Origin of the sequence: Herbaspirillum sp. C9C3 (genome assembly GCF_013359625.1) — a bacterium.
Classification (GTDB): Bacteria; Pseudomonadota; Gammaproteobacteria; order Burkholderiales; family Burkholderiaceae_D; genus Herbaspirillum.
The window spans coordinates 345,486-391,718 of record NZ_JABFMQ010000002.1 but is presented as its reverse complement, the minus strand read 5'-3'; the positions used below and the strand labels follow the sequence as shown (position 1 = coordinate 391,718).

Sequence of the window (46,233 nt, the reverse complement as noted above, 5' to 3'; positions counted from 1 at the left end):
CGCGTTGCACGTCAGGGCTGGTGGCACCACCACCAGCCCTGACGCGCGCCTTGCCACCACGCCTTCTGGGGGCAACGCATCTCACAGATTGAATGTGAACAGGCCCTAATCCTGTCCACCGGCCTGCTCGCGCAACCACTCCAGAAACGCCGCCACCGCCGGCCGCCGCGCATGGTGCGCCGGATAAACCGCAAAGTGCGCCTTGACCTTGATGGCGCGCTCCAGGCCAAAGACCGGTTTGAGTTTCTTTTCCTCGATATGCCGTGCGGCCACGGTCGCACTCTCCAGCGCCACGCCCAGTCCCTGGGTAGCCGCATCCAGTGACATCTGGGCGCGGTCGAAGCGCACCGCGAACTGGTCCGGCGCGCGCACCTGCGCAAACTCCCCGAACCAGTCGGCCCACTGCACCACGCTCACATTGCTGCGAATGAGCTTCACACCCAGCAGATCGGCGGGCTTCCTGAGCTTGTATTCGCGCATGAAGGCCGGGCTGGCCAGGGGCACGATGCGTTCCTCGAACAAGGGCTCCACCACCAGGCCCGGCCAGTTGGGAATGCCGTAGCGGATGTCGATATCCACTTCGCCCAGTTCGAAATTGCTTTGCGAATGCGCCGCTGAAAGATTGAAGGTGATCTCAGGATGATTGCGCGCGAAATCATTGAGCCGCGCCATCAGCCACAGGCTGGCGATGCTGGGCGCGCTGTGGATGTAGAGCGTGTTGTTGACGCCCTGGCGCACATCCACGGAGGCCGCCGTGATGGCCGAGATCGCCCCCTGGATGCGCGCCAGATAGCTTTCCCCCGCCGTGGTGATGCGCACCCCATGCGCACTGCGCTCGAACAGACGTATGCCCAGATAGGATTCCAGACGTGCCACCTGATGGCTCACCGCCGAGGCCGTCAGATGCAGTTCGGCGGCGGCCAGCGCAAAACTCTTGCGCCGGGCCACCGCTTCGAAGGCCTGAAGGTTGGGTAGAGGCGGGAGAACGGCCATGGACGGGCTCTCTGGCTAAGATGAAGATCCGTCACTTTAACATGACGAGACTTCGCTTGTCGTCACGCGAGGAAAGTCCGACCATGCGCATCAGAACAAAAACGGAGACATGGTCCACTGCCCTGCATGCTGCCTCGCATGCTGCGCGGCCGCACGCGCCATCGCGCATCCGCGCTGTCTCCGCTGTTGCTCACCTCAACGCAAACATCTGGAGAACTCGACATGCTGCTCAAGGACAAGGTTGCCGTCATTACCGGCGGTGCAGGCATCAACGGACTGGGCTACGCCACGGCACGCCTGATGGCCGAACAAGGCGCCCGCGTGGTGGTGCTGGATCTGGCGCAGGCCGACCCGGCTGCGGCGGCAGCGCGCATCGGCAGCCAGCACCTGGGTCTGGTGGCCGACGTCACTGACAAGGCTTCCTGCGAGAGCGCCGTCGGCGCCGCCCTCAAGCACTTTGGCCGCATCGACATCCTGGTCAACAATGCCGGCATCACCCAGCCGGTCAAGACGCTGGAGATCACCGGCACCGACTATGACCGCATCCTCGACGTCAGCCTGCGCGGCACGCTTTACATGTCGCAGGCGGTGCTGCCGGCCATGCGCGCGCAACAGAACGGTTCCATCATCTGCATCTCCTCGGTGTCGGCCCAGCGTGGCGGCGGCATCCTGGGTGGTCCGCACTATTCGGCGGCCAAGGCCGGCGTGCTGGGCCTGGCGCGCGCCATGGCGCGCGAGTTCGGTCCGGAAGGCATCCGCGTCAACTGCATCACCCCCGGCCTGATCGGCACCGACATCATCAAGGGCAAGCTCACCGAAGAAAAGAAGGCCGAAATCGCCGAGACCATTCCGCTGGCGCGCCTGGGCCGAGCCGATGACATCGGCGGCGCCTGCGTCTTCCTTGGTAGCGATCTCTCGCAATACTGCACCGGCATCACGCTGGACGTTAATGGTGGAATGCTGATTCATTAAACGCAGCTTAATGCTCGTGCGCCGGCCTGGCCGGCATCCTTTACCACATCAGAACAAACAGGAGACCTGACATGACCCAAGACAACAGCAAATCCGGCAAGACCACCCTGAGCCGCCGCCAACTGCTCAAGGCCGGCGCCGTCGGTGCGGCCCTGCCGCTGTTTTCCATCATGACCCGTCCTGCCCATGCAGCCGAGTTCAACTACAAGTTCGCCACCGGTCAGGACCCGTCGCACCCGGTCAACAAGCGTGCCCAGCAAGCCATCGACCGCATCCGCGAAGCCACCGGGGGTCGTCTGGACATCAAGCTGTTCCCGGCCAACCAGCTGGGCTCGGATACCGACCTGATGTCGCAGATCCGCAATGGCGGCGTGGAATTCTTCAACCAGGCCAGCGTGGTGCTGTCCACCCTGGTGCCGGCGGCCGGCATCGTCAATACCGGTTTTGCCTTCCACGACTACAAGGAAGTCTGGCAAGCCATGGATGGTGCGCTGGGGGCCTATGTGCGCGCGCAGATCGAGAAGGTCGGCCTGCTCACCATGTCCAAGCCCTGGGACAACGGCTTCCGCCAGATCACCACCTCCACCAAGCCGATCAAGACTGCCGCCGACCTGAAGGGACTGAAGCTGCGCGTACCGGCAGCACCGATGCTGACCTCGCTGTTTACCGCCCTGGGCGCCAGCCCCACACCGATCAACTTCAACGAAGTCTATTCCTCGCTGCAGACCAGGCTGGTGGAGGGACAGGAAAACCCGCTGGCCATCATCAGCACCGCGCGGCTCTATGAAGTACAGAAGTACTGCACCATCTCCAACCACGTATGGGATGCCTACTGGATCCTGGGCAACCGCCGCGCCTTCGAGAAGCTGCCCAAGGACATCCAGGAAATCGTGCGCCGCGAGCTGGACAAGGCCGCCACCGATGAACGCGCCGACATCGCCGCACTGGCCGGCTTCGCCCGCAATGAATTGCAGGGCAAGGGCTTGCAGATCATCGAGGCCGACAAGGACTCCTTCAAGCAGGCCCTGGCGCAGGCCAACTTCTACAAGGACATGCGCGCCAAGTTCGGCGAGGATGCCTGGAAGCTGCTGCAGAACGCCGTCGGGAGCCTGGGATGAGCGCCCTCTCGCTGGAGCAGCCGGTCAGCGATGAGCGCTCGCTGTCTGCGCGCCTGGAGCACTGGCTGGGCGTGGCCATCGAGATTCCCGCTGCGGCCCTGGTGGTGGGCGAGGTAGTGGTCTTGCTGGCGGGCGTGATCATGCGCTTCATCTTCAACAACCCGATACCCTGGGCCGATGAGCTGGCCTCCATTCTCTTCCTGTGGCTGGCCAACCTGGGGGCAGCGGTCGCCCTGCGGCGCGGCACCCACATGCGCACCACGGTGCTGGTGGGCTTCTTGAGCGAACGCGGAAAAGCCTGGGCTGAAGCACTGGCCATCATCGCGCCCTGCGTGATGCTGCTCATCCTGATCCATCCGATGTGGGAATACGCCGAAGACGAAATGTTCGTGCAGACCCCGGCGCTGGGCTGGCCCAACACCGTGCGGGCCGCCGCCGTGGGGGTCGGTGCGGCGTTGATGATCGCGCTGTCGCTGCTGCGCATCTCGCGCCAGAAGCTGGTCGACCTGGTGGGCGTGCTGGCCTTGCTGGCGCTGGTGGCCGCTGCCATGTACTTCGGCGCGGACTGGCTGCAGGCCATCGGCAACTGGAACCTGGTGGTGTTCTTCGGCCTGGTACTGGCGGTGTCGGTGCTCATGGGCATTCCCATCGCCTTCTGCTTCGGCCTGGCCACGGTGGCCTTCATGCTGACGGTGACCAGCAGTCCGCTGGCGGTGGTGGCGGGGCGCTTCGATGAAGGCATGTCCTCGCTGATCCTGCTGGCCGTGCCGCTGTTCATCCTGCTGGGACACCTGGTGGAGATGACCGGCATGGCCAAGGCCATGGTGGACTTCCTGGCCTCGCTGCTGGGCCACGTGCGCGGCGGCCTGAACTACGTGCTGCTGGGCGCAATGCTGCTGGTCTCGGGCATCTCCGGCGCCAAGACCGCCGACATGGCGGCGGTGGCCCCGGTGCTGCTGCCGGAGATGAAGCGCCGCGGCAATCACGAGGGCGAACTCATTTCGCTGCTGGCGGCCTCCGGTGCCATGGCCGAGACCATTCCGCCCTCGCTGGTGTTGATCACCATCGGTTCGGTGGCGGGCGTGTCCATTGCGGCGCTGTTTACCGGTGGCATCATGCCGGGCATCGTGCTGGCCGTGCTGCTGGCGATACTGGCGCGCTGGCGCAGTGCCGAGATCATGGAAGGCATCCAGCGCGCCCCGGGCCGCGTGGTGCTGCGTACGCTCATCATCGCCCTTCCCGCACTGCTGCTGCCCATCCTGATCCGTACCGCCGTGGTCGAGGGCGTGGCCACGGCCACCGAGGTCTCCACCATCGGCATCGCCTATTCGGTGGTGGCCGGTCTGGTGGTGTATCGCAAGTTCGACTGGAAGCGGCTCTATCCCATGCTGGTCGACACCGCCGCCTTGTCGGGCGCGATCCTCTTCATCATCGGTACGGCCACCGGCATGTCGTGGGCGCTGACGCAGTCGGGCTTCTCGCATGCACTGGCCGAGGCCATGACCAGCGTACCGGGCGGAAAATACGGTTTCCTGCTGGTGTCGATTGCCGCCTTCGTGGTGCTGGGCAGCGTGCTGGAAGGCATCCCCGCCATGGTGCTGTTCGCACCCCTGCTGTTCCCGGTGGCCAAGGCCATTGGCGTGCATGAGGTGCATTACGCCATGGTCATCATCCTCTCCATGGGCGTAGGCCTGTTCGCGCCGCCCTTCGGTCTGGGCTACTACGCCGCCTGCACCATCGGCCGCGTGCATCCGGACGTGGCGGTCAAGCGCATCTGGCCTTACCTGGGCGCCCTGGTGCTGGGCCTGCTGATCGTGGCCTTCGTGCCTTGGTTCTCGGTGGGTTTCCTGTGATTTTTACGTTTTCATTCATCTAGCAAGGACACGCAATGTCTGACAATTTGGCAAACCTGCGCGCCAGCGCATATCGCATCCGCCGCAATGCCGTGCGCATGGGCGAGGTCCAGGGGCAGGGCTACATCGGCCAGGCACTGGGCTGGGCCGATGTGCTGGCCGTGGCTTACAAACACGCCATGCAGTTGCGTCCGGACGACCCGCAATGGAGCGGCCGCGACCGCTTCCTGCTCTCGCACGGGCACTACGCCATCGCGCTGTATGCGGCCCTGATCGAAGCCGGCATCGTCCCCGACGACGAGCTGGAATCCTACGGCAGCGATGACAGCCGCCTGCCCATGTCGGGCATGGCGACCTATACGCCGGGCATGGAAATCTCCGGCGGCTCGCTGGGCCAGGGCCTGGCCATCGGCGTGGGCATGGCACTGGGCCTGCGCTACAACAACAATTCGGCCTTCGTCTACAACTCCATGTCCGATGGCGAACTGGACGAGGGCTCGACCTGGGAAGCGGCCATGGGTGCGGCGCATCACCAGCTGGGCAATCTCATCTGCCTGGTCGACATCAACAACCAGCAGGCTGATGGTCCTTCCAGCAAGGTGATGGGTTTTGAGCCGCTGGCCGACAAGTGGGCGTCATTCGGTTGGTACGTGCAACGGGTCGATGGCAATGACCTGGCGGCCGTGGTGCAGGCCTTCGACAATGCGCGCAACCTGAAGGACGCCAAGCCGCGCGTGATCCTGTTCGATACCCTGATGGGCAAGGGTGTGCCCTTCCTGGAGCAGCGCGAGAAGAACCACTTCATCCGCGTGGATCCGCCCGAATGGCAGCAGGCGCTGTCCATTCTCGACCAGACTTATCAACAAGGAAGCCAAGCATGAACACTGTCGCAGAGAAGAAACCGCGCCTGACCACGTCGGCCATGATCGCCTCCATCGCCGCCGAGGGGCAGCGCGTGCAGGCGGCGCCGTTCGGCAAGGCCCTGGTCGAGTATGCCGCCGACCGTCCAGAGATCGTCGGTCTCACCGCCGATCTGGCCAAATACACCGACCTGCACCTGTTCCAGAAGGCCTATCCCGAGCGCTTCTTCCAGATGGGCATGGCCGAACAGTTGTTGATGGCCGCGGCCGGCGGCATGGCCAAGGAAGGGCTGGTGCCCTTCGCCACCACCTATGCGGTCTTCGCCACGCGTCGTGCGTATGACTTCATCCACCAGGTAATCGCCGAAGAAAACCTGAACGTGAAGATCTGCTGCGCCCTGCCCGGCCTGACCACCGGTTACGGCCCCAGCCACCAGGCCACCGAAGACCTGGCGATGATGCGCGCCATTCCCGGCCTGACCATCGTCGACCCCTGCGATGCCCTGGACCTGGAACAGGCCGTGCCGCAGATCGCGGCGCACCAGGGGCCGGTCTACATGCGCCTGGCGCGCGGCAACGTACCGCTGGTGCTGGATGAATACGACTACCAGTTCGAGCTGGGCAAAGCCAGGGAAATCCGCGACGGCAACGACGTGCTCATCATCTCCAGCGGCTTCATGACCATGCGCGCGCTGGAAGTGGCCAAGGCGCTGGAGGCCGACAACGTCAGCGTGGGCGTGCTGCACTGCCCGACCATCAAGCCCTTCGACGAAGCCACGGTGGTGGAACAGGTCAGGAAGAAGAACCGCCTGGTGGTGGTGGCCGAGAACCATTCGGTCATCGGCGGCCTGGGCGAGATCGTCGCCACCACGCTGATGCGTCATCGCGTGCAGCCCGCAGGTTTCCAGATGGCGGGCTTGCCGGATGCCTTCCTCGATGCGGGGGCGCTGCCGACCTTGCATGACCGGTATGGGATCAGTTGCGAGGTGTTGAGCCGGCGGATCAGGGAGTGGTTGAAGTAAGCAGATGCTCGAGGTAGTGATGAATCAGTTCGGTCAGTCCAACGGGCGAGCGGACTGGTTCATCAGGCGCGCACGTTCGACATCTTCGCTTGCGCTAGCCAGTAAATCAGGATCGTTGCTGGCACGTATCTCGCGCAGATACACGTCAATGCTGTCTTCATCAACAAGGAACAAGGCTGCATCAAAAGGCGGTAGCGTTGAGAGTGAAATACGCTTGCTCATGCTGGTCCTTCCAGGCTGACAGTGATCGGAAAGCGACGATGATTGCATGAAAAAAGGAGACCTCGGTCTCCTTTTTTCATGGCGTATTGCTGAGGCTTACTTCAGGCTCAACACCCACTTCACCAGCTCCTTCGCCTCGGCCTCGGTCACCTGGCCCTTGTTGGCCGGCATCGCGACCGCGCCCCAGACACCGCTACCGCCGTTGAGGACCTTCTGGGTCAGCTTGGCTTCGGCATCCTTCTGGCCGTTGTATTTCTTGGCCACTTCCTTGAAGGCGGGGCCGACGATCTTGGCATCCACCGAATGGCAGGCCATGCAGTTCTTGGACTTGGCCAGTTGCGCATTGGCCAGGGCTTCGGCGGAAATGGCCGAACCGGCCACCAGGGTGGCGATCAACAACAGGTATTTCATGGGGGCTCCTCAGCAAGCAGTGGACGACGGTCACGCCTGCAGCGGCATTCTCCAGGCGCTTCGCAGGCGGGGCTATTCTACCCGGCTTCGCAGCCGCCCCTCTATCTGCTCCGGCGTATATCTGTCATAGATCAAATTCCATGACGGAAAGATCGCCCCGGCCACGGCTTGTCGCCATGATGGGCCGGGGATATCATGGGCGCCCGACTCATTCGGATCTCATATCAGTCCATGTCCGACCATCCTCGCCTGGAATTGCGCCAGCTGCGCTACTTTGCTGCCGTCGCCGAAGAAAAGCACTTCGGTCGCGCCGCAGCCCGGCTGCACATGACCCAGCCACCGCTGTCGCAGACCATCGCCGCGCTGGAAGAACAACTGGGCACGCCCCTGTTCCAGCGCACCAAGCGCAGCGTGGCCCTCACGCCCGCCGGGGAAGCTCTGCTGCCGGAAGTACAGCGCATCCTGCAACAGGCCGCCGCCCTGCCCGACCTGGCCCGGCGCGCGGCCAGCGGCGCTTCCGGACTTTTATCCCTTTCCTTCATATCGAGCGCGGACTACAGCATCCTGCCCCCGCTCCTGCAGCGCTTTCGCGCCCGCTACCCGCAAGTCCAGATCGAATTGCGCGAAGCCACCACCGATATCCAGCTGGACGACCTGATGCAGGGCAAGATCGACGCCGGCCTGCTGCTGCCGCCGTTGCCGGAGAAAGCCGCGGCCGTGCTGGATGTGCGCCCGGTGCTCTCGGAGCCGCTGATTGCGGCGTTGCCTGAAGGCGCCATCGGCAAACGCGGCCCGGTGTCGCTCAACAGCCTGCGCGAGTTGCCGCTGATCATCTTCCCGCGGCGCATTGCGCCGGCCTTCCATGACACCATCCTGTCGTGCTTTCGCGATGCGGGTGTGACACCCCATATCGGCCAGGAGGCGATCCAGATGCAGACCATCGTCGGCCTGGTCTCGGCTGGCATGGGAATGGCGCTTGTGCCACAATCCGTGTCGAATCTGAAACGCCCTGGCGTGGACTACCGTCGGCTTTCGGATGCGGCACCGGAGATCCAGACCGGCCTGGCCTGGCGCCGTGACAACCCTTCCGGCGTGCTGCGCGCGCTGCTGGATCTGCTGGAGATGCCCACCTGATCCCGACGCACGGGAATCCGCCCGGCGAACTTGCGCCGCTTGGCGCGTTCCAACCGCCGTTCCGCCCAACAACAGAAAGATCAAACTCATGCTCGTCCACCCCATGCCCGACCCGATCGCCATCCACATCGGGCCGCTGGCCGTCCACTGGTACGGCCTCATGTATCTGCTGGCCTTCGCTCAATTCATCGCCGTGGGCCGCCTGCGCATCAAGCAACCGCACATCGCCGCCGTCGGCTGGAAGAAGGAGGACCTGGACGACATGCTCTTCTATGGCGTGCTCGGGGTGGTAGTGGGCGGGCGGCTGGGGGAGATCCTGTTCTACAACCCGGCGTATTACTTTGCCCATCCGGCTGACATGATCGCGGTGTGGAAGGGCGGCATGTCCTTCCACGGCGGCTTCCTCGGGGTGCTGCTGGCGATGTACCTGTGGGGACGCAAGCGCGGGCGCAACCTGATGGACATCATGGACTTCATCGCGCCCCTGGTACCGCTGGGTTATGCAGCGGGCCGCCTGGGCAACTTCATCAATGCCGAACTGCCGGGCCGTCCGGCCGATCCCTCGCTGCCCTGGGCGATGATCTGGCCCAACGTGGACAACATCCCGCGCCATCCTTCGCCGATCTACCAGATGCTGGTCGATGGCATCCTGCTGTTCATCATCCTGTGGATCTTCGCGCGCCATGCCCGTCCACGCATGGCGGTGGCGGCCATGTTCTCGCTGCTGTATGGCTGCGCGCGCTTCTTCACCGAGTATTTCCGGGTGCCGGATTATGAGGTGCATTTCGGTGGCATCACCATCTCGGCGGGGCAGATGCTGTCGGTGCCGATGATCGTGCTGGGGATCATTCTGCTGGTCCTGGCTTACAGGCTCAAGCAGCAAGCGCAGCCGCCTTTGGTGCCGGCAGCGGTCGCCAAGGAATGAAAAGTAAAAGCAGGTAAAGAAAAAGGGCGGGCAGCGAATCAATCGCGCCCGCCCTTTTTCCTGGTTCATCACCATGCAGCCACGATCCTGAACAATCCAATGAGACGACTCATCATCATCACGACAAGCGTGCTCCTGATCGGCCTGAGCACCCTGCTGGGCATCGTACTGACCGGTCTGCTCGATGACATCCAGAAGAGCGACCTCGGCATCGTACTCGGCTCCAAGGTCATGCCGGACGGGACGCCCTCTGACCGACTGCGCGCAAGGCTGGACAAGACCGCCGAACTGTATCGGCAAGGCATATTCCCGCGCATCATTGTCAGCGGAGGCACTGGCAAGGAGGGGTTCAACGAAGCTCAGGTCATGGCAGCCTACCTGAGCGAAAGGCGATCCGTTCCCCGCTCGGCCATCCTTCTGGATGAGCAAGGCAACACCACCAGGGCAACGGCTGTCAATAGTGCAGCCATCATGCAGGCCCATGGTTTCCGAAGCGCCCTGGTCGTCACACAGTTCTTCCACATTCCGCGCAGTCGTTACGCGCTAAACCGTGTCGGCATCGACACCGTTCATTCAGCACATGCCAACTACTTTGAAGCCCGAGATGCCTATTCCCTCGCTCGCGAAATGATCGCACTACCAGCCTACTGGCTGGGCAGCAGGAGATGACCAAAACAAAAAGCCCCGGCTGCAAACCGGGGCTTTTTGATTCGATCAGGCGGCCTGAGAAACCCGCGGCCGCCTTCTCTCAAGGCTGTGGAAAACTCAAGCCTTCTTCAACGCAGCCGCCGCCTTGGCAATCTCGGTGATCTTGTCCCAGTCACCGGCCTCGATGGCCGCCTTCGGGGTCAGCCACGAACCGCCCACGCAGACCACGTTCTTGCAGGCCAGGAACTGCGGTGCGGTCTCTTGCGTGATACCGCCCGTGGGACAGAAAGACACGTCCGACAAGGGACCGGCGATACCGTTGAGCATGCCCACGCCACCGGCCGGCACGGCCGGGAACAACTTCAACTGACGGAAGCCCGCTTCGCGCGCCGCCATCACTTCAGAAGGCGTCATCACGCCCGGCAGCAGCGGCAGGCCGCTGCGCTTGGCCGCTTCGATCAGCGCCGGGGTCAGGCCGGGCGAGACACCAAAGACCGCGCCCGCATCGCGCGAGGCCGTGAACTCTTCGGGCGAAGTCAACGTACCGACACCGACGATGGCGTCCGGCACCGACTCGGCAATGGCGCGAATGGCCGGCAGGCCGTGTTCGGTGCGCAGGGTAATTTCCAGCACGCGGATGCCACCCGCGACCAGGGCGCGCGCCAGCGGCACGGCGTGTTCGAACTTGTCGATGGCGATCACCGGGATGACCGGCGAGGCGCGCATGATTTCCAGTGTGGTCTTCATACCGTGACTTTCTCTTTCTCAAAAATCGGCGGCAGGCCGAAGGTGGCGCCGCCCTCTTCTGCGGTTCCCACCGCGTTGCGGAACAGACTGAACAATTCGCGGCCCATGCCGTGCTGATTTCCCGACAGGTCGCTGCTGTCCTGGCCACGTGCTTCCCACTCGGCCGCATCCACCTTGGCTTGCAGGGTACCCGCATCGGCATCCAGACGGATGAGGTCACCGGTACGCACACGGCCCAGCGGGCCACCGCCCAGCACTTCAGGGGTGACGTGGATCGCCGCCGGTACTTTACCCGATGCGCCCGACATGCGGCCATCAGTGACCAGCGCCACGTGACGCCCCTTGTCCTGCAGGATGCCCAGTGCCGGCGTCAGCGAATGCAACTCGGGCATGCCGTTGGCGCGCGGTCCCTGGAAGGTGATGACGGCCACGAAATCACGGTCCAGCTCGCCCGCCTTGAAGGCGGCCATGAAGGCTTCCTGCGAGTGGAACACCACGGCCGGCGCTTCCACCACACGATGCTCGGGCTTGACTGCCGAAATCTTGATGACCGCACGGCCGAGGTTGCCCTGCAGCAGCTTGAGCCCACCATCCGCAGCAAACGGCTTGGCCACCGTGCCCAGCACGCCTTCGTCGCCACTCTTGGCCGGTGCATCATGCCAGGTGACGATGCCGGGACGGCCATTCTCACCCTCGGCCGCCAGCATCGGTTCCTTGCAATGCTGACGCAGCCCCTGGCCGAGGATGGTGGTGACGTCGTCGTGCATCAGCCCGGCGTCGATCAGTTCACGCAGTACGAAGCCGGTGCCACCGGCCGCATGGAAGTGGTTCACGTCGGCAGTGCCATTGGGATAGATCTTGGTGATCAGCGGCACCACTGCAGAAAGCTTGTCGAAGTCATCCCAGTCGATCACGATGCCGGCCGCCTTGGCGATGGCCACCAGGTGCAGGGTGTGGTTGGTGGAGCCGCCCGTGGCATGCAGCGCGACGATGGCGTTGACGATGGCCTTCTCGTCGATCATGCGGCCCACCGGCGTGTATTGCGAACCAAGATCGGTGATCTTGGCGGCCTGCTTGGCGGCCGCCGCAGTGAGCGCATCGCGCAGTGGCGTATTCGGCGTAATGAAAGCGGCGCCCGGCAGGTGCAGGCCCATGGCCTCCATCAACATCTGGTTGCTGTTGGCGGTGCCGTAGAAGGTGCAGGTACCGGCACCGTGGTAGGACTTGGATTCGGCTTCCAGCAACTCGGCGCGGCCAATCTTGCCGGCCGTGTAGAGCTGGCGGATCTTGACCTTGTCGCTGTTGCTCATGCCGCTGGTCATCGGACCGGCAGGCACGAACACGGCAGGGAGATGGCCGAAGTGCAACGCACCGATCAGCAGGCCCGGCACGATCTTGTCGCACACGCCAAGATACAACGCGGCATCAAACATGTTGTGCGACAGCGCGATGGCAGTGGCCATGGCAATGGCGTCGCGCGAGAACAGCGACAGTTCCATGCCGCTCTGGCCCTGGGTCACACCATCGCACATGGCCGGAGTGCCGCCGGCGAACTGCGCCACGGCACCGGCTTCACGGGCGGCATCTTTCAGAATCTGGGGGAAACGCTCGAAGGGCTGGTGCGCCGACAGCATGTCGTTGTAGGCCGAAACGATGGCCAGCGACGGTGCCTTGTCTTCCTTGAGCTTGAGCTTGTCATTGGCAGGGAAGGCGGCGAAGCCGTGCGCCAGGTTGGTACAGGCCAGCGCGCCGCGCTGTGCGCCCTTGCGGCGAGCCGCTTCCAGGCGTTCGAGATAAGCGGTCCGGTAAGGACGGCTACGTTCGGCGATGCGTTGGGTGACGCTGGCTAAGGTAGCGTGGAGAGGCATTGTCGGTTTCCTGTTAGCGTTAACACTGTAATTTTACTACACAATTTTGGCCGAATGAAATCATACACTTAGAGCACCGCGACAGGCCAGTGCTGCCCGTCTTTTCATTGGTCACCATCATTGCGCTTCAAAACCCGTATCACTTCGGACTTTGACGTTCATCCCGCCGATGCCGTGCAGCAACGTAACGGGGCGGTCATAAACTGTAGTGAAACTACCACTTTGACGACATTTGATGTATAGTCGTCTGCGTTGTCCCGAGAACATGACCGGCACGGCCTCGCTGCTACCCGATCACGACCGCCAACCGACCTCCAACTCATGCACACCACCGCCCTGACCGACACGGCCGCCTTCAAGGCATTGCAAGCACATCACGCCACGGCAGTTCAATGGCATCTGCGCGACCTGTTCGCGCGCCAGCCCGACCGTTTCGAACGCATGCACGTGCGTGCTGCCGGGCTGCTGCTGGATTACTCCAAGAACCGCCTCAACGCCGACACGCTCGGCCTGCTGATGAGCCTGGCCCGTGAGCGCGGCGTGGAAGCGCTGCGCGAAGCCATGTTTGGCGGCGCGAAGATCAACTTTACCGAACAACGCGCCGTCCTGCACACGGCCTTGCGCGCACCGGCCGATGACCGCACCGCCCAAGTGGACGGACAGCCGGTGGCGCCGGAGGTTCACACCGTTCTGCAGCACATGCGCGACTTCTCCGAGCGGGTGCGCAGCGGCGCCTGGCGCGGCTATACCGGACGCGAGATCACCGACATCGTCAACATCGGCATCGGCGGCTCCTTCCTCGGTCCGCAGATGGTCTGCACGGCCCTGCGCGAGTATCGCCATGCGCGCCTGACGGCGCACTTCGTGTCCAACGTCGATGGCCATGATCTGGATGAGGTGCTCTCGCGCATCGATCCCGAGACCACGCTCTTCATCGTCGCCTCCAAGACCTTCACCACCCAGGAAACCATGCTCAACGCCAAGTCGGCGCGCGCGTGGTTCTTGCAGCATGGCAAGCCCGAAGATCTGGCCAGGCACTTCGTGGCCGTCTCCACCAATGCCGGGGAAGTCTCGGCCTTCGGCATCGATACCGCGAACATGTTCCCCTTCTGGGACTGGGTTGGCGGCCGCTACTCGGTGTGGTCGGCCATCGGTCTTCCGATCGCGCTGCTGATCGGCTACGACCACTTCGCGCAGTTCCTGGCCGGTGCCCACGCCATGGACCGTCATTTCCGCGAAGCACCGCTGGAATCGAACATGCCCGTGATCCAGGCCTTGATCGGGATCTGGAACCGCAACTTCCTCGACAGCGCCTCGCTCACCATCGCGCCCTATCATCAATGGCTGCGCTTCTTCCCGGCCTACCTGCAGCAACTGGACATGGAGAGCAACGGCAAGCGCATCACCCGTGACGGCACACCGGTCTCGGTGCAAACCTGCCCGGCCATCTGGGGCGATGTGGGTACCAACGGCCAGCACGCCTATTTCCAGCTGCTGCACCAGGGCACGGACATCACGCCCATCGATTTCATTGCCGTGCTCAAGCCCTCGCACGCCATCGCCGAGCATCAAGAGGCGCTGCTGGCGAACTGCTTCGCGCAGTCCGAAGCCTTCATGCGCGGCAAGGATGCCGACGAAGTACGCGCCGACCTGCAGGCGCAGGGCTTGCCGGAAGCGGAACTCGCGGCGCTGATCCCGCACAAAACCTTTGACGGCAACCGTCCCAGCAACACCCTGCTGCTGCCCGAACTGAGCCCGCATGCGCTGGGCGCGATGATTGCGCTGTACGAACACAAGACCTTCGTGCAGGGCGCGATCTGGGGCATCAACAGTTTCGACCAGTGGGGCGTGGAACTGGGCAAGGTCCTGGCCAAAACCATCCTGGCCGAACTGAAGTCCGACACCGCACCGGATGCCGCGCAGCACGACGCCTCCACCAGCGCCCTGATCGCCCTGGCGCGCCAGGCCCGCGACACCAGCCGCGCTGCGCAGCAAGGCTAGCAACCACGTAGCGCCGATCCGCTACTTCACGCACAAGAGACAACACACACCATGGCTACTTCTGATTTCGATCTGGTTTTATTCGGCGGCACCGGCGACCTGTCGATGCGCAAGCTGCTGCCGGCACTCTACGCCCGCGATCGCGCCCGCGACCTGCCGGCAGATGCGCGCATCATCTGCCTGGGCCGCGACGACAAATCGCGCGAGGATTTCCTCAAGCTGGTGGAAAAGGATTCCAAACCCCACGTACCGGCCGCCAACATGGACGCCACCGTCTGGGAACGTTTCACCGGTCGCCTCCAATACGCCTCGGTCAACGCCAGGGAAGCCGACAGCTTCAGCCACCTGAAAGAGGCCCTGCGCGAGGTCGACGGCCTGGCCCGCGTGTTCTACCTGGCCACGCCGCCCAGCCTGTTCGCCTCCATCTGCGAGAATCTCTCCAAGGCCGGCCTGGTCACGCCAACCTCGCGCGTGGTGCTGGAAAAGCCGCTGGGCCGCGACCTGGAAAGCGCCCGCAACATCAATGCGCAGGTGGGCCGCTTCTTCCAGGAATCGCAGATCTTCCGTATCGACCACTACCTCGGCAAGGAGGCGGTGCAGAACCTGCTGGCGCTGCGCTTCGGCAACGTGCTGTTCGAGCCGCTGTGGCGCCGCGAATGGATTTCCGATGTGCAGATCACCATCGCCGAAGAGCTGGGCGTGGGTGGCCGCTTCGATTACTACGACACCTCCGGCGCCCTGCGCGACATGCTGCAGAACCACCTGCTGCAACTGCTGTGTATCGTGGCCATGGAGCCGCCCGTCTCCAATTCGGCCGATGCCGTGCGTGACGAAAAACTGAAGGTGCTGCGCTCGCTCAAGCGCTTTACCCCGACCACGCTGGCCATGAACGTGGTGCGCGGCCAGTACCGCGCCGGTCACGTCGATGGCGTGGCCGTCCCCGGCTATCGCAAGGAAGCCGATGCCAATCCCGATTCCCGCACCGAGACCTATGTGGCCGTGAAGGCCGAGATCGATACCTGGCGCTGGGCCGGCGTGCCCTTCTACCTGCGCACCGGCAAGCGCATGGCCGATTCGCTGGCCGAGATCGTGGTGCGCTTCAAGAGCGTGCCGCATTCCATCTTCGCCCACCAGAACGACACGCCCAACTGCCTGGTGATCCGCCTGCAGCCCGACGAGGGCCTGCACATGAACCTGATGGCCAAGCAGCCCGGCGACGGCATGCGTCTGCGCCCGGTGGAACTGGAGCTGGACTTCCGCGAGAAATTCAAGACCCCGCGCATGGATGCCTACGAGCGCCTGCTGCTGGATGTGCTGCGCGGCCATCTGACCCTGTTCATGCGCAGCGACGAACTGGAAGCCGCCTGGGAGTGGGTGGAACCGATCCTGAACTACTGGGACCAGCAGGAAGCCGACCCCGTGCCCTACAATGCCGGCACCTGGGGACCGGCGGCGGCCAGCGCCCTCATCGGTCGCGATGGCCTGCAGTGGCGCGAAGAAGCGCTGCCCGAGGTCTGAGGCCCGGCCCCTAGCGTCATCAGGTCCACGTCATGTCCATGCTGCTCGACTCCATTCGCACCCACATCAACTCCCTCTCCAAGTCGGAGAAGAAGGTGGCCGCGACCATCCTCGCCAATCCGCAGCTGGCATTGGCTGAGAACCTGACGGCGCTGGCCAAGAATGCGGAAGTGTCGGAACCGACCGTGATCCGCTTCTGCCGCGCCATCGGTTACGAGGGCTGGCATGATTTCAAGCTCAAGCTGGCGCAGAGTCTGGCGCTGGCCCTGCCGGGCGCGGATGAGACGCTGGCCCAGGATGACCTGGCGGCCGATCTGGTCAACAAGATCTGCAGCCGCTCCATCAATACCCTGCTGGATCTGCGCAACCATTTGAATCCGGACGCCATCCAGCTGGCTCTGGACGTGCTGGCGCGCGCCAACAAGATCGAGTTCTACGGCCAGGGCACCTCCGGTATCGTGGCCAACGATGCCCAGCACAAGTTCTTCCGCTCGGGTGTACCGACGGTGGCCTACTCTGACCCGCACATCCACAGCATCGCTGCCTCGTTGTTGAAAGCCGGTGACTGCGTGGTGGCGATCTCGCAGCGCGGCGGCAATGCCGCCCTGCTGCGCTCGATTCAATTGGCGCGCAAGGGCGGTGCCGACATCATCGTGCTGGGTCCGTCCGGCACTCCCCTGGCCGAACTGGCCACGGTACTGGTGCCCATCGACCTGTCCTTCAACATCGATCCCTATACGCCCATCTCGGCGCGCCTGGCGCACCTGGTGGTGATCGACATCCTCGCCGTGGGCCTGGCCCTGCGACGCGGACCCGAATTCCGCAAGAAGATGCAGAACGCCCAGAAGTCCCTGCAGAAATTCGACATGCAGTTCGACTCCTTCTTCCGTTGAGAGGACTGCGACGGATCAAGGATCACTCATTGACCGACAGACAGCGCAGCGCCAATGCGTACAATGCCTTGTCCCCTTCATTCTCTTTAGCAACAGGACTTTCCATGAGCCAGCTTGACCAGTTGAAGCAGTACACCACCATCGTGGCCGATACCGGCGACTTCCAGGCGATGAAAGCCTTCGCCCCGCAAGATGCCACCACCAATCCCTCGCTGATCCTCAAAGCCGTGCAGAAGGCCGAGTACAAGCCGCTGCTGGAGTCGGTCGTCAAGGCCCATGCCGGCAAGAGCACCGATGAGATCATCGACCGCCTGCTGATCGCCTTCGGCCTGGAAATCCTGAAGCTCATCCCGGGGCGCGTCTCCACCGAGACCGATGCGCGCCTGTCCTTCGATACCGCGGGAACGGTGGCCAAGGGCCGCGAGCTGATCCGCCTGTATGAGGAGGCCGGCATCGCCCGCGAGCGCGTGTTGATCAAGATCGCTTCCACCTGGGAAGGCATCCGTGCCGCCGAGATCCTGGAGAAGGATGGCATCCGCTGCAACCTGACCCTGCTGTTCTCGCTGCCGCAAGCCATTGCCTGCGCCGAAGCGCGTGTCCAGCTGATCTCGCCCTTCGTCGGCCGCATCTATGACTGGTACAAGAAGTCCACCGGGCAGGAGTACACCGGCAGCGATGATCCGGGTGTGCAGTCGGTCAAGTCCGTCTACAACTACTACCGCAAGTTCGGCTACGCCACCGAAGTGATGGGCGCGAGCTTCCGCAACACCTCGCAGATCGTGGAACTGGCCGGTTGCGACCTGCTCACCATCAGCCCCGACCTGCTGCAAAAGCTGGCCGACACCGATGGTCCGGTCGAGCGCAAGCTGAGCCAGGAAGCGGCCGATGCCGCCCAGATCGAGCGCATCTCGCTGGACGAAAAAGCCTTCCGCCTGGCCTTGAACGGCGATGCGATGGCTACCGAAAAACTGGCCGAAGGCATCCGCCAGTTCGCTGCCGATGCGGTGAAGCTGGAGCAGATCGTCGACGCATTGCGTTGAGCAAGCCGATACAGGCAGTCGCCTCAGGAGGGCCGACCCGACGGCCCCGATCAAGCGGATGATCAAACCATGGTCGCCGCTTCCCGGGTCAGGCTGGCCGGCCTGCCACGCGCCGGCTGGCACCGGAAGAAACTCACGGTCGTCTGCAACTGCACCGCGCGGCGGTTCAGTTCTTCCGAGGTCACCGCCAGTTCTTCCGAACTGAGCGAATTCTGCTGAATCACTTGCGCCAGCTGGCTGGCCGCCTGACTGATCTGGCTCACGCCCGCCGACTGATTCTCGGAGGATTGCACGATGTCCTGCACCAGCGCCGAGGTGCGGGCAATGGTGGGCACCATGTCGTTGAGCTGGCGCTCGGCGGCGCAGGCGAGCGTCACGTTGCTGCGGGCGAGCTCGTCGATCTCCTGCGCAGCCCACTGGCTGCGCTCGGCCAGCCGACGCACTTCGGCAGCCACCACCGCAAAACCGGAGCCGTGCTCGCCGGCATGTGCCGCTTCAATGGTCGCGTTCAGGGCCAGCAGGTTGGTCTGGTAGGCGATGTCGTCGATGACCGCAATCTTGCCGGCGATCTGCTGGATCGCGTCCACCATCTGCTTGACGGTATCGGCACAGGCCCGCGCCTCGACCGCGGCGGCAGAGGCGATCTGGTCGGTCAGCCGCGCATTCTGCGCGGTACTGAGGATGGATTTGTGGATCAGCTCCAGTGCCGTGCTGGTCTGCTCAACCCCGGAAGCCTGCTCGGTGGAGGCGCGTGACAGGGATTGCGCGGTAGCGCTGACCTCCTCGGCAGTACTGACCAGACCTTCGGCATTGCCGCGCACCTCGCTCACCACCAGGCAGAGACGATCCATCATCTTCTGGATGGCGTGCATCATGCTGTCCCGGTAACGCGTCTTGACCTTGACCTTCTGGACCAGGTCGCCATCGGCGAGCCGCTGCATCACCGTCACCACATCTCCCGGCTCGCCGCCCATCTGCCGCAACAGAGTCCGTCCGAGCAGCCAGCCGGCACCGAGCAGTATCAGCAGCACCCCGCCAGCCAGCAGGGTGACCGTCTCCAGCGCATCGCTGATGATCGCGCGCGCACTGAGCGCACCGGCCTCGCCCAGCGCAACGTTGTAGGAACGGTGGCGCCCGAAAGTCACCTGCACGGCATCGATGGCGGCCCGGAATTCAAGCATGGCCTGAGGCAGCTTGTTCTCGCTGCGGTCTTCATCGGCCACCTTCAGCAAGCGCCGCGCCACCTCATCGAAGGCGACGATGCGGGACTGATCATCGGCCAGCATGGCCGCATCGGTCTCGTCGGTGATATAGGCATCCGCATAGTTCTTGAGATAACGGTTCAGGCGCGCGTGCTGCGCCTCCACTTCCTTGAGGAGCCGGGCGCGGTCGAGCGGCTCGAGATCCACCAGATACTGATAGAGGCGTCCCTGGATGGCATTGAAGGCAGCCTGTGCATCGTCAAGCGTGGTGACGCTGGGCACGGTGTTGCGCTGCGCATAATTGGCGGCGTTGTAGACATTCTCGATCTGACGCAAGCTGACAGCCGCCGTGGCGACCAGCCCCAGCAAAGCCAGCAGGATCAGCACCGACAGGCGCTGACCCACGGTCAGCGTGCGAAATCCTGGCCTGGACATGATTTCCTCCCCCCAGAGGTGTGGCGATGGCGATATGCCAGAGCGCGCTCCCTCCGAGCTGCGCCCTGCCGTTTTGGCAACGAACTTATAGCGCACGGCCTGGCTTGTCAATCAAGGCCGGTATCCACCATGCAGGAGGCGGAAAAGAAAAATGCCACCGCGCAACACTGCGCGATGGCATTCTCCCTCCATCTGACGGCGCCCCCGCGCGCAAGCCGCCGTGCAGGTTCAGTCAAAACTGATCTGCACCTTCATCATGCGCGAACGATCCCCGGCAATCTCGAAGGCCTCCACCGCCTGGGCGATGGGATAAGTCGCCGTGATCAGGGGCTTCACGTCCACCAGCTTGCGATTCATCAGTTCCACGGCCATGGCGAACTCTTCATGGAAGCGGAAGGCACCGCGCCAGTCCAGCTCCTTGCCCACCAGCAGATTGGCCGGGAACTGGATATCGCCACCCAGGCCGACCTGCACGATGATGGCTTGCGGACGCAGCGCTTCGAGCGCGCCCACCAGCGCGCGTTCATTGCCGCTGGCTTCGAAGAGCACATCGAAGCTTCCCTTGTCGGCGGCATAGCCCTTGAGGGCATCGGGCGTCTCGGCCATGTTGATGGCTCGGTCCGCACCCACTTGCAGGGCCGCTTGCAGCGGCATGCTGGCCACGTCGGTGACCACCACTTCCAGCGCACCGGCGCGGCGCGCTGCCACCACCACCAATGCACCGATCGGACCGCAACCGGTCACCAGCACCCGCTTGCCCACCAGCGGACCGGCGCGGCGCACTGCATGTAGCGCCACCGACAGCGGTTCGGCCATGGCGGCCTCGCCATCGCTGACATGATCGGCCACGATGTGGGCCTGCGAACGTTCGATGATGATTTCCTGGCGGAACGCACCCTGCACGTGGGGCGTGCGCATGGCGCTGCCATAGAAGCGCATGTCCAGGCAGTGGTTCTGCTTGCCTTCCTGGCAGTACTTGCACACGCCACACGGACGGCTGGGCGAGATGGCGATGCGGGTGCCCGGTGCAATGTCGGTGATGGCCGAACCGACTTCGGCGATCTGGCCCGAGACTTCATGGCCCAGTACCATCGGTTCCTTGATGCGCACCACGCCAAAACCGCCGTGGTGATAGTAGTGCAGGTCCGAGCCGCAGATGCCGCCGGCCTTGACCTTGACCTTCAGCTGTTGCGGCTGCAGGGTGCCGGTCTCCAGGGCCTGGATGCGCAGGTCGTGCGGCGCGTGAATGACGAGTCCTTCTTGCATGGTCTTCTCCGAAATGAGCCAAATGATTTACAAGGTAGCCGTCACGCCACCATCCACATACAGGATGTGACCATTGACGAAGCGCGAGGCGTCGCTGGCCAGGAACACGGCCGCACCCACCAGGTCTTCCACATCGCCCCAGCGGCGCGAGGGCGTGCGCCCCACCAGCCAGTCAGTGAACTTGGCATCGTTGACCAGAGCCATGTTCATCTCGGTCTTGAAATAGCCGGGACCCAGGCCATTGACCTGGATGCCGTACTTGCCCCAGTCGATGGCCATGCCCTTGGTGAACATCTTCACCGCGCCCTTGGTGGCGGTGTAGGGGGCGATGCCGGGACGGCCCAGCTCGCTCTGCACCGAGCAGATGTTGATGATCTTGCCCGCGCCACGCGGGATCATGTGGCGCGCCACGGCTTGCGCGGCATAGAAGACGCTGTTGAGATTGGTGTTGATGAGGTCGTGCCAGTCCGATTCCTTGAACTCTTCCAGCGGATTGCGGCGCTGGATGCCGGCATTGTTGACCAGGATGCCGATGGCGCCGATTTCGCTTTCGATCTTCTGCACCGCGGCCTTCACGTCCTCGGCAGAGGTCGCATCGAAACTGGCTTCATGGATGGTATGGCCCTCGGCACGCAATTGCGCCGCGACGGTCGCCAGCTTGCCGGCATCACGTCCGTTGAGCACGATGGCCGCGCCCGCTTCAGCCATGCCGCGTGCCAGCGCCAGGCCAATGCCACCGGAGGAACCGGTGATGAGGGCCAGCTTGCCCTCCAGGGAAAAGCCCTGCAAACCTGCGGGCAAGGGGGTGGTCTTGATGGTCATGAGGTGTCTTTCTTCTTGTCGGAAATTTCGTTGTCAAACCCTGCCCTGCCCGTGATGGCGCAAAACAGGACTCAGTGCTGCTTTCCGGTCTCGCGCTGGAAGGCGGCGATGGCGTGATACTCCGCCTCCAGCTTGGCCGGAATGGCTGCAAAGATGGGTTGCAGGCGGCCATAGACCGCCACCGCATCTGCCTCGGGGACGTGCTGATTGGTCGAACCGACCATGCCGGAGATGACCGACAGCGACGGCACCAGGCCCAGCGCCCAGGCACCCAGCACGGCTGCACCGAGGCAAGACGATTCCACACTCTCCGGCACCACCACCTCGCGGTTGAAGATGTCGGCCATCATCTGGCGCCACAGGGCCGACCGGGCGAAGCCGCCGGTGGCCAACATGCGTTTGGTCGGCCCGACCAGTTCTTCCAGCGCGGGAAGGATGCTGTAGAGATTGAAGATCACCCCTTCCAGCGCCGCGCGGATCATGTGGTGCTTGCCATGATGCAGGGCCAGACCGAAGAAGGAGCCGCGCAGGTCGGCATTCCACAGCGGCGCGCGCTCCCCGGCCATGAAGGGATGGAACAGCAGGCCCTCGGCACCGGGCCGCACCTGCTCGGCGATGCGGGTCAGGGCTTCATAGGGATCGACGCCCTCTTCGCGCGCCGCTGCCGCTTCGGCCGTGGCCAGCTCGTCGCGCACCCAGCGGAAGATGTTGCCGCCATTGTTGACCGGGCCACCGACCACCCAGTGATTTTCAGTCAGGGCATAGCAGAACAGGCGGCCATGCGGATCGGTCAGCGGTTGGTCGATCACCGTGCGCATGGCACCGGAAGTGCCGATGGTCACGGCGACATGGCCGACCTCGATGGCGTTGACGCCCAGGTTGGAGAGCACCCCGTCATTGGCGCCGATGATGAAGGGCGTATCGACCGACAGGCCCAGGCGCCGGGCCATCTCCGGCGACAACGCCGGCAGGCGGTGCGTGGTCGGCACTGGCTTGGGCAACTGCTCGGGCCGCACACCCAGCAGGTCCAGCGCGCCCTTGTCCCAGGCCAGTTCCCGCAGATTGAACATGCCGGTGGCCGAGGCGATGGAATGGTCCACCACCCACTCACCGAAGAGCTGGTACAGCAGGTATTCCTTGATTCCAACGAAGCGCGCCGCCTTGTGGAAAATCTCCGGCTTTTCATGGCGCAGCCACATCAGCTTGCACAGCGGTGACATCGGGTGAATCGGTGTGCCGGTACGGCGATAGATGGCATTGCCGTCATGCTCGTGCTTGATACGTTCGGCCCAGACCGAGGCGCGGATATCGCCCCAGGTGATGCTGTTGGAGAGCAGGCGATCCTCCGCATCCAGCGCAATGACGCTGTGCATGGCCGCACTGAAGCACAGCAGCGCGATGTCTCCGGGTGCCACCCCGGCGGCCTTGACGGCCCCGGCGATGGAGGCCAGCGCAGCGGCCACGATCTGGTCCGGGTCCTGTTCCGCCATGCCCGGTTCGGTACAGAGGACCGGATATTGCTCTGCATGCTGGGCCACCACCTTGCCATCAAGCGTGAAGACCACGGTCTTGGTGCTGGTGGTGCCGATATCGACGCCGAGCATGGTAGGTGCGGAAGAGGACATGTGAATTTTCCTTATGGGACAAAGCAAGACGCCCGGACCAGCCGGGCGTTGCGTGTGGTCTTAGACGACCAGGTTGAGCAACATGATGAAGATGATAGCAACAACCGAGATCAGGGTTTCCATCACCGTCCAGGTCTTGAAGGTCTCACCGACGCTCATGTTGAAGTATTCCTTGACCAGCCAGAAGCCGGCATCGTTGACGTGCGACAGGATCAGCGATCCGGCACCGGTGGCCAGTACCAGCAGTTCCTTGTTGGTGCCGGGGATCAGCGCCACCAGCGGGGCCACGATGCCCGCGCCGGTGATGGTGGCGACCGTGGCCGAACCGGTGGCCACGCGGATCACGCCCGCCACGAACCAGGCCAGCAACAGCGGCGAAATCTGTGCATGCACGGCCAGCTGACCGATGGCGGTGCCCACGCCGGAACTGACCAGCATCTGCTTGAAGCCGCCACCGGCGCCGATGATGAGCACGATGGCCGCGGTGGGGGCCAAGCTCTGGTCGACGAATTTCAGCACTTGCTGGCGGCTGAAGCCACGGGCGATGCCAAAGGTCCAGATGGCCAGCAGCAGCGCGGCCAGCAGCGCCACGATGGGGTTGCCGATGAAGTCCATCAGGTCGCGCATGGCGTGGCCTTCCGGCAGGCTGATGTCGACGAAGGTCTTGAGCAGCATCAGGAACACTGGCAGCAGTACCGTCACCAGGGTGGTGGTGAAACCCGGCAGGTTGGTGGTCTGCGGCTCACGCGCCAGTTGCTCCATCAGTTCCTCGGAGGGCTTGATGATGACGTAGCGAGAGATGAAGGCACCGAACAAGGGACCGGCGATGATGACGGTCGGCAGGCCCACCAGCAGACCGTAGAAAATGGTCTTGCCGATATCGGCACCAAAGATGCCGATGGCCAGCAGCGGCCCCGGATGCGGCGGCACCAGGCCGTGCATGACCGACAGGCTGGCCAGCATGGGCATGCCGATCTTGAACAGCGGCACCCCCGAGCGGCGCGCCACGATGAACACCAGCGGGATCAGCAGCACGAAGCCGATCTCGAAGAACAGCGGAATGCCGACCAGGAAGGCACCTATCATCATGGCCCAGTGCACCCGTTCGCGGCCGAAGGCGCGCACCAGCGTCTGGGAAATCTGGTCAGCCCCGCCGGATTCGGCCATGAGCTTGCCCAGCATGGTCCCCAGGCCCAGCACGATGCCCACGAAACCCAGCACGCCGCCGAAGCCGTCCTGGAAGGACTTGACGATCTGGGGCAGTGGCATGCCCGAGATCAGGCCAAGGAAGCCCGAGGTGATCGTCAGGGCGATGAAGGGGTGGATGCGCAGGCGCGTGATCATGAGGATCAGCGCGAGGATCGCAATGACTGCATTGAACAGCAAGGTGGCGTCGTGGCTCATGCCCAGCATGGGATCTCCGATTGCCGATAGCCGATGGCGTACCGAACCGGACATGAGCGCAGCGGCGCGGCCCACCTGGCTGCATGGGGCAAACGTCTCCTGCGGCCTGTCCTGATGGAAGGCACGGCATCTGCACTATCTGCGTAGTGTTTTATTGCGGAACCCGCCGGGGTGCGACGAGCTCCGTTCCTGAGTGTGGTATGTCTCAGCCAGCCGCCGCCGTGTGCCCGGAGGTTCGGATGTTAGCGTTAACATGGGGCGCGATGATAACGCTAACATTTTGAGCGGGTCAAACATTTGTTGTGTTGCGGTGCGTCAGAAGCGCGGGCACAGCAGATGAGGCGGTGATATAAATTGTTTTGCAGAAATACATGAAAGGACTTCCAGGCCGCCAAGAGCGCAGCGCAAGCAGGTATCATGTCGCCACTCTGAACGACCGTCCGCCCCTGCCTCCATGACCCAGCGCGCAGCACCCAAGTCCAAGCCCAAGTCCCCATCCGCCGTGCGTGGCAGCCGTGCCACCGGGCGCGTCACCATCATTGACGTGGCGGCCGAGGCCGGGGTGAGTCCGATGACGGTCTCGCGTGCGCTGAAAAATCCCGGTCTGGTGCAGGAACAGTCACGCCAGCGCATCCTGGAGGCCATCGCCCGGCTCGGCTACGTGCCCAACCAGGCTGCCTCCACCCTGGCTTCGGCGCGCTCGCAGGTGATCGCGGTACTGGTGCCCTCGCTCACCAATGCGGTCTTCATCGAGACCCTCTCGGGCATCCGCGATTATCTGGCCCACGCCGGTTACCAGTTCCTCATCGGCGAGACCGGCTATGCGCGGGCCAAGGAGGAGCAGCTCATCGCCACCTACCTGGCGCATGCGCCGGCCGGCTTCCTGCTCTCCAGCAGCCAACAGCATGAGATCCTCCAGGCGCGTCCCGCCAGCCGCGACATTCCTGCCGTGCGCATGTTCGACCTGGGCCGCAGCCAGCAGGATTTCTCGGTCGGCTTCTCCCAGACCCGCGCCGGTCATGCGGTGGCCAGACACCTGGTGGAACGCGGCTACCGCCGTCCGGCCTTCCTGGCGGCGCAGTTGGATCCGCGCATGATGAAGCGCCGCGAAGGCTTCCGCAAAGGCTTGCTGGAAGCCGGGATCACGCCCGAGATTGAAGTCCTGCTGCCCGAGCCCACCACCGTGGACATGGGCGCGCAACTGCTGCGCCGGGTGCTGGAACAGCATCCGCACTGCGATTCGGTGTTCTGCTGCAATGATGACCTGGCCCTGGGCGCCCTCTTCGAATGCCAGCGCCAGGGCATCAGCGTGCCGCGCGAGATGGCCATTGCGGGCTTCAATGACCTCTCCTGGGCGGCCTGTGCCACGCCCTCCATCACCACCGTGGTCACGCCGCGTTACGACATCGGCTACAAGTCCGCCGAAATGCTGGTGCGCCAGCTCAAGGGCGAGGACATCCCCAAGGGCCGGCTGGACCTGGGTTTCGAGCTGGCCGTGCGCGAGAGTACCTGAAGCGCGACAGTAGCCGACCCGAGCCGCATCCCCCGCATCGGTGGACGAATCGGCGCCAATCATCCATCCATTGTCGTGTCGTGGCTCTGGACAGAAAACCGCCATTCTCTACAATCTGACAATGTCGTTCGTCCTTGCGGCAATGCAGAAGTGCAGCAGCATTTCCTTCATGTGATGCAAAAATGCAGAGGCGGGCGACATTCTTATAAATAATATCCAGATTCTCAAATCCGGATCACCAGGAGTATCCCTCATGCAGACATTCACCGGTCTTTGCAAACCCGCCGCCATGGCGCTGCTGCCCCTGTGCGGCGCGCTGGCCTTCCTGCCGGCCAGCGCCCAGACGGCGCCCGCTGCGGCGCCCGTGGTCAAGTACGACCTGACCTATGACATCATCAGCCCGGTCCACAGCCAGCACGGCATGGTGGCCACCGAACAGGAACTGGCCACCAAGGTCGGCGTGAATATCCTCAAAAAGGGCGGCAATGCGGTTGACGCCGGTGTGGCCGTGGGCTTTGCGCTGGCTGTGGTGCTGCCCAACGCGGGCAACATCGGCGGCGGCGGTTTCATGATGATCCACGATGCCAAGACCGGCAAGAACGTCGCCCTGGACTTCCGCGAAATGGCCCCGCAGCGCGCCACCCGCAACATGTACCTGGACGACAAGGGCAACGTGGTCCCGGGCCGCTCGCTCTACACCCATCTGGCCGTGGGCGTGCCGGGCACGGTGGCGGGGCTGTCGCATGCGCTCTCCAAGTACGGCACGATGAAGCTGTCGCAGGTCATCCAGCCGGCCATCGAACTGGCCGACAAGGGTTATCCGGTCAGCCGCAGCCTGGCACTGATCCTCTCGGCCGAGCGCGAACACCTGGGCCAGTGGGATTCCTCCAAGGCGATCTTCTTCAAGGACGGCCGCCCGCTCAAGGAAGGCGAGATGCTGGTCCAGAAGGACCTGGCCAAGTCGCTGCGCCTGATCGCCAAGGAAGGTCCGAAGGCCTTCTATGACGGCGCCATCGCCAGGAAGATCGTGGCCGAGATGGACAAGCACGGCGGCCTCATCAGCGCCGAAGACCTGAAGAACTACAAGGTCGTCGAACGCGTGCCGGTCTCGGGCAACTATCGCGGCTACCAGGTCATGTCGATGCCGCCGCCGAGCTCGGGCGGTGTCCACATCATCCAGATGATGAACATCCTCGAACGCTATCCGCTCAAGCAGTACGGTGCCGACAGCGCCCAGACCATCCACCTGATGGCCGAAGCCATGAAGCTGGCCTATGCCGACCGCTCCGAATACCTGGGCGATCCGGATTTCACCAAGGTCCCGGTCAAGGGCCTGATCTCGCGCGCCTATGCCGACGAACTGGCCAAGAAGATCAACCCCGACCGCGCCACGCCCTCGGCCGAGATCAAGCCGGGCCAGCCACAACCGTATGAAAGCGACCAGACCACCCACTTCTCGGTGGCCGACAAGGACGGCAACCTGGTCGCCACCACCTACACGCTGAACCTGAACTTCGGCAGCGGCATCGTCGCCGCCGGCACTGGCATCACGCTCAACAATGAGATGGATGACTTCGCCGCCAAGCCGGGCGTGCCCAATGCGTTCGGCCTCATCGGCGGCGACGCCAATGCGGTCGGTCCCTACAAGCGCCCGCTGTCGTCGATGTCGCCCACCTTCGTGCTCAAGGACGGCAAGCCCTTCCTGGTCACCGGCAGCCCCGGCGGCAGCCGCATCATCACCACCACCCTGCAGACCATCCTCAACGTGATCGACCACGACATGAACGTGGCCGAAGCCACCATCACCCCGCGCATCCACCACCAGTGGGTGCCGGACCAGCTGCGCGTGGAAAAGGGCCTGTCGGCCGACACCCTCAAGATTCTCCAGGACAAGGGCCAGAAGATCAGCGTGCAACCTTCCATGGGCCGTACCCAGACCATCCAGATCAAGCCGGATGGTTTCGACGGCTTCTCGGACCCGCGCAATCCGGATGGCCGCACCCTGGGCTTCTGATGCACTGAACCGGCCACCGAATCAGCCGCCGGATCAGGCGCTGTACCCGGCACCGAACATGGCTCCCGACTGACTGGTCGGGAGCCATTTTTTTGTCGCCATCCCGACCAGCGTCTTGCAGATCAGTGTCGGCACTCAAATAAAAATTCATCTTTTCAGTTGCTCAACTGAACCCGGTAGTCGGCAATAAAAACTTATCGTCCATCTGGCACAATAAATTTCTTCGAACTCTGGCGAATTTTCTCTCTCGGCTGTCCATCCGATTTCAAGAAACGTACGCCAATCCCTGAAATCCGCTTCCGTAGCGGCTTTCCAAGCACATCCATCTTTCACTACGCTTTGTTTTTGAATAAATTCAAAAGTAGATAAGAAATATTTCGAGACAAACATCGAAATGCTAAGAGTCGCATTTCGTTAATTTTTTGTTTTTCCCTTTTATTCCCTTGATCCCCTTATCAGGACAAATTCACGCCATCACTATGGCAGGCGTTTGTCACTGAGCACGTTATTTATCCCCTTGCGCATTCATGACGCACCGACATGGCACACCGTCCATGTCGTGCTATCGGCTTGCATTGATCGAGGAGAGCGTGCGTGACCCGATTTCGACTTGTCAATTCCTAGGGAGTACCACCATGACCATCACCGTCCTGAAGCTGTCCGACGCCGACGCCTATCTCAAAAACATCTCGATCAAGACCATCAAGGACGTGCGCGCCCTCGACGTGGACCTGATGCTGATCCTGATGAATGGCGACCGCATCATCATCAACAATGGCGCCGTCAGTGCCATGAGCGCACCGGAATCCTCCCTGCAGTTCGCCGATGGCAAGCTGCCGCTGGCCAGCGTATTCCAGCAGATCGACAAGATCGATGTCTCGCCCGAAGCCAACCTCACCGTCAGCTCCAAGGAAATCACCCGCTACAACCAGAACAACGCGAAAAACAAGAAAGCCCGCAAGGACGAGGAGGAGGACGGCGACAAGCCGGTCGTAGTCGAACCGGGAGAGCGCGACCCGGCTGTCGCTACCGACACCCATGGCAGCGGCGGCAATACCGAGCGCCCCAACTTCACGCCCACGAAATCCCCCGACAACCAGAGCCAGATCGCCGATGCCGAAATCAACTCGCAGAATGAAAAGAACTGGGGCGTGCAATGGCCCATTGCCGCCGGTGCACTGGCATTGCTGGCGGCGGCCGGCGGCGGTGGCGGTGGTGGTGGTGGTGGTGGCAGCAGTGGCGGCGGTGGTGGCGCTGCTAACGGCAACAGCGGCGGTGCAGGTGCTGGCGCAGGCGCTGCAGCCGGCAGCGGCGCAGGCACGGCCGATCCGTCCGCGAGCGACCTCCGGGGCAGCGTCGCGCTGGGCGCCATCCAGAATGCGAACATTACGGCCTATGACGCACTGGGCAATGCCCTGAGCGAGACCGTAGCGGTGGTCGACGGCAAGTACACCCTGAAACTCAACCGCGCCCTCTACAAGGGCCCGATGCTGCTGGTGGTGCGCGACAACACCCCGGGCCTGGCCGACAACTTCATCGATGAAGGCACCCGGCTGCAAACCGACCTGGGCACCCTGCCCCTGCGCGCGGCGGTCGTGGCCAGCGGCGGCAACCAGACCGTCAACGTCACGGCACTGACCGAACTGGCGCTGCTCAAGGCCGGCCTGGACCAGGGCGTACTGCGCCTGGCCGACCAGCCCGAAGTCAATGCGCAACGCATCATTGCCGCCAACAATGCCGTGAGCGGCTTCTTCAAGGTCGATGCCCTGGCCACCGAGGTGGTGGTCACCACGGTAGCCGCCCCCAACGGACGCCCCATCGCCAACCCGAACTTCAACAGTTCCCTGGGTACGGAGACCCAGAACTATGGTGCGGCCCTCAAGGCCATTGCCAACCTGGTACGACTGGACAAGAAGACCTACCCTGACCAGGCAACCGTGCTGGACCGCCTGTCCAAGGCCCTGCAATTCGTGGAGGAGGCCGGCGGCGCCCTGAAATGGGCCACCAACAGCAAGGGCCAGACCCTGGCCAGCGCCAGCGCCATGCAGGCGGCGCTGTTGAGCGAATCGCTCACGGCGACCCTCGAGGATCCGAACACCAGCGGCGATGCCGTCAACACCGCCCAGCAAACTCTCGACGCGCTGCAAAACCTCCCCACCGGCACCACCGTGGCGGACTACCTGATCAGCAACCACGTCGCCATACCCAATCCGGTCATCACCATCCGCAATGCCGTGGTGGGCAATGCCAAGCCGTGGCAGACGGCACCGTTCAATGAGACCCTGGTGCTGGACCAGGGCGACTTCCTCGATGGCGACCTGCGCGTCAAGACCACGCCCAATGCCAAGGTGCAGGTGATCATCAATGGCCGTGACGTGCTGGGCCGCGAGCTCAGCATCTCCCTGCCTGCTGCCCATGCCGACGGCGAGGGCAGCGCCATCCTGCACGCCGACACCGAGAGCATGGACCTGCTCTATACCCTCGACAGAGAGCACTCCGTGATCGCTCAGGTGACCGTCACCGACGGCAACAACAGCCGCACCAACCATGGCCTGTGGAGCATCAGCAGCAACGACGTGCGGGTGGACCTGAACACCCCGGCCGACATGACCCGCTTTGTCGCGCAGAATCCGCTCACGCTGGTCAGCGACAGCTTCTACAACGACCCTGCCGACCCCGGCAGATTCCCGGCAACCCAGGGCAACCAGGACGGTATCACCAAAGAGGGCAAACTGCGCATCACCCTCAACAAGGAGCTGGACAGCACGAGTGAACGTTTGCAGGTGGCCGTGGCCACCGGCGCCGACAGCAAAGGCAACCCGATCTGGGATATCTGGCGCGAAGTGAATGCTACTTCCAAAAATGCGCCGGCCGGCGTACAAGGCTTCATCTATGAAACCGGGCAACTGACCGAAGCCAACGGCGACGTCTGGGTCAAGGCGCGCGTCGTACAGAAGGGCCAGAAGTTCACCGGGGGCTACGGCAACGCCAATACCCTGGAGACGCCGCTGTACTTCAAGTTCGACAATGTGGCGCCGGACACCCTGCCGCTGCGTCTGGTCAGCGGGCGCGATGACGGTATCTCCGGCAGCGACGGCATCACCAGCCAGACCGGCAGCATGCTGGAACTGGCCAGCCCGCGCGAGGCGGGCGCCGAGCTGCACTTCCAGTTGCAGGCCGGCACCGGTACCGGCAACAACGCGCTGGCCATCCGTACCAGCAATGAATCCGGAGCCCCCACCGTGCAGCCCGTCGCACCGGGCAACTGGATCACGCTCAAGGCCAATCAGAGCCTGATCATGCAGGGCGATACCAAGGAAGGCAACGGCAAGGTGGTCCTCAAGCTGCGCCACATCGATGCGGCCGGCAATTACAGTGAACACACGCAGACCTTCATCACCGACACCACCGGCACCATCGAACGGGCGGTGCTGCTGGTCCAGCGCAACAATGCCGTCCTGGCGGCCGATGCTGCCGTGACGAAGGCCAAGGCGGAATACGATGTTGCGGGCCTGAGCGAGAAGAGCGCCAAGCTAGCCGTACTGTCGGCCGCCCAGCGGGTGCAACTGGCGGCCAAGGCAGCGCATGAGAAGGCCATCATCGAGACGCGCGAAGCCCTGAGCAAGGTGGCGCCCGGAATTGGCATGCCGCTCGACGCCCTGCTGGTCGACAATATCGACTCCAGCTACCTGAGCGCCATCGTCAACCAGTTGAGCCGTGTCACCGAGGTGGACAAGATCAACCACCAGGCCGGCCTGAAAACCTTTGTCGACGAAGCCATACGCAAGGCCAGTGATGCCGTGACCAAAGCCTCCCTCTATCTGCCGGTCATCTTTGGTGGTGAACCGGCCTTTGACAGTGAAGACCATGCCTGCACGGTACTGAGCCTCATCATGCGCCACTGGAACACGATTTCCTCGGCCCTGCATCGGACGATGAGGCAAGGTGGTATCTACCTGCCCGTGTTGATGGTGGATGAGCACGGCATGGTCGGTGGCAACGATTGGGCCTGGGGCTTCATGCGCGGGGTGCGGTGTCGTCCGGCGGGGTGGCACACGCTGATGGAGACCGAGGAGATGAGTGAGTGCATGTTGGCCATCATGGTCCTGCTGCATGAGCACTCCCCCGATCCGGCAACGCGTCCACCGGCCATCTCTGCAGACTGTCGGGAGGAACTGCTGCACACCATGATGACGGACCTGACGCAGATCTATCGCCACTTCGCCCCGCAGCGCCAGCAGAGCTATGGGCTGCCCATGCACTGCAAGGGCTTTGTGCTGGATGACGAACGTGCCTGTCCCTGCGGAAGCGGGCAGAAATACAAATACTGCTGCGCGGTGCGCACGCCCACCCTGCATTGAGACCACGCCATCCGGCAGGCGCACTCGGCGATGCGGCTCAGTCGCGCGCGTCCAGTGTTTTGGGATAGACCTTCACCAGCACGATCTTCGGCCCCGACATGCGTTTGATGACCACATCGAAGGCGGGGAACTCGATCTTCTGGCCTTCCTTGGGCAGGTCGCCCAGTTTTTCCATCACCAGGCCGCCGACGGAGTCGATACTGTCGTCATACTCGATGTCGATGCCCAGCATGTGTTCCAGGGTCACGATGGGCAGGCTGCCCTTGCCCAGCAGGGTGCCATCATCCTGGCGGCTCCATTCGCCGGTGTTGTGGCGGAATTCGTCACGGATCTCGCCCACCAGAAAACTGAGCATGTTGTCCAGCGTGATGAAACCCTGTGGCGGCTGGCCCTTCTTGCCGATGATGGCGAAGTGCGGCATGCCGGTACGGAAGCGCCGCAGCAGGTCCAGCGCCGGCAGGGCCGGGGAGATGAACTGCACAGGGCGCAGGTAGTCTTTCAGGTTGCTGATGGCGCGGCCATCCTGCTGCGCCAGGAACACATCCTTGAGGTGCACCAGGCCCAGCACCTGCTGGCCCTCGGCGTCGAAGTAGGGGTAACGCGAATAGCGGTTGCGGTAGATGATGTCGAGGTTCTCTTCCAGGCTCTTGTCATCGCCCAGGGACACGATCTCGCTGGCCGGACGCATGATGTCGGCCACGTCCAGTTCGGCGAAGTTCAGGCTCTGCGCCAGCACGTTCCATTCATCGCGGGTGAACTTGCCACTCTTGCCGCTCTTGCTGCCGGCACGCAGGATGAGCTTGAGTTCGTCCGAGGAATAATGCGCATCGTGACCATGACCGGCCCCCAGCCCGGCCACGCGCAGCAGCCAGTTGGAACTGGCGTTGAGCACCCAGATCAGCGGATACATGCCCCAGTAGAAGCCGTACAGCGGTACGGCACACCACAGGCCCAGCTTCTCGGGGCTGCGGATGGCCATGGACTTGGGCGCCAGCTCGCCGGCCACGATGTGCAGGAAGGAAATGACGAAGAAGGCGAAGACAAAGGACACGCCGTGAATCAGCTCCTGGTTGGTCACGCCGACCAGCGTGAAGAGTGGTTCGAGCAAGCGGGCGAACGCCGGCTCACCGATCCAGCCCAGGCCCAGCGAAGCCAGGGTGATGCCCAGCTGGCAGGCGGAGAGGTAGGCATCGAGCTGGTTGTGGACCACGGCCAGGATACGGCCGCGCATGCCTTGTGTCTTGGCGATGGCCCGGATGCGCGTTTGACGCAACTTGACCAGACTGAATTCTGCTGCAACGAAAAAACCGTTCAACGCAACCAGGAAGAAGGCTGCGACGATCAGCAATATGTTTTCCAACGAGGGTTCCTATCGGGGTTGTCAACGGGCCCGGACGCCGTGAGCGGGTCCGGACTGCGTAATTTAACACGCATGTGGCTTGGAACCTGATTCGTTGTCAAAACAGCATCTATGCACAGGTCGCATGAGGATGAGAGCCTGCGCGCACGCCTGACCGGTGCAGCGGCTCCGCCTGGAGAGGGCAGGCGGCAGCGCGGATGGCTGCCACTCCTTCTACTCAGGCCAGCCTGCTGGCTACGCGGCAAACCCTTCCAGCACAATCTTCCCCTTCGCCTTGCCCGACTCCAGCAAGGCATGCGCACGCCGCAGGTTCTCCGCGCTGATGCGTCCATAATGCTCCCCGGTAGTAGTACGCAACACGCCCTCATCCAGCAATCGCGACACTCGTTGCAGCAGCTCATGTTGACGGATCATGTCGGCGGTCTGGAACATCGAGCGGGTGAACATCAGCTCCCAATGCAGTGAAATACTCTTGCGCTTGAGCGGCACCGCATCCAGCGTGGCCGGGTCATCAATCAGCGCGAGCTGGCCTTGCGGCGCGAGCACGTCGATGATCTGCGCATAGTGCTCATCGGTGTGGGTCAGGCTGATGACGATATCGACCGCCGGGATGCCCAACTTCTCCAACTGCGGCTTGAAGGGCTGGCTGTGGTCGATCACGTGATGCGCGCCCAGTTCGCTCACCCACTCGACGGTGTCCTTGCGCGAGGCGGTGCCGATCACGGTCAGTTGCGTGAGCTTGCGTGCCAGCTGGGTCAGGATCGATCCAACACCACCGGCAGCCCCGATGATGAGCAGGCGCCGTCCCTGCCCCGCTCCTTCGACCACGCCCACGCGGTCGAACAACAGTTCCCAGGCGGTAATGGCGGTCAACGGGATGGCGGCGGCGTCAGCATGGTTCAGGCTGGCCGGCTTGCGGCCGACGATGCGTTCATCGACCACGTGCAATTGGCTGTTGGCGCCAGGACGGGTGATGTCGCCGGCATAGAAGACTTCATCGCCCGGCGCAAAGAGCGTAACCTTCGCACCGACCGCGCGCACCACGCCACTGACGTCCCAGCCCAGCACACGGGCTTGGCTGGCGCTGGCGCGGATCTTGGTATCGACCGGATTGACGGAGATGGCCTTGACCTCCACCAGCAGGTCATGCTCGCCGGGGACGGGATCGGGCAAGGTGGTCGCAGACAGGGAAGCGGGGTCGTTGATGGCCTGGGCTTGCGGGTTGGTGATGATGGCTTGCATGGAAAATCCTTCACGGTATTGATCACTGGACGGAGGATATCTTAGGATAGCGCCCACCCCTCAACCACTCCCGGGTTCGCGAAAGAGTTTCTTCATACAGACGAAAATCCACCCCTTCCGGGATCCCCCCGCATCGGCTCAGGCCAAATGCGGCTTGATCACCGCCGCCAGCTGGTCGAAGGCGCGCGCAATCTCATCATTGGGCACGCTCGCATAGCCCAGCAGCAATCCCCGTCGCGCTCCCCGTGCAGCCATGTAGTACCGCGACAGCGGACGCACGACGATGCCCGCCGCCAGCGCCTGTTCACAGATAAGCACATCGTCGCACTCCTGCGGCAAACCCAGCACCAGGTGCAATCCGGCCTCGCCGCCGGTGATGGTCATCTTCTCGCCGAAATGACGATTGATGGCCTGCTGCAGCAGTTGCAGCCGCTCGGCATAGAGCACGCGCATCTTGCGGATGTGCGAAGCGAAGTGGCCCTCGGCCATGAAGTCGGCCAGCGTGGCCTGCAAAAATACCTGACCGTTGCGGTACAACTCCGCGATGCCGGTGGCAAACGCCTTGGCCAATGACTCCGGTACCACCAGAAAACCGATGCGCAGCCCCGGAAACATGATCTTGCTGAAGGTGCCCATGTACAGCACCCGGTCCTGCGTATCCATGCCCTGCAGCGAGGCCAGCGGACGGCCGCCATAACGGAATTCGCTGTCGTAGTCATCCTCGATGATCCATACCTTGTGCGTGGCCGCGTACTCCAGCAGCATGCGCCGCCGCGACAGGCTCATCACCATGCCCAGCGGATACTGGTGCGAGGGGGTGGTGCAGATGAAGCGCGGAGGACGGCGCAGATTGGCCAGCCGCATGCGCATGCCCTCCTGATCCACCGCAATGGGCACCGACTGGATGCCCAGCGAATTGAGTACGCTGCGGGTGCCCCAGTAGCACGGGTCTTCCACCCAGGCGGTATCACCATGCTCGCCCAGCAGCTTGACCACGATGTCGATGGACTGATGGATGCCGGTGGTGATGAGCACCTGCGAGGGCGTGCAATTGACCGAGCGCGCCACGCGCAGGTACTCGGCAATCTGCTCGCGCAGTCCGGCATAACCGGCACCGGGGCCATAGGTCAGCAAGTCCGAACAGGAACGGCGCCAGTGCTTGTTCTGCAGGCGTCCCCAGATCTTGTGCGGCACACAGGTCACATCAGGCACGCCCGGCATGAAGGCGCCCCACTGGCGTTCGCCCACGCCGGCCTGGCGCGTGAGCAGGGCCCCGCGCGCCGAGAGTTCGGACTTGCCGGAAGGGTCGGTCAACGGCTCCTTGCGCTCCACCGCCTCGGGAATCTGGTCGGGTGCCGTATCGGCCACGAAGGTGCCGGACCCGGTGCGACTCTCCAGATACCCCTCGGCCAGCAACTGTTCATAGGCATAGGTCACCGTGTTGCGCGAGGTCCCCAGCTCCAGTGCCAGGTCACGCGAGGAAGGCAACTGCATCCCCGCAGGCAAGGTGTGGGCCAGGATGGCCTCACGGATCAACTGGTAGATCTGGCGATTGACGGGCATGCGTTCACTGCCGGATTTCCCGCTTTTAAGGGATTTCGCTGCGCCGCTTTCACGGCTGCTCGCGGCCTTGCCCTTGGCCGGTGCGGGCCTGACGGGCGAGCGATTGATGCGCAGCAGCAGATAGTCGGACAAGGAGGCGAGTTTCAAGTGGCACCACCAAATATTTGAAATTGGCTCTATATTACAGTGCCACTGCGGTTTTATATTGTTTCCCGATTCAGCAATTTCCTGCCCATTTCTGCGCCCTGAGGCGCCATTCAACGAAGCAAGATCGGAGCAAGCCATGACCAGCAAGGCCACCAACCAAGCGCTGCAAGAACGAAAGAATGCCGCCACCCCGCGCGGCGTCGGCGTGATGTGCGACTTCTACGCCGAACGCGCGTCCAATGCCGAGCTGTGGGACGTGGAGGGCCGCCGCTTCATCGACTTCGCCGCCGGCATCGCCGTGCTCAACACCGGCCACCGCCATCCCAAGCTGCTCGACGCCATGCGCGCCCAGCTCGACAAGTTCACCCACACCGCCTACCAGATCGTGCCCTACGCCAGCTACGTGGAACTGGCCGAGCGCATCAACGCGGTGACCCCCGGCAACTATCCCAAGAAGACCGCCTTCTTCTCCACCGGCGCCGAGGCCGTGGAAAACGCCATCAAGATCGCCCGCGCCCACACCGGCCGCCCCGGCGTGATCGCCTTCGCCGGCGGTTTCCATGGCCGGACCATGATGGGCATGGCGCTCACCGGTAAGGTCGCGCCCTACAAACTGGGCTTCGGTCCCTTCCCCGGCGACGTCTTCCATGCCCCCTACCCCAGCGCCTTGCACGGCATCACCAGCGAGGATGCGCTGGAGGCCGTCAAGGGTCTCTTCAAGAGCGACATCGAAGCCAAACGCGTGGCCGCCATCATCCTGGAACCCGTGCAGGGCGAAGGTGGTTTCTATGCTGCCCCGGCCGACTTCATGCGCGGCCTGCGCGCCATCTGCGATGAGCACGGCATCCTCTTGATCGCTGATGAAGTGCAGTCCGGTTATGGCCGCACCGGCAAGCTGTTTGCGATGGAACATTACGATGTCCTGCCCGACCTGATGACCATGGCCAAGAGCCTGGCCGGTGGCATGCCGCTGTCGGCGGTGTGCGGTCGCGCCGAGATCATGGATGCACCCGCCGCCGGCGGCCTGGGCGGCACCTATGCGGGCAACCCGCTGGCCATTGCCTCGGCACTGGCGGTCTTGGATGTGATGGAAGAAGAAAAACTGGTGGCCCGTGGTCAGCGCCTGGGCGACAAGCTGCAGGAGCATCTGAAGGAACTGCGCTCGGCCGTGCCGCAGATCGCCGAAGTGCGCGGCGTGGGTGCGATGGTGGCCGTGGAGTTTGCCGACCCCGCCACCGGCAAGCCGGATGCGGACTACACCAGGAAGGTCCAGCAGCATGCTCTGAACAATGGATTGCTGCTGCTGTCCTGCGGCAGCTACGGTAACGTGATCCGCTTCTTGTTCCCGCTGACGATTCCCGATACCGTCATGGATGAGGCACTGGGCATCCTGTCCAAGGCGATCAAGCTGGCCTGAGTCTTGCATTGCAAGGCAGCTTTCAGCAGTGGGTTAGAAGGGCCGGACGAAGTATCCGGCCCTGAGGATAAGAGAGGATCGATGATGGCAGCTCATGCAATGAAGCAATCGGCGCAAGCACACGCGCCGGCCGCCGGCAGCGGCACTGACGTGCTGGTGCAGTTCTGCGGCGTGAAGAAAACCTACGATGGCGAAAACCTGATCGTCAAGAATCTGGATCTGGAGATTCGTCGCGGTGAATTCCTGACCCTGCTGGGCCCCTCCGGCTCCGGCAAGACCACCTGCCTGATGATGCTGGCCGGTTTCGAGTTCCCGACCGGCGGCGAGATCCGTCTCGATGGCCAGTTGCTCAACCGTGTGCCGCCCCACAAGCGCGACATCGGCATGGTGTTCCAGAACTATGCGCTGTTCCCGCACATGACCATTGCACAGAACGTGGCCTATCCGCTGTCGGTGCGCAAGATGGACCGCGCCACCCGCGAAGCCAAGGTCAAGCAGGCGCTGGACATGGTGCAGATGGGCAAGTTCGGCGACCGCTATCCGACCCAGCTCTCCGGTGGCCAGCAGCAGCGCGTGGCGCTGGCGCGCACGCTGGTGTTCGATCCGCAACTGGTGTTGATGGACGAACCGCTGGGCGCGCTGGACAAGCAACTGCGCGAACACATGCAGCTCGAACTGAAGGCCCTGCACAAGCGCCTGGGCGTGACCTTCGTCTACGTCACCCACGACCAGAGCGAAGCACTCACCATGTCGGACCGCGTGGCCGTGTTCGACCAGGGCGTGATCCAGCAACTGGCCCCGGTGACCGAGCTCTACGAATATCCCGACAATCAGTTCGTCGCCAACTTCATCGGCGACAACAACCGCTTCACCGGCACCGTGGAATCCGTGCAGGGCGAACACTGCACGGTGCGCCTGGCCGATGGCACGGTGGTCACCGGACTGAACGTGCATCGCGCCCATGCCGGACAAACCATCGCCGCCTGCGTGCGTCCGGAACGCATCCGCCTGGCCGCCGGCGGCAGCGCCGAACCCAACAGCATTCGCGCCACCATCGCCGGGCTGATCTATTTTGGGGATCACGTGCGCGTGCGCTGCACGGTCACGGGGCAGGACGATTGCTTCGTCAAGCTCTCGCTGTCCGACCCGGCCCTGGCCGGACTGAGCGAAGGCAGCAGTGTGGTGCTGCACGTGGCGCAGGACCGTCTGCGCTGCTTCCTCTGATTTTCAGATACTCCCGTTTACTTAGTTTTTTGAGTTATTCCGTTTTTGTTCTTTTGTCGCACCTGATGTTCAGCAGTCCCGTTCGAAGAGCAAGGCAACCCAGAGTGCCGCTCGGCTTTTACCAAGTTCAACACCGTCAACACAGTCAACACGCACGATAACCAACGAGGAACAACAATGAAACGCCTGACACCCGCCCTGCTGTCCCCGCTCTTCCTGGGCTTGCTGTTTTCCGGTACGGCTTCTGCCGCAGAACTGACCCTGGTCAACTTCGGTGGCGCCAATGGCAATGCGCAGAAGGTCGCCTACGTGGAGCCCTTCGAGAAGAGCACCGGCACCAAGGTCGTGACCGCCGAGTTCAACGGCGAACTGGCCAAGGTCAAGGCCATGGTCGAGACCAAGAAGGTCAGCTGGGACGTGGTGGAAATCGATGGCGGCGACTTGACCCGCGCCTGTGACGATGGCCTGATCGAAAAGCTGGACCTGGCCAAGACCATCAAGAAGAACGACTACATCCCCGAAGCCACCGTCAGCGAATGCGGCATGGGTGCCTTCGTCTGGTCCACCGTGCTGGCCTACAACGCCGACAAGCTCAAGACCGCGCCGACCAGCTGGGCCGATTTCTGGGATACCAAGAAATTCCCCGGCAAGCGCGGCATGAAGAAGAGCGCCCAGTACAACCTGGAGTTCGCGCTGATGGCCGATGGCGTGCCGGCCAAGGATGTCTACAAGGTGCTCTCCACCAAGGAAGGCGTGGATCGTGCCTTCAAGAAGCTGGACCAGTTGAAACCCAACATCCAGTGGTGGGATGCCGGCGCCCTGCCGGCGCAGTTCCTGGCCTCGGGTGACGTGGTCATGGCCAATGCCTACAACGGCCGTATCGACGCGGCCCAGCGCGAAGGCAAGAACCTCAAGGTGGTGTGGAACGGCAGCGTCTATACCCTGGATTACTGGGTGATCCCGAAGGGTTCGCCGAACAAGGCCCTGGCCGAGAAGTTCATCAGCTTTGCCAGCCAGCCGGAAAACCAGAAAGTCTACGCCGACAACATCGCCTACGGTCCCGTCAGCAAGGGTGCCTTGAAGCTGCTCGACGCCAAGACCCTGAGCAACCTGCCGACTTCTCCCAACAATGCCAAGGATGCGTTGAAACTGAGCCTGCAGTTCTGGACCGACCACGGCGAGGAACTTGAGCAGCGCTTCGCTTCCTGGATCGCGAAGTAAGCCTGCATGCTGCCCGACAGCGATCCCGCCTGCGCTGGCCGGATCGCTGTCTTGAATTCCGCTGCCACCGGACACCCGAGACATGACCACCATCGCCACCCGCTCCGCCGCCGCCATGCCCCTGGCCGAACCTGATCCGCAGCAACTCAAGCGCGACCTGCGCGCCGCCCAGACCCGCAAGCGCCTGGGCGCAATGGCCCTGATCGCCCCGCTGGCGATCTTCCTGCTGCTGACCTTCGTGGCCCCCATCGTGGTCCTCCTGCAGCGCGCCATCGAGAATCCGGAAGTCGCCACCACCCTGCCACAGACCGTGGCGGTCCTGTCGAAGTGGGATCGCCGCTCGGCCCTGCCCGACCAGGCCTATTCCGCCCTGGCAGAAGACCTGGCCCGCGCCAAGGAAGACACCACCGCCGGCAATCTGGCACGGCGCCTGAATATCGAATTTGCCGGTGCGCGCTCGCTGGTGATGGGTACGACACGTGCCATGCCGCTGCGCGATGCCGATGGCAAAGCCTTGAGCCCGGCTGCCGCGCGCGAGGCCATCATCGCCCTCAATGAACAATGGGGCCAGCCCGAGGTATGGCGCGTGATCGCCCAGAACGGCTCGCTCTATTCTCCCTACTACCTGCTGGCTTCGCTGGACCTGCGCCAGAACGTCTTCGGTGATATCGAAGCTGTCGCCCCCGAATCGGCCATCTACCGCACCATCTTCGGCCGTACGCTGTGGATGAGCGCAGTGGTCACCATCATCACCCTGCTGCTGGCCTATCCGCTGGCCTACTGGCTCTCCACCATGCCGGAGCGCCGCGCCAACCTGCTGATGATCCTGGTGCTCATTCCCTTCTGGACCTCGATCCTGGTGCGCGTGGCCGCCTGGATCGTGCTGCTGCAATCGGAAGGACTGGTCAACAAGGCGCTGATGCTGACCGGTCTCACGCACTCGCCGCTGGAGCTGGTGTTCAATCGCGTGGGCGTCTACATCTCGATGACCCACATCCTGCTGCCCTTCATGATCCTGCCGCTCTACAGCGTCATGAAGTCGGTGCCGCCCACCTATCTCAAGGCCGCCGTGTCGCTGGGCAGCCATCCCTTCGCCGCCTTCTGGCGCGTGTACGTGCCGCAGACCTATCCGGGCATCGGTGCGGGCGTGCTGCTGGTGTTCATCATGGCCGGTGGCTACTACATCACACCGGCGCTCCTGGGCGGACCGAATGAACAGATGGTGAGCTACTTCATCGCCTACTTCATCAACACCACCATCAACTGGGGCATGGCCTGTGCCCTGGGCAGCCTGTTGCTGGCGGCGACCCTGGTGCTGTACGGCGTCTATCGTCGCTTTGCCAAGGTCGATGTGGGCATGAGCTGAAGCCATTGAAGAATCCACCGAAGAATTCAGGAAATACACCATGAACAAACCCCCTCTGTTTCCGCCCTACACCTCGCTGGTGGAACGCGCCTGGTTCTTTGCCTCGCGCAGTTTCAACCTGCTGGTACTGCTGTTCCTGGTCTTGCCTATCCTGGTGATGATTCCGCTGTCCTTCTCCGACAGCAGTTTCCTGATGTATCCCATCCAGGGCTTCTCGCTGCGCTGGTACGAGAACCTGTTCACCTCCGACGAATGGGTGCGCGCCGCACAGAACAGCTTCATCGTCGCTCCGGCTGCGACCATCATTGCCACCGTACTGGGCACGCTGGCGGCGGTCGGGCTGAACAAGGCCGATTTCCGTGGCAAGGGCATCGTCATGGCGATTCTGATTTCGCCCATGATCGTGCCGGTGGTCGTGGTGGGGGTGGGCGTGTATCTGTTCTTCGCGCGCATCGGTCTGGCCGACAGCTACCTCGGCCTGATCCTGGCGCATGCGGCGCTGGGCGCGCCCTTCGTGGTCACCACCGTGCTGGCCACGCTGCAGGGCTTCAATCACAACCTGGTGCGCGCCAGCCTGAGCCTGGGGGCGAGCCCCTTGCGCACCTTCTTCCGCATCACCTTGCCGGTGATTGCGCCGGGACTGATCTCGGGGGCTTTGTTCGCTTTTGCAACTTCCTTCGATGAAGTGGTTCTCACCCTGTTCGTGGCCGGGCCCGAGCAAGCCACCCTGCCGCGTCAGATGTTTGCCGGCATCAAGGACAACATCAGCCCGACCATCGCCGCCCTGGCGACGATCCTGATCGTGTTTTCGACCTGCCTGCTGCTGGCCCTGGAATGGCTGCGCGGGCGCAACAAGGCCGCAGCGCGCTTCTGAGCCCTGCACCTTCCCTGACGGAGAAACGACATGCTGCAACAACTCAACGATCCTTCCCTGCTGCGTCAACAGGCCTATCTGAACGGCCAGTGGTGCGATGCCGACCAGGGTGCCAAGCTTGAGGTCCACAATCCGGCCAATGGCACCCTGCTGGGCAGCGTGCCCATGATGGGCGCGGCCGAAACCCGCCGCGCCATCGAAGCCGCCAACGCCGCCTGGCCGGCCTGGAAGAAGAAGACCGCCAAGGAGCGCAGCGCAATCCTGCGCCGCTGGTACGAACTGATGATGGCCAATGCCGACGACCTGGCCCTGATCATGACCGCCGAGCAAGGCAAGCCGCTGGCCGAGGCCAAGGGCGAAATCGGCTATGCCGCGTCCTTCATCGAGTGGTTTGCAGAAGAAGGCAAACGCACCTATGGCGATACCATTCCCTCGCCTTCGCCGTCCAATCGCATCGTGGTCATCAAGGAAGCCATCGGTGTCTGCGCGGCGATCACGCCGTGGAATTTCCCCGCTGCAATGATTACCCGCAAGGCCGGCCCGGCACTGGCCGCGGGTTGTCCGATGGTTTTGAAGCCCGCTGAAGCCACGCCCTTCTCCGCGTTGGCCCTGGCCGTGCTGGCCGAACGTGCCGGTGTGCCGGCGGGTGTGTTCAGCGTGGTCACCGGCACTCCCAAGGAGATCGGTGGCGAGATGACCTCCAACCCCATCGTGCGCAAGATCAGTTTCACCGGCTCCACGGGCGTGGGCAAGCTGCTGATGGAGCAAAGCGCATCGAGCATCAAGAAACTCTCGCTGGAACTGGGTGGCAATGCGCCCTTCATCGTCTTTGACGATGCCGACCTGGATGCTGCCGTGGAAGGGGCGATTGCCTCCAAGTATCGCAACGCCGGTCAGACCTGCGTCTGTGCCAACCGGATTTACGTGCAGGATGGGGTGTATGACGCCTTCGCTGCCAAGCTGGTGGAAGCGGTCAAGAAACTGAAGGTCGGCGATGGCATGGAGAACGGTGTGACGCAAGGTCCGCTGATCAACGAACAGGCCGTCAGGAAGGTCGAGCAGCACATCGCCGATGCCGTCGCCAAGGGCGCGCGCGTGCTGCTGGGTGGCAAGCGTCATGCGCTGGGTCACAGCTTCTTCGAGCCCACCGTGCTGGCTGAAGTGACCCCGGCCATGCAGGTGGCGCGTGAAGAGACCTTCGGACCGATGGCACCGCTGTTCCGTTTCAAGACCGATGAAGAAGCGGTGGCCCTGGCCAACGATACCGAATTCGGCCTGGCCAGTTATTTCTACTCACGCGACATCGGCCGCATCTGGCGTGTGGCCGAAGGTCTGGAGTCGGGCATGGTGGGGATCAATACCGGGCTCATCTCCAATGAGGTCGCGCCGTTTGGCGGGGTCAAGCAGTCGGGATTGGGGCGGGAAGGATCGCACTATGGGATCGATGATTATCTGGTCGTGAAGTATTTGTGCATGGGGGGGATCTAAGAGCGTCCGCTGTATGGCACACATGTCGAAGGCCGCCATCATGGCGGCCTTTTCACGAGATGGTGTTGACGTGCGGGCAGGCGCGAATTTTGGCATGCGTATCGAGAACGATCATTGGCTCGCCTCCCACTCCACATCGAGCGGCTCAGTACGGTCTTCATAACGTAATACCGAGCCCGCCAGGATAGTCAGCGGCGCACGCTCGGCGGCCCGAAACGGACGGACTTCCACGGTGGGCTTGCCGTGGTCGGTCACCACTACGCTTTCACCGGAGGCTTCCACTTGGCGGAAATATTCCAGCGCCTTGGCCTTGAACTCCGTCTTGGATACTTGGTTGCCTTGCATGGATCACCTCTTCATCAAACGACGATGGCCTGGATCAAAAAACTATTCATACCATGCAACGAAATGACTATGCAACCAAGTCATTTCAACGACACCATCGTTCTGCACGACGAGTGCTCCCATTTGGCCTGCCCGTCCTTGATCGCGTCAGCGGCTTTACAGGATGTTTACATCCCCACTCAAAAATACAACCCGCCGTTTACGTACCCCATCCTACATTGACGTCTCCGCCACTACGGACCGGCCCAAGCCCGTCCCCCGTTCATGAGACCGATCGCCATCCTCCAGCATGAAAGCACGCAGGGCCCTGGTGTCCTGCTCGATCATCTGGAACAACACGCCCTGCCCTATCGCCTGTTCCATCCCGCCGCCGAGGGCGATGCCCCGCGCGATGCCAGCCAGTTTTCCGGCATCGTCACGCTGGGCAGCGACCGCAGCGTCAATGAAGACCTGCCCTGGATCCACGCCGAACACACCCTCCTGCAAGATGCCCTGGCCCGCGACGTTCCGGTGCTGGGCCACTGCTTCGGTGCCCAATTGCTGGCCCGCGCCATGGGCGCGCAGGTCAGCCGCAACCTCTGCGCCAACATCGGCTGGAGCCCGGTCTGGGTCACGCCGCCCGCGCAGCAGCACATGGGACTGGCTCGCCAGGTCACCCTCTTCAACTGGCATTACGACACCTTTGAAATTCCCGTCGGCGCCGTGCGCACCATGTATGGCAGCCACTGCCTCAACAAGGGATTCATGCGCGGCAAGCAATGGGGTTTCCAGGGCCATCTCGAAGTGACCGAAGAGAGCGTGCGCAACTGGTGTGCCGCCGGACGCGGCGAACTGCTGCGTGCATGCGGCCCGGCTGCGCAGAGCCAAACACAGATCCTTGATCAATTGCCGGAGCGCATCGCCGCCCTGCGCCTGGTCGCCGACCAGACCTACGCGGCATGGACGCGCCAACTGAACCGCCCACTGCGTATTTCAGTGCGGGTACCAGCGTATTACGGATGAATCCCGCAGCGCTCAGTGGAACGCAGGATGCGCGCGCAGGCGGCTCACCGCCAGATCGATGAAGGCGCGCACCTTGGCCGGGGAACGCCGCCCTTCCGGATAGAGCACGTGGATCGG

Annotated in this window: 37 protein-coding genes (1 of these 37 cut by a window edge); 22 read left to right on the top strand and 15 right to left on the bottom strand. The window is 63.1% G+C overall.

Going from position 1 to position 46,233, the window contains the following annotated elements:
• Nucleotides 1–105: 105 nt before the first annotated feature.
• Nucleotides 106–993, bottom strand: a complete 888-nt coding sequence (locus HNO82_RS03975) for a LysR substrate-binding domain-containing protein (protein WP_175342816.1) — start codon at nucleotides 991–993, stop codon at nucleotides 106–108.
• 222 nt (nucleotides 994–1,215) lie between these two features.
• On the opposite strand from HNO82_RS03975, the gene HNO82_RS03970 reads away from it, so the two are divergent.
• The 5 genes from HNO82_RS03970 to HNO82_RS03950 all read left to right on the top strand — a co-directional run bounded on the left by HNO82_RS03970 (nucleotide 1,216) and on the right by HNO82_RS03950 (nucleotide 6,818).
• Complete coding sequence (locus tag HNO82_RS03970) at nucleotides 1,216–1,965, top strand: SDR family NAD(P)-dependent oxidoreductase (RefSeq protein ID WP_175342815.1); 750 nt, start codon at nucleotides 1,216–1,218, stop codon at nucleotides 1,963–1,965.
• Between the two features lie 71 nt (nucleotides 1,966–2,036).
• Nucleotides 2,037–3,083: a TRAP transporter substrate-binding protein gene (locus tag HNO82_RS03965; RefSeq protein ID WP_008326233.1), complete on the top strand. Its 1,047-nt coding sequence runs from the start codon at nucleotides 2,037–2,039 to the stop codon at nucleotides 3,081–3,083.
• Nucleotides 3,080–4,936, top strand: coding sequence for a TRAP transporter large permease (locus tag HNO82_RS03960; protein ID WP_008326232.1), 1,857 nt, complete (start codon nucleotides 3,080–3,082; stop codon nucleotides 4,934–4,936). Before HNO82_RS03965 ends, HNO82_RS03960 begins: the two co-directional genes overlap by 4 nt.
• Nucleotides 4,937–4,971: 35 nt before the next feature.
• On the top strand, nucleotides 4,972–5,817 hold the full coding sequence (locus tag HNO82_RS03955; RefSeq protein WP_175342814.1) for a transketolase: 846 nt from the start codon (nucleotides 4,972–4,974) through the stop codon (nucleotides 5,815–5,817).
• Nucleotides 5,814–6,818 (top strand): transketolase family protein, encoded by a 1,005-nt coding sequence (locus tag HNO82_RS03950; RefSeq protein ID WP_175342813.1) that lies wholly within the window; start codon nucleotides 5,814–5,816, stop codon nucleotides 6,816–6,818. The genes HNO82_RS03955 and HNO82_RS03950 overlap by 4 nt, the downstream gene beginning before the upstream one ends.
• Before the next feature lie 33 nt (nucleotides 6,819–6,851).
• On the opposite strand, the gene HNO82_RS03945 is transcribed toward HNO82_RS03950, so the two are convergent.
• Nucleotides 6,852–7,040, bottom strand: a complete 189-nt coding sequence (locus tag HNO82_RS03945; protein ID WP_175342812.1) for a helix-turn-helix domain-containing protein — start codon at nucleotides 7,038–7,040, stop codon at nucleotides 6,852–6,854.
• A 96-nt stretch (nucleotides 7,041–7,136) separates the two neighbouring features.
• On the bottom strand, nucleotides 7,137–7,451 hold the full coding sequence (locus HNO82_RS03940) for a c-type cytochrome (protein ID WP_008326217.1): 315 nt from the start codon (nucleotides 7,449–7,451) through the stop codon (nucleotides 7,137–7,139).
• 231 nt (nucleotides 7,452–7,682) lie between these two features.
• Between HNO82_RS03940 and HNO82_RS03935 the strand changes: the two genes are divergently transcribed.
• The 3 genes from HNO82_RS03935 to HNO82_RS03925 all read left to right on the top strand — a co-directional run bounded on the left by HNO82_RS03935 (nucleotide 7,683) and on the right by HNO82_RS03925 (nucleotide 10,179).
• Nucleotides 7,683–8,585, top strand: a complete 903-nt coding sequence (locus HNO82_RS03935; protein ID WP_175342811.1) for a LysR family transcriptional regulator — start codon at nucleotides 7,683–7,685, stop codon at nucleotides 8,583–8,585.
• 88 nt (nucleotides 8,586–8,673) lie between these two features.
• Complete coding sequence (lgt, locus tag HNO82_RS03930; protein ID WP_008326215.1) at nucleotides 8,674–9,510, top strand: prolipoprotein diacylglyceryl transferase; 837 nt, start codon at nucleotides 8,674–8,676, stop codon at nucleotides 9,508–9,510.
• Nucleotides 9,511–9,609: 99 nt separating this feature from the next.
• Nucleotides 9,610–10,179 carry a YdcF family protein gene (locus HNO82_RS03925; RefSeq protein WP_175342810.1) on the top strand — a complete coding sequence of 190 codons (570 nt, stop codon included), beginning with the start codon at nucleotides 9,610–9,612 and terminating at the stop codon, nucleotides 10,177–10,179.
• Nucleotides 10,180–10,275: 96 nt separating this feature from the next.
• Here the strand turns inward: HNO82_RS03925 and HNO82_RS03920 are convergent, their stop codons facing one another.
• Together HNO82_RS03920 and edd are read right to left on the bottom strand one after the other, a co-directional pair.
• Nucleotides 10,276–10,905 carry a bifunctional 4-hydroxy-2-oxoglutarate aldolase/2-dehydro-3-deoxy-phosphogluconate aldolase gene (locus tag HNO82_RS03920; protein WP_034336019.1) on the bottom strand — a complete coding sequence of 210 codons (630 nt, stop codon included), beginning with the start codon at nucleotides 10,903–10,905 and terminating at the stop codon, nucleotides 10,276–10,278.
• On the bottom strand, nucleotides 10,902–12,773 hold the full coding sequence (edd, locus tag HNO82_RS03915) for a phosphogluconate dehydratase (RefSeq protein WP_008326212.1): 1,872 nt from the start codon (nucleotides 12,771–12,773) through the stop codon (nucleotides 10,902–10,904). The genes HNO82_RS03920 and edd overlap by 4 nt, the downstream gene beginning before the upstream one ends.
• 321 nt (nucleotides 12,774–13,094) lie before the next feature.
• Between edd and pgi the strand changes: the two genes are divergently transcribed.
• The 4 genes from pgi to tal all read left to right on the top strand — a co-directional run bounded on the left by pgi (nucleotide 13,095) and on the right by tal (nucleotide 18,225).
• Nucleotides 13,095–14,774 carry a glucose-6-phosphate isomerase gene (gene pgi / locus HNO82_RS03910; protein ID WP_175342809.1) on the top strand — a complete coding sequence of 560 codons (1,680 nt, stop codon included), beginning with the start codon at nucleotides 13,095–13,097 and terminating at the stop codon, nucleotides 14,772–14,774.
• 51 nt (nucleotides 14,775–14,825) lie between these two features.
• The gene (zwf, locus tag HNO82_RS03905) at nucleotides 14,826–16,292 is read left to right on the top strand and encodes a glucose-6-phosphate dehydrogenase (RefSeq protein ID WP_008326210.1); all 1,467 of its coding nucleotides are present in this window, start codon (nucleotides 14,826–14,828) and stop codon (nucleotides 16,290–16,292) included.
• 38 nt (nucleotides 16,293–16,330) lie between these two features.
• Nucleotides 16,331–17,185 (top strand): SIS domain-containing protein, encoded by an 855-nt coding sequence (locus HNO82_RS03900; protein ID WP_034310514.1) that lies wholly within the window; start codon nucleotides 16,331–16,333, stop codon nucleotides 17,183–17,185.
• A gap of 104 nt (nucleotides 17,186–17,289) precedes the next feature.
• Nucleotides 17,290–18,225, top strand: a complete 936-nt coding sequence (tal, locus tag HNO82_RS03895) for a transaldolase (protein WP_008326209.1) — start codon at nucleotides 17,290–17,292, stop codon at nucleotides 18,223–18,225.
• Between the two features lie 62 nt (nucleotides 18,226–18,287).
• Here the strand turns inward: tal and HNO82_RS03890 are convergent, their stop codons facing one another.
• From HNO82_RS03890 to HNO82_RS03870, 5 genes are all read right to left on the bottom strand, one after another.
• Complete coding sequence (locus tag HNO82_RS03890; protein WP_175342808.1) at nucleotides 18,288–19,862, bottom strand: methyl-accepting chemotaxis protein; 1,575 nt, start codon at nucleotides 19,860–19,862, stop codon at nucleotides 18,288–18,290.
• A gap of 228 nt (nucleotides 19,863–20,090) precedes the next feature.
• The gene (locus HNO82_RS03885; protein WP_008326207.1) at nucleotides 20,091–21,128 is read right to left on the bottom strand and encodes an L-idonate 5-dehydrogenase; all 1,038 of its coding nucleotides are present in this window, start codon (nucleotides 21,126–21,128) and stop codon (nucleotides 20,091–20,093) included.
• A 27-nt stretch (nucleotides 21,129–21,155) separates the two neighbouring features.
• On the bottom strand, nucleotides 21,156–21,950 hold the full coding sequence (locus tag HNO82_RS03880; RefSeq protein WP_008326205.1) for an SDR family NAD(P)-dependent oxidoreductase: 795 nt from the start codon (nucleotides 21,948–21,950) through the stop codon (nucleotides 21,156–21,158).
• A gap of 71 nt (nucleotides 21,951–22,021) precedes the next feature.
• Nucleotides 22,022–23,575 (bottom strand): gluconokinase, encoded by a 1,554-nt coding sequence (gene gntK, locus HNO82_RS03875; RefSeq protein ID WP_175342807.1) that lies wholly within the window; start codon nucleotides 23,573–23,575, stop codon nucleotides 22,022–22,024.
• A 60-nt stretch (nucleotides 23,576–23,635) separates the two neighbouring features.
• Entirely contained in the window at nucleotides 23,636–24,988 is a 1,353-nt protein-coding gene (locus HNO82_RS03870; protein WP_175342806.1) for a GntP family permease, read from the bottom strand.
• A gap of 445 nt (nucleotides 24,989–25,433) precedes the next feature.
• Between HNO82_RS03870 and gntR the strand changes: the two genes are divergently transcribed.
• The 3 genes from gntR (at nucleotide 25,434) to HNO82_RS22180 (ending at nucleotide 32,867) form a co-directional block, all read left to right on the top strand.
• Complete coding sequence (gene gntR, locus HNO82_RS03865) at nucleotides 25,434–26,492, top strand: HTH-type transcriptional regulator GntR (RefSeq protein ID WP_008326199.1); 1,059 nt, start codon at nucleotides 25,434–25,436, stop codon at nucleotides 26,490–26,492.
• Between the two features lie 253 nt (nucleotides 26,493–26,745).
• Complete coding sequence (ggt, locus tag HNO82_RS03860) at nucleotides 26,746–28,506, top strand: gamma-glutamyltransferase (RefSeq protein WP_175342805.1); 1,761 nt, start codon at nucleotides 26,746–26,748, stop codon at nucleotides 28,504–28,506.
• 635 nt (nucleotides 28,507–29,141) lie between these two features.
• The gene (locus HNO82_RS22180) at nucleotides 29,142–32,867 is read left to right on the top strand and encodes a UPF0149 family protein (protein ID WP_249776925.1); all 3,726 of its coding nucleotides are present in this window, start codon (nucleotides 29,142–29,144) and stop codon (nucleotides 32,865–32,867) included.
• Nucleotides 32,868–32,904: 37 nt separating this feature from the next.
• Here the strand turns inward: HNO82_RS22180 and HNO82_RS03845 are convergent, their stop codons facing one another.
• From HNO82_RS03845 to pdxR, 3 genes are all read right to left on the bottom strand, one after another.
• The gene (locus HNO82_RS03845) at nucleotides 32,905–34,227 is read right to left on the bottom strand and encodes a hemolysin family protein (protein ID WP_008326192.1); all 1,323 of its coding nucleotides are present in this window, start codon (nucleotides 34,225–34,227) and stop codon (nucleotides 32,905–32,907) included.
• 234 nt (nucleotides 34,228–34,461) lie between these two features.
• The gene (locus tag HNO82_RS03840) at nucleotides 34,462–35,469 is read right to left on the bottom strand and encodes a zinc-binding alcohol dehydrogenase family protein (RefSeq protein ID WP_175342804.1); all 1,008 of its coding nucleotides are present in this window, start codon (nucleotides 35,467–35,469) and stop codon (nucleotides 34,462–34,464) included.
• Nucleotides 35,470–35,607: 138 nt separating this feature from the next.
• On the bottom strand, nucleotides 35,608–37,179 hold the full coding sequence (gene pdxR, locus HNO82_RS03835) for a MocR-like pyridoxine biosynthesis transcription factor PdxR (RefSeq protein ID WP_175342803.1): 1,572 nt from the start codon (nucleotides 37,177–37,179) through the stop codon (nucleotides 35,608–35,610).
• A 136-nt stretch (nucleotides 37,180–37,315) separates the two neighbouring features.
• Here pdxR and HNO82_RS03830 point away from each other — a divergent pair, with 136 nt between their 5' ends.
• The 6 genes from HNO82_RS03830 to gabD all read left to right on the top strand — a co-directional run bounded on the left by HNO82_RS03830 (nucleotide 37,316) and on the right by gabD (nucleotide 44,769).
• Nucleotides 37,316–38,596, top strand: coding sequence for a 4-aminobutyrate--2-oxoglutarate transaminase (locus HNO82_RS03830; RefSeq protein ID WP_175342802.1), 1,281 nt, complete (start codon nucleotides 37,316–37,318; stop codon nucleotides 38,594–38,596).
• 81 nt (nucleotides 38,597–38,677) lie between these two features.
• Entirely contained in the window at nucleotides 38,678–39,820 is a 1,143-nt protein-coding gene (locus HNO82_RS03825) for an ABC transporter ATP-binding protein (protein WP_249776924.1), read from the top strand.
• Between the two features lie 177 nt (nucleotides 39,821–39,997).
• Nucleotides 39,998–41,041, top strand: a complete 1,044-nt coding sequence (locus tag HNO82_RS03820) for an ABC transporter substrate-binding protein (RefSeq protein ID WP_175342801.1) — start codon at nucleotides 39,998–40,000, stop codon at nucleotides 41,039–41,041.
• A gap of 82 nt (nucleotides 41,042–41,123) precedes the next feature.
• Nucleotides 41,124–42,407, top strand: a complete 1,284-nt coding sequence (locus HNO82_RS03815) for an ABC transporter permease (protein WP_008326186.1) — start codon at nucleotides 41,124–41,126, stop codon at nucleotides 42,405–42,407.
• A gap of 40 nt (nucleotides 42,408–42,447) precedes the next feature.
• Entirely contained in the window at nucleotides 42,448–43,281 is an 834-nt protein-coding gene (locus tag HNO82_RS03810; RefSeq protein WP_175342800.1) for an ABC transporter permease, read from the top strand.
• Nucleotides 43,282–43,311: 30 nt separating this feature from the next.
• Nucleotides 43,312–44,769, top strand: coding sequence for an NADP-dependent succinate-semialdehyde dehydrogenase (gene gabD, locus HNO82_RS03805; RefSeq protein WP_008326184.1), 1,458 nt, complete (start codon nucleotides 43,312–43,314; stop codon nucleotides 44,767–44,769).
• Between the two features lie 111 nt (nucleotides 44,770–44,880).
• Here the strand turns inward: gabD and HNO82_RS03800 are convergent, their stop codons facing one another.
• Complete coding sequence (locus HNO82_RS03800; RefSeq protein ID WP_175342799.1) at nucleotides 44,881–45,114, bottom strand: type II toxin-antitoxin system Phd/YefM family antitoxin; 234 nt, start codon at nucleotides 45,112–45,114, stop codon at nucleotides 44,881–44,883.
• Between the two features lie 264 nt (nucleotides 45,115–45,378).
• On the opposite strand from HNO82_RS03800, the gene HNO82_RS03795 reads away from it, so the two are divergent.
• Nucleotides 45,379–46,116 carry a type 1 glutamine amidotransferase gene (locus tag HNO82_RS03795; protein ID WP_175342798.1) on the top strand — a complete coding sequence of 246 codons (738 nt, stop codon included), beginning with the start codon at nucleotides 45,379–45,381 and terminating at the stop codon, nucleotides 46,114–46,116.
• Nucleotides 46,117–46,128: 12 nt separating this feature from the next.
• On the opposite strand, the gene HNO82_RS03790 is transcribed toward HNO82_RS03795, so the two are convergent.
• Nucleotides 46,129–46,233, bottom strand: the final stretch of a protein-coding gene (locus HNO82_RS03790; protein WP_175342797.1) for a LysR family transcriptional regulator. 786 nt of this gene lie beyond the right edge of the window; 105 of the gene's 891 nt are visible here — the last part of the coding sequence; its start codon lies off the right edge, out of view; its stop codon occupies nucleotides 46,129–46,131.

What these genes read in the sequence shown, in the direction of transcription:
- HNO82_RS03975 (WP_175342816.1), bottom strand. Translation starts at nt 993, where the DNA reads ATGGCCGTTCTCCCGCCTCTACCCAACCTTCAGGCCTTCGAAGCGGTG.
- HNO82_RS03970 (WP_175342815.1), top strand. Translation starts at nt 1,216, where the DNA reads ATGCTGCTCAAGGACAAGGTTGCCGTCATTACCGGCGGTGCAGGCATC.
- HNO82_RS03965 (WP_008326233.1), top strand. Translation starts at nt 2,037, where the DNA reads ATGACCCAAGACAACAGCAAATCCGGCAAGACCACCCTGAGCCGCCGC.
- HNO82_RS03960 (WP_008326232.1), top strand. Translation starts at nt 3,080, where the DNA reads ATGAGCGCCCTCTCGCTGGAGCAGCCGGTCAGCGATGAGCGCTCGCTG.
- HNO82_RS03955 (WP_175342814.1), top strand. Translation starts at nt 4,972, where the DNA reads ATGTCTGACAATTTGGCAAACCTGCGCGCCAGCGCATATCGCATCCGC.
- HNO82_RS03950 (WP_175342813.1), top strand. Translation starts at nt 5,814, where the DNA reads ATGAACACTGTCGCAGAGAAGAAACCGCGCCTGACCACGTCGGCCATG.
- HNO82_RS03945 (WP_175342812.1), bottom strand. Translation starts at nt 7,040, where the DNA reads ATGAGCAAGCGTATTTCACTCTCAACGCTACCGCCTTTTGATGCAGCC.
- HNO82_RS03940 (WP_008326217.1), bottom strand. Translation starts at nt 7,451, where the DNA reads ATGAAATACCTGTTGTTGATCGCCACCCTGGTGGCCGGTTCGGCCATT.
- HNO82_RS03935 (WP_175342811.1), top strand. Translation starts at nt 7,683, where the DNA reads ATGTCCGACCATCCTCGCCTGGAATTGCGCCAGCTGCGCTACTTTGCT.
- lgt (WP_008326215.1), top strand. Translation starts at nt 8,674, where the DNA reads ATGCTCGTCCACCCCATGCCCGACCCGATCGCCATCCACATCGGGCCG.
- HNO82_RS03925 (WP_175342810.1), top strand. Translation starts at nt 9,610, where the DNA reads ATGAGACGACTCATCATCATCACGACAAGCGTGCTCCTGATCGGCCTG.
- HNO82_RS03920 (WP_034336019.1), bottom strand. Translation starts at nt 10,905, where the DNA reads ATGAAGACCACACTGGAAATCATGCGCGCCTCGCCGGTCATCCCGGTG.
- edd (WP_008326212.1), bottom strand. Translation starts at nt 12,773, where the DNA reads ATGCCTCTCCACGCTACCTTAGCCAGCGTCACCCAACGCATCGCCGAA.
- pgi (WP_175342809.1), top strand. Translation starts at nt 13,095, where the DNA reads ATGCACACCACCGCCCTGACCGACACGGCCGCCTTCAAGGCATTGCAA.
- zwf (WP_008326210.1), top strand. Translation starts at nt 14,826, where the DNA reads ATGGCTACTTCTGATTTCGATCTGGTTTTATTCGGCGGCACCGGCGAC.
- HNO82_RS03900 (WP_034310514.1), top strand. Translation starts at nt 16,331, where the DNA reads ATGCTGCTCGACTCCATTCGCACCCACATCAACTCCCTCTCCAAGTCG.
- tal (WP_008326209.1), top strand. Translation starts at nt 17,290, where the DNA reads ATGAGCCAGCTTGACCAGTTGAAGCAGTACACCACCATCGTGGCCGAT.
- HNO82_RS03890 (WP_175342808.1), bottom strand. Translation starts at nt 19,862, where the DNA reads ATGTCCAGGCCAGGATTTCGCACGCTGACCGTGGGTCAGCGCCTGTCG.
- HNO82_RS03885 (WP_008326207.1), bottom strand. Translation starts at nt 21,128, where the DNA reads ATGCAAGAAGGACTCGTCATTCACGCGCCGCACGACCTGCGCATCCAG.
- HNO82_RS03880 (WP_008326205.1), bottom strand. Translation starts at nt 21,950, where the DNA reads ATGACCATCAAGACCACCCCCTTGCCCGCAGGTTTGCAGGGCTTTTCC.
- gntK (WP_175342807.1), bottom strand. Translation starts at nt 23,575, where the DNA reads ATGTCCTCTTCCGCACCTACCATGCTCGGCGTCGATATCGGCACCACC.
- HNO82_RS03870 (WP_175342806.1), bottom strand. Translation starts at nt 24,988, where the DNA reads ATGCTGGGCATGAGCCACGACGCCACCTTGCTGTTCAATGCAGTCATT.
- gntR (WP_008326199.1), top strand. Translation starts at nt 25,434, where the DNA reads ATGACCCAGCGCGCAGCACCCAAGTCCAAGCCCAAGTCCCCATCCGCC.
- ggt (WP_175342805.1), top strand. Translation starts at nt 26,746, where the DNA reads ATGCAGACATTCACCGGTCTTTGCAAACCCGCCGCCATGGCGCTGCTG.
- HNO82_RS22180 (WP_249776925.1), top strand. Translation starts at nt 29,142, where the DNA reads ATGACCATCACCGTCCTGAAGCTGTCCGACGCCGACGCCTATCTCAAA.
- HNO82_RS03840 (WP_175342804.1), bottom strand. Translation starts at nt 35,469, where the DNA reads ATGCAAGCCATCATCACCAACCCGCAAGCCCAGGCCATCAACGACCCC.
- HNO82_RS03830 (WP_175342802.1), top strand. Translation starts at nt 37,316, where the DNA reads ATGACCAGCAAGGCCACCAACCAAGCGCTGCAAGAACGAAAGAATGCC.
- HNO82_RS03825 (WP_249776924.1), top strand. Translation starts at nt 38,678, where the DNA reads ATGATGGCAGCTCATGCAATGAAGCAATCGGCGCAAGCACACGCGCCG.
- HNO82_RS03820 (WP_175342801.1), top strand. Translation starts at nt 39,998, where the DNA reads ATGAAACGCCTGACACCCGCCCTGCTGTCCCCGCTCTTCCTGGGCTTG.
- HNO82_RS03815 (WP_008326186.1), top strand. Translation starts at nt 41,124, where the DNA reads ATGACCACCATCGCCACCCGCTCCGCCGCCGCCATGCCCCTGGCCGAA.
- HNO82_RS03810 (WP_175342800.1), top strand. Translation starts at nt 42,448, where the DNA reads ATGAACAAACCCCCTCTGTTTCCGCCCTACACCTCGCTGGTGGAACGC.
- gabD (WP_008326184.1), top strand. Translation starts at nt 43,312, where the DNA reads ATGCTGCAACAACTCAACGATCCTTCCCTGCTGCGTCAACAGGCCTAT.
- HNO82_RS03800 (WP_175342799.1), bottom strand. Translation starts at nt 45,114, where the DNA reads ATGCAAGGCAACCAAGTATCCAAGACGGAGTTCAAGGCCAAGGCGCTG.
- HNO82_RS03795 (WP_175342798.1), top strand. Translation starts at nt 45,379, where the DNA reads ATGAGACCGATCGCCATCCTCCAGCATGAAAGCACGCAGGGCCCTGGT.